Origin of the sequence: Streptomyces sp. NPDC006739 (genome assembly GCF_042869815.1) — a bacterium.
Taxonomy (GTDB): Bacteria; Actinomycetota; Actinomycetes; order Streptomycetales; family Streptomycetaceae; genus Streptomyces.
On record NZ_JBIAGM010000016.1, the window covers coordinates 1 to 57410 of the forward strand.

Genomic DNA, 57410 nt, shown 5'->3' on the forward strand with positions numbered 1-57410 from the left:
GGGGGGTGGTGTGGGGGGGGGGGGGGGGGGGGGGGGGGGGGGGGGGGGGGGGGGGGGGCGGGGGGGGGGGGGGCGGCGGCCGGGGGGGGGGGGGGCGCCCCCCCCCCCCCCCCCCCCCCACCCCTCACTCGCCGTATGTCGTCACGCGGTTTGCCGGCCCGCTCCTTCGCCGAAGCCCTGCGCGGCGGCCTGCGCCCGTCTGCGCCGCTCGCGGCGGCTCACCCGCGGCTCCTGGTCGGGGGCCCAGCCGAAGGCGAGGCAGCTGCCCACGGCCCCCAGCAGGAGTCCGACGAAGAAGCCGCCCAGGTTCGAGGTGAGCCAGGTCCCCAGGGAGACCAGCATGCCGATGATCGAGTAGAAGAGCCGCTGTGTCGGGTTGAACAGGATCAGCAACCCCAGCAGCGCCATCATGACCGGCAGCAGATAGCCGGCCAGGCCCTGCATGCCGATGTGCATCACGACCTTCAGCGAGGCCTTCTCGGTGACCAGGATCTCGACCCCGCCCAGGGTGAGCAGCAACCCGCCCCAGAACGGCCGGTCGGACCGCCAGTCGCGGAAGTCGGACTTCAGTTCCTGCTGTGGACCGTCCGGCATGGGATCAGCAGCCCGAGTCGCTGAAACGGAGCTTGAGGCCGGGGAGCTTGAACACACCTGCCGTCGTGGCGTAGTTGGTCTGCCGCAGGTTGCCGATGTGCACAGTGTCGGCCTGCTGGCTGAACACGCCGATCGGGCCCTTCGCGTTGGCCTTGGTCAGTGTGCTGGCGTCGTTGCCGATCTCGATGTTGTTGAACGAGGCGTCACCGGTCAACTCGGTCGAGTCGGTGGTGAGGTCGGTCGCGGACACCTTCTCCGCGCCGCCGCCGGCGGTGATGAGCAGGTTGATGCCGCCCAGGTCCACGCTCTGGCACAGCTTGGTGAGCGTGGCGTTCTTGATGGCGGAGGTGACCACCAGCTCCTGACCGCCGGTGTCCCCGGCGTTCGGGCTGCCGGGTGCCATGTTGTCGAGTCCGCCGAACTGCTCGAACCCGGTGCCGTTCAGCTCCGTGGCGGTGACCGTGAAGGGCATCCCGGAGATCGCGAACTGCACACCCAGCGCGCCCTGCGCGGTGAAGATCGCGAGACCCGCGACGACCAGCGTGGCGGGGACCGCCATCACGGCGGCCCGGCGCGCCCGGACCCGTCCCCGTCTCTCGCCGCCGCCGGGCACTCCGGACGCTGCTGAGACTTCGGATTCGGAACCGCTTCCCGGGTTCTCGGGGGTGTTGTCGGCGGACGAGAAGTCCGGGGACGAGGCCATGTCTGCTCCCATGCGAATCATGCGGTTGGGCATCGTTGGCGCGTTGTCCTGGCGCGGACAGCGGCTGCCGCGCACGCTCCCGGCACTCCCGGCGGGTGCAAGGGCTTTCTCGTTACGCGGCAGTAGCCTCCTGGAAGTTACCGCCGGTTACTTTGAAGGGTCAAGAGAGATGTGAAAAAAGGGTGTTGAATGTGCGTCAGCCGTGCTGCCAGCGCTTTCGCGGCCGATCCGGGTTTTTGATCAAAGCCCCAGCAAGGGCGCCAACTCCCTTGATCCAATGGCAGTCTGACACATGATCAGCCTTGACGGCGGCGGCTGCTCAGGTCTACAACTCTCCCTGGTTTCCCTCGGGTCCGTGGCGCCGGACCCGCCGAGCGGCACAGGCCGCTTTTACCGGCCTTCTTCACCCAACCGCTCGCTCGACGCGGCACCGGCACGACCGCTTCCCCCCTGCGGTCCGTGCCCGGCCGCCCTCACCCGGCCCGGCCGGAGGCTTCCCCCCCCGAGGCCCCCGGCCGGTGACCGGCCAGGCCGCCGTCGCCGGCCCGTCCCGTACGGAGAAGGCGTGACGGGCCGGCGACGGCCGGCGCTCCCACGCGCCACCACCCCCCACTTCACCCCACCCAGCCCCCACCCCAGAAATGAGGCACCCGCATGCGTACGTCCTCCCTCCTCGCCCTCGCCGGAACCGTCGCCGCCCTGTCGCTGACGGCGGCCGTCCCCGCCTCCGCTGACGGCGGCGCCGTCCTCACCACCGGTTCCGCGGGCGGTACCGCCGTCGCGGTCGGCGACGTGCTGAGCGCGCCGCTGGCCGGCGGCACCTCCGCCAACCTGTACTCCAGCGCGACCGGCACCAGCGGCGTCAGCTGCAAGTCGTCCACGTTCACCGCGACGGTCGCCGACAACCCCGCCGCCCCGGGCACGGCGACCGAGTCGGTCTCCGGGCAGACCTTCGACAGCAGCAGCTGCACCAGCAACGTCCTCGGCGTGACCGGCGTCACCAGCATCACCGTCGACAACCTGCCGTACACCACCTCGGTCGCCTCCGACGGCACCCTGACCGTCACCCCGGCGAGCGGCTCCACCATCCAGACCACGGTCAAGCTGCGCACCCTGCTGGGCAGCATCACCTGCGTCTACCAGGCCCCGAGCCTGACCGGCAAGGCCGACAACACCGACAACAGCATCGCCTTCACCAACCAGCAGTTCACCAAGGTCTCCGGTTCCTCGCTGTGCTTCGCCAGCGGCTACTTCACCGCCAAGTACGCCCCCGTCACCGACGCGGGCGCCCCGGTCTTCGTCAACTGACCTTCTTGGAGCAGGCGTTCAGCGTCCACGCAGACGCATCGCCAAGGCGGCGCCCCCGGTGAGCACCAGCACCGCGGCGGCGCCGCCCGCCATGAGCGGCGCCGAGGGACCCGAACCGGCGTCGGTGTCCGAGGCGACCGGGGTACTGCCACCGGTCGCGCCCTCGGACGGCGGGGCGGCCGAAACGGGCCGCTTCGCCCCGGCGGTCGTGGACCCGGCCGCCGAGGGGCCCGCCGGGGCCGAACGTGACGGCTCGGCACTCGCCCCCGCCCCGCCCGCCGCCGTCGCGGCCGGCTTCGCGCCGGGCCCGGAGAACACCACGTCGGAACACGAGTAGTAGGTGTCCGGCGTGCTGCTGTTCTGCCAGATCGTGTAAAGCATCTGACGCCCCGTCCGGTCCGTCGGCAGCTTCGCTCCGATGTGGTACGCCCCGTTCGTCAGCGGCGGGTCGGTGACCTCCGCGAACGGACGCGTGGGCAGGTCGGACCACTTCAGCGGCCTGGCCGGGTCGTATCCGGGCTTGGTGAGGTACAGCTTGAACGTGCCGGCGTGCGCGATGGTCGAGGCGTACGTCATCGTCAGCCGGCCGCCCGGGGCCAGCCGCGTCGACGGCCAGTCCGTCCGGGCCAGATCGAGCCCCTTGTAGGCGGGCAGGTTCCCGCTGCACAGCTTTCCGTCCGGGATCACCTGCCGGTCCCGGCCGCCGACCCCCGACACCCGCAGGTCGTCCCACGCGGTGAAGGGCGCGCCGTTCGCCGCGACCGCCGCCCGGCACGCCGCCGACCCGGCCGCGCCACCGCCCTGGGGGGAGCAGGCGTACACCCGGCTGACCGGGTCCGTGGGCGCCCCGTGCGCCTGGGCGGACCCCGCCGCCCACGACAGGAGCAGGAGCGGCGCCGCGGCTGCGGCCCCGGCGGCTCTCAGGGCTGTGGGGCGGGCGGTCGTCCGAGTCATCCGGGACGTCTCCTCGGCGGGCGCGGGAAAGGGGTGTGCCGCCTCCAGTACGGGAATCGGGGCCGCCGCGTTCACTCCAGGCACGGTACCGACCGGCCCGCCCGTTTCGAGAAGCGCTGGAGGCGGCATTGAGAACCGACCGTCCGCCTCGTATCGTGTCGATCATGGGTGCGGAGCCCCGCTGTTCCGAGGGCTTCCGGAAACCGGCAGGACACCGAGGGAGGGACGGATTCCGATCTCGTCCGTTTACGGAGTGTCGAGAAGGGTGATGGTGTCTTCACCACAGTTACACGTGTCGGGTACCGCCTCCGCCCGCCTGGTTCCGGATTCCCCACGGTGAGTTATCGTGTGCGAGGGGTTAGAAACAAACCGCATGTCCCGTTCTGTTTAGAGCCGCGAGGAGAGTGCAGTCGATGGCGAGGCAGTTACGCGCCGAGCAGACCCGCGCAACGATCATCACGGCCGCGGCCGACCTGTTCGACCGGCACGGCTACGAGTCCACCAGTCTGAGTGACATCGTCGACCACGCCCAGGTCACCAAGGGAGCGCTGTACTTCCACTTCGCCGCCAAGGAGGACCTGGCGCACGCCATCCTGGAACTGCAGGCCAACGCCTCACGCCAGGTGGTGAGCGAGATGGAGAGCCGCGGCTACTCCTCGCTGGAGGCCCTGATGCGGGCGACGTTCGGGATCGCCCGGCTCTCCGTGGAGGACCCGGTCCCGCGCGCGGGGCTGCGGCTGGCCACCGCGGACGTCCCGGTACGCCCACCGCTGAGGCACCCCTTCACCGAGTGGCTGGAGTTCGCCGGCCGCAAACTCGGCGGCGCGGTACGGGAGTCGGACCTGCACCCGGACACCGACGTCGGCGCGGTCGCCCACTCCCTCGTCTGCTTCTTCGTCGGCACCCGGGTGGCCGGCCGCTCCCTCGAACCCGTCGGACGGCTGCCCCGCCGGGTGGCCGAGATGTGGCACCTCATGATCCGGGGCCTGGTCCCGGTGCACCGCCGTCCCCGCTATCTGACCCTCGCGGCGCAACTGGAGCGCGAGACCAGACCCGTCTGACCGGCGCGGTACGGTGACGGCCATGCCTCTCGCCCCCGCCGCGCCCGTGATCCTGGGCAACGAAACCGGTACGTTCCCGCACAGTGTGCTGGCCGAACGGCACCCGGCGATCATCCGCCAGGTGCGGGACGCCCTCCCGTACGGCCCCGGGCAGCACCGCGCGCTCGACGCGCTGCTGGCCGAGTGCGCCGAGGGCGTGATCAGGCCGCTGCCCACCGACGCGCCCGACCGGGACCGGTGGCGGGACTGGGGCCTGGACGCCCACGGCGGGCGGTCCTGGTTCGACGTGCCCTGGCTGTGGTCCGAAAGCTACTTCTACCGCCGTCTCCTCGACGCCGTGGGCTACTTCGGGCCGGGTGCCTGGCAGGGCATCGACCCGTTCCGCCCCTCCAAGCTCGCCGAACTCCACGCCGAGGAGACCGACGAGGAACTGGCGGCGCTCGACGCGCTCCAGGACCGGCCGGCCGACGAACGGGCCCGCGCCCTGCTGCACGGCTCGCTGTGGGGCAACCGCGCCGACCTCGGCTTCAGGCTGTCCACCGCCGGCGCCGGGGCCCAGGAGGCGGTCCCCGCCCTGGTCGCAGACGACAGCGAGCGGCTGTGGTCGCTGCTCCCGCACTCCGGCACCGGCACGCTCTGCCTGGTCGCGGACAACGCGGGCCGCGAGCTGATCCCCGACCTGCTCCTGATCGCCCACCTCCTCGCCGAGCAACGGATCGGCCGCGCGGTGCTGCACGTCAAGCCGTACCCGTACTACGTCTCCGACGCCACGACCGCCGACGTGGTCGACGCGCTGCGCCGGCTCGTCTCGGCGCCGGGCGCCGCCGCCGGGTACGGACGGCGGCTGTGGTCGGCGATGGCCGACGGCCGCCTCGCCGTGCGCGCCCACCCCTTCTCCTGCGCCCCGCTGTCGTACGACGCCATGCCGTCTGACCTGCGCGCCGAGTTCGCCGGCGCCACCCTGACGATCGTCAAGGGCGACCTCAACTACCGCCGTCTGGTGGGCGACCGGTGGTGGCCTCCGACCACCCCCTTCCAGGACGTCACCGCCTACTTCCCCGGCCCGGTCGCCACGCTGCGCACACTGAAGTCCGACGTGATCACCGGCCTGACCGCCGCCACCGAGACGGCGCTGGACGCGGCGGAGAGCGGACGCTGGCGCACCGCGGGCACGCACGCCCTGGTCCAGGTGTCCGCCAAGTGACCTGCGACCGGTCAACACACCTACAGGCGGCTGGAGTTCCCGGTTTGCGCGGGGTTCACGCGATGGTGTGATCGCGGTGCGCGCGGCGGATGGCCGTACCGGACCGCGGGTAGGGCCCGGCCATGACGCAGCCGTTCGAACTCCCGCGCTTCTACATGCCGTACCCCGCGCGGCTCAACCCGCACCTCGACGAGGCGCGCGCCCACTCGACCGCGTGGGCGCGCCAGATGGGCATGCTGGAGGGCTCCGGGATCTGGGACCAGGCCGACCTGGAGGCGCACGACTACGGACTCCTGTGCGCCTACACCCACCCCGACTGCGACGGCACCGCACTGTCGCTGATCACCGACTGGTACGTGTGGGTGTTCTTCTTCGACGACCACTTCCTGGACATGTACAAGCGCACCCAGGACCGCTCCGCCGGCAAGGCCCACCTCGACCGGCTCCCGCTGTTCATGCCCCTGGACCTCACGACCCCCGTACCCGAGCCGGAGAACCCGGTCGAGGCGGGTCTCGCCGACCTGTGGGCGCGCACCGTTCCGTCGATGTCCGCCGACTGGCGCCGCCGCTTCGCGGTCGCCACCGAGCACCTGCTCAACGAGTCCCTGTGGGAGCTGTCCAACATCAACGAGGGGCGGATCGCCAACCCCGTCGAGTACATCGAGATGCGCCGCAAGGTGGGCGGCGCCCCCTGGTCGGCGGGGCTGGTGGAGTACGCGACCGCCGAAGTGCCCGCGCAGGTCGCCGGCTCCCGGCCGCTGAGGGTGCTCATGGAGACCTTCGCCGACGCCGTCCACCTGCGCAACGACCTGTTCTCCTACCAGCGGGAGGTGGAGGACGAGGGCGAGAACAGCAACGGCGTGCTCGTCCTGGAGACCTTCTTCGGCTGCACCACCCAGCAGGCCGCCGACACCGTCAACGACATCCTCACCTCCCGCCTCCACCAGTTCGAGCACACCGCCCTCACCGAAGTGCCCGCGCTCGCCCTGGACAAGGGCCTGACCCCTCCCGAGACCGCCGCGGTGGCGGCCTACACCAAGGGACTGCAGGACTGGCAGTCCGGCGGCCACGAATGGCATCTGCGCTCCAGCCGCTACATGAACGAGGGCGCGCTCTCCACCTCGCCGTGGCAGGCCCCGACAGGCCCCGGCACCGCCGCCGCCGACGTCGGCGCGCTGCTCGCCTCGGCCGCCGCCGAGCGCCTGCGCGCCTACACCCACGTGCCCTTCCAGAAGGTCGGCCCCTCCCCGCTGCCCGACTTCCACATGCCCTACGGCCTCCAGCTGAGCCCGCACCTCGACACCGCCCGCCGGGACCTGGTGACCTGGTCGCACCGCATGGGCCTCCTCCAGGAGGGCGTCTGGGACGAGGACCGGCTCGCCGCGTCCGACCTCGCGCTCTGCGCCGCCGGCCTGGACCCGGACGCCACCCGCGAGGCCCTCGACCTCAGCGCCCACTGGCTGGCCTGGGGGACGTACGGCGACGACTACTTCCCGCTGGTCTTCGGCCACCGCCGCGACCTCGCCGCCGCCCGGCTGGCCACGGCCCGGCTGTCGCAGTGCATGCCCGTCGCGGGCGAGCCGCCCCTCCTCCCCGGCAACGCCCTGGAGCGCGGTCTGACCGACCTGTGGGCGCGGACGACCGCGCGGATGACCCCGGAGCAGCGGCACACCCTGAAGGCCGCCGTGGACACCATGACCGAGAGCTGGGTCTGGGAGATCTCCAACCAGCTGCAGAACCGCATCCCCGACCCCGTCGACTACCTGGAGATGCGGCGCGCCACCTTCGGCTCCGACCTCACCCTGAGCCTGTGCCGGATGGGCCAGGGGCCCGCGATCCCGCCGGAGGTGTACGCCAGCGGACCGGTGCGCTCGCTGGAGAACGCCGCCATCGACTACGCGTGCCTGCTCAACGACGTCTTCTCCTACCAGAAGGAGATCGAGTACGAGGGCGAGATCCACAACGCGATCCTCGTCGTGCAGAACTTCTTCGGCGTCGACCACCCGACCGCGCTCGGCGTCGTGCACGACCTGACGACCCAGCGCATGCAGCAGTTCGAACACGTCCTGGAGCACGAACTGCCCGTTCTGTACGACGACTTCCGGCTCTCCGGCGAGGCACGCGAGGCCATGGAGCGCTATGTCGCAGACCTGCGGAACTGGCTGGCCGGCATCCTGAACTGGCACCGGGAGGTGGACCGCTACAAGCCCGGCTACCTCGCCCGCCGCGCCCACGGCTTCCTGCCGGACCGGCCGCCGGCCCCGGTGCTCGCCCTGGGCTGAGGCGTATCAGTCTCACTCGTTCGTGGCTCGTGGCGGGCCCGTGCGCCGGGTAGAGCACCAGCCGGAGGCGAGCGAACCATGGAACAGACTGTGTTGCGTCCCAAGCCGATGCCCGGCCGGAAGCCACGGGACGGGGACGGGGACGGCGGCACCCCGCGCCCCGCCCGGCGCCCGCACGCCGCGCGCCGGCGCGGCCGGCGGATCAGGGCCGTGCTGTTCGGGCTGTTCGTCGGCGGTGTCCTCGTGCTGTCCGGCGTCGGCATCGGCACGGTTGGCGCCACGGTGATCGGCATGAGCAGACTCGCCGAGCTGCAACGCCAGGCCCGGCACCCGGCCCCGCCGGCCCCGGCCGCCCCCTCCCCGGCCCCGGGCACCGCCCGCGCGGTGCCCGGGCTGACCCTGGGGGTGGAGGCGGTGGACGCCGAAATGCCGGGGGCGCTGATCGTGGCCGTGCACGTCCCGGGCCCCGGCTACACCGCGGGCCTGGTGCGCGGCGACGTGCTCCTCAAGGTCGGCGCCACCCGTGTGGCCACCGCCGCCGACCTCGCGCGGGCGGTCGCCCACACCCGCCCGGGAGCCGAGGTGACCCTCACCGTGCGGCACCGGGGCGGCGGCTACCAGCGGCTGACGGCGGTCCCCGGGGTCGTCGTCTGAGGGACGGCCGGGCCCCGGACACGGCGGAAGTCGCCCATCGGCTCGCGCGGCCCCCCGGCGAAGGGCAGGATGCTGCCCGAGACCCTTCGCCGCCCGCCCCTACCCGCGCCCGGAGGCCCGGATGACCGGCAGCACGCCCGCGCCCTTCACCGCCGACGACTACAGGGCCCGCATGGAGCGGGCCGCCCGCTCCGCGGCCGACGCCGGCCTCGCCGGACTGCTGGTGGCACCCGGCCCGGACATGGTGTGGCTCACCGGGTACACACCCACCGCGGTCACCGAACGGCTCACCCTGCTGGTCCTGGCCGCCGGACGGGACCCGGTGCTCGTCGTGCCCACCCTGGAGGCCCCCGACGCCGAGCACGCCACCGGCGCCACCGCCCTCACCCTGCGCGACTGGACCGACGGCAAGGACCCCTACGCCGTCACCGCGGCCCTCCTCGACCGCGGCGGCCGGTTCGGCATCAGCGACAACACCTGGGCCATGCACCTGCTGGGCCTGCAACAGGCGCGCCCCGACACCTCCTACGCCTCCCTGACCACCGCCCTGCCCATGCTGCGCGCCGTCAAGGACGCCGCCGAGCTGGAACTGCTGGCAGCCGCCGGAGCGGCTGCCGACGCCACGTTCGAGGAGATCCGGAAGGTTCCCTTCGCCGGGCGCCGCGAGTCCGACGTCGGCCACGACCTCGCCGGCCTGCTGCGCCGCTTCGGGCACTCCCAGGTCGACTTCACCATCGTCGGCTCCGGACCCAACGGCGCCAACCCGCACCACGAGGTCGGCGACCGCGTCATCCGGCCCGGCGACATGGTCGTCCTCGACTTCGGCGGCCTCAAGGACGGCTACGGCTCCGACACCACCCGCACCGTGCACGTGGGCGAGCCCACCGCCGAGGAGCGCGAGGTCCACGACCTGGTGCGGGCCGCCCAGGAGGCGGGCTGCCGGGCGGTGCGGCCCGGTGTCGCCTGCCAGGAGGTCGACCGGGCGGCCCGCGCGGTGATCAGCGAGGGCGGGTACGGCGCGTACTTCATCCACCGCACCGGCCACGGCATCGGCGTCACCACGCACGAGCCGCCGTACATGATCGAGGGCGAGGAACAGCCCCTGGTGCCCGGCATGTGCTTCTCCGTGGAGCCCGGCGTCTACCTGCCCGGCCGCTTCGGGGTGCGCATCGAGGACATCGTCACTGTCACCGGCGACGGCGGGCGCCGCCTCAACAACACCACCCGCGAGATGGTCATAGTGGACTGAGAGGGCATAACGGGCACCTACTGGCAGACCTTCGAACGGCAACGGCGCGACCCATGACCCAGGCACCGACACCCACCGCGGACACCGTCAGCCGACTGGTCCGTTCGCTGCTCAAGGAGAGCGCGGACGGCGCCACGGGACCCGACGTCCGGCCCGTCACGGAGGGCGGCGGGCACTCCACGTGGTGGGTCGGCACCCGCTACGTGCTCCGTCTCGCCCGCGACCGCGAGGCCGCCGCGCTCCGGCGCCGCGAACTGCGCCTGCGCGACCTGGTGCGCCCGCACCTGCCCGTCACCGTCCCCGCCAGCGTGGCGCACGGCGAGTGGGCCCCGGGGCTGGCCTACACCCTCGACACCCTGGTGCCCGGCGGCACGGCGGAGGAGCACGACGTCTCCGCCGTCGGCGAGGCCGATCTCGCCGGGCTGCTCACGGGGCTGCGCGAGGTACCCGTACGGCAGGCCGAGACGCTCGGCGTACCTCGCACCGCCCCGCGCTCGCTGGAGGCGCTGCGCCGGATGGCGGTGCGGTCCGCCGAACGCCTCGCCGCCGCCGACGAGTTCGACGCCGCCCGGCTGCTGCAGCTCACACCGCCCGGCGCGGCCCAGCTCGCCGCCCAGCCCGGCACCGCCGTGCTGACCCACCACAACCTCCGGGGCGAGCACCTGGTGGTCAGCGCCGACGGACGGGTGCGCGGCGTGCTGGACTGGACCGGCGCGGCCGTCGGCGACCCCGCCGAGGACATCGCCGGACTCGCCCGGGCCGTCGGCTCCCCGGCGGCCGTCCGCGCCGCCACCCTCGCCGGTTACGCCGCCCGCCCCTGCCTGCGCGGCCTGTGGCTGGCCCGCTGCGACACCGTCATCCGTCTCGCCGACCGCCTCGAAGGCCGCGGGAGCGGCCCCGTGCCACTGCTGCGTACCCAGCTGAGGCGGGCCTGGGAGGCGATCCTGCTGGAACGGGTGACCGAGTCCAAGGAGGACGAGGGCGGCGCCGACGAAGGAGACGGGGACGGGGGCGGGGACGCGGGGGGCGCGGAGCTGTGAGGCGCCGGGCCGGCGGTCAGGCCTGGGCCAGCAGCACGCACGACTCGCCGGGCATCTGCAGCAGCCCGTCCGGGCCCGGTGCCGCCACCGTGTCCCAGGCGGCGAGGACCTCCAGCCGACCGGTGCCGAGCGGGATCGCGGCCGGCTCCTTGCCGAGGTTGACGGCGACCCGGACGTCCCCGCGCCGGAAGGCGAGCCAGCGGGCCTCCTCGTCGAGCGCCACCTTGGTGTCGGCGAGGTCGGGGTCGGTGAGGTCCGGCTGTTCGCGGCGCAGGGCGATGAGCCGGCGGTACCAGGCCAGCACGCGCGCGTGCGGCTCGCCCTCCGGTTCCGACCAGTCGAGGCAGGAGCGCTCACGGGTCGCCGGGTCCTGCGGGTCGGGTACGTCCTCCTCGGCCCAGCCGTGCGCCGCGAACTCCCGCCGCCTGCCGCGCCGTACCGCCTCGGCCAGTTCCGGGTCGGTGTGGTCGGTGAAGAACTGCCAGGGCGTGCCCGCCGCCCACTCCTCGCCCATGAACAGCATCGGGGTGAACGGCGCGGTCAGCGTCAGCGTCGCGGCGCAGGCCAGCAGACCGGGGGAGAGGGAGGCCGACAGACGGTCGCCCTGGGCCCGGTTGCCGACCTGGTCATGGGTCTGGGCGTAGCCCAGCAGCCGGTGCCCGGCCACCCGTGCGCGGTCCAGCGGGCGTCCGTGCCGGCGGCCCCGGAAGCTCGAACGGGTGCCGTCGTGGAAGTAGCCGCCGGTGAGGGTCTTGGCGAGGGCGGCGAAGGGGGCGTCCGCGAAGTCGGCGTAGTAGCCCTGGGACTCACCGGTCAGCGCGGTGTGCAGGGCGTGGTGGAAGTCGTCGTTCCACTGCGCGTGCACTCCCAGGCCGTTCTCCGCGCGCGGGGTGATGATCCGCGGGTCGTTGAGGTCGGACTCGGCGATCAGGGACAGCGGCCGGCCCAGCTCGGCACCGAGCGCGTCCACGGCCGTCGACAGCTCCTCCAGGAAGTGGTGGGCGCGCGTGTCCCGCAGCGCGTGCACCGCGTCCAGGCGCAGCCCGTCGAGCCGGTAGTCCCGCAGCCAGGCCAGCGCGCTGCCCAGCAGGTACGCGCGCACCTCGTCCGAGCCGGGCGCGTCCAGGTTGACCGCGGCACCCCAGGGCGTGTGGTGCCGCTCCGTGAAGTACGGCCCGAACAGCGGCAGGTAGTTGCCCGACGGGCCGAGGTGGTTGTGCACGACGTCCAGGACGACGGCCAGGCCCAGTTCGTGCGCCCGGTCGACAAACCGTTTCAGCGCCTCGGGGCCGCCGTAGGGCTCGTGCACCGCCCACAGCGAGACCCCCTCGTACCCCCAGCCGTGCCGCCCCGGGAAGGGGCACAGTGGCATCAACTCCACGTGGGTGACGCCCAGTTCCACCAGATGTTCCAGTCGGCCGGCCGCCGCGTCCAGGGTGCCCTCGCGGGTGTACGTGCCCACGTGCAGCTCGTAGAGCACCGCGCCGGGCAGCGGGCGCCCGGCCCACGCGGCCCGCCACGCGTACCGCCCGTGGTCGACGACCGCGCTCAGCCCGTCCGGGCCGTCCGGCTGACGGCGCGAGCGCGGATCCGGCAGCACCGGACCGTCGTCCAGCGCGAACCCGTACCGCGTTCCGTCGCCCGCCGGAGCCTCCCCGGTCCACCAGCCCGCGCGCTCCGGATCGCGCTCCAACGCGCGCGTGGCCCCCTCGCACTGGAGCGTCACACGGTCTGCCTGCGGTGCCCACACCTCGAACTGCACGGACGGTTCCCCTTCGTCTGTTCACCGTGATGTAGCGCGTCCATCGTGCCGCGAAAGCGATCAATCCGCCTTTGCATCCTCCTTTCCCGACAGGTGTCGCCGCAAGCACGCGCGCGTGCGGGCCGTTTCCGGTCTTCTGGACACCCGGGGTTCACTGACCGACAATCAGCTGCGTGACGTCGTCCTTCGAGTTCTCCACGTACCCCGCGCGGCTGTCCGACGCGGAGCGCGACAAGGCGCTCGAGGTGCTCCGCGACGGCGTCGCCCAGGGCCGCCTGTCCCACGAGACGTTCGTCCGCCGCATGGAACTGGCGCTCGCCGCCCGCCACGCCGACGAACTCGCGGCGCTCACCGCGGACCTGCCGCGCGAGAACCGTTTCTCCCGCGCGCTCTTCGGTAGCGTCGAGGCCGTCTCCGGGTTCACCGTACGACTGCGCCGCGCCTGGCAGGCCGAGCGGCTGCCCAAGCTGCTGCTGCCGCACCCGTCCCGCGGCCACGCGCTGCGCATCGGCCGGGACCCGGCGAGCGGACTGCGGCTGAACCACGAGACCGTCTCCCGGGTGCACGCCGAACTCAGCCGCCAGGGCGGCCTGTGGGTCCTCAGGGACCTCGGCTCGACCAACGGCACCACGGTGAACGGGCGCCGCGTCATCGGCGCCGCCGTCGTCCGCGAGGGCGACCAGGTCTCCTTCGGGCGGATGGCCTTCCGGCTCGCCGTGGACTGAGACCGTCCGGAGCCCCCCGGCCGGCCGAAAGCCGACGGACCGAGGCGGTGTTGACGTTCCCCTCGAGTCGTGACTGACTGTGCGTACCCCTGTGCGCCAGGTGAGCCGACGGCACCGTGATCCGTGGAGGTGTGTCCTGCCGCCACTCCTGCGCTACCCGTCCGTGGACGAACTGGCCGCCCGGGCGGCGTCCCTGGTCACCCGGCACCCCCGCGACGCCCGACTGCGCCGCGTCGGCACCTCACGGGCGGGCACCCCGCTGTGGCTGCTTTCCGTCGGTCACGGCAGCCGGCAGGCGCTCGTGGTCGCCGGACCGCACGCCAACGAGCCCGTGGGCGGCGCCACCGCGCTCCGGTTGGCCGAACGCGCCCTGGCCGACCCCCGGCTCACCGAGGGCGCCGACACCACCTGGAACCTGCTCCTGTGCCTCGACCCCGACGGCTCGCGGCGCAACGAGGGCTGGCTCGCCGGGCCCTACACCCTCGACCACTACTTCCGGAACTTCTTCCGGCCCGGCTTCCTGGAACAGCCCGAATGGCTGCCCGACGGCGCGGACGCCGCCGCCCTCCCGGAGACCCGGGCCCTGCTCGGCCTCCAGGACGAACTGCGGCCCTTCCTGCAGTGCTCGCTGCACGGCGTCGACGTCGGCGGCGGCTTCGTCGAGCTGACCCACGACCTGCCGGGCCTCGCCCAGCGCGTCGCGCACTCCGCGACCCGCCTCGGCATCCCCCGCGAACTCGGCGCCTACGACACCCTGTACTGGCCCACCGTGGGCCCGGCCGTCTACCGCATCCCGCCGCCGCGCCGGGGCGACCTGGTGGCGGCCATCACCGAGGCCGCCGTCGAGAACACCTGGTTCCACCCCTGCCGGCACGGCACGGTCACCGCCGTCGTGGAGGCGCCCATGTGGGGGGTGGCGGCCGTGCAGGACGGCTCGCCGCCCGCCGACCGGGACGCGGTGCTGCGCGCCGTCAGCCGGGCGCTGCGCCACGACACCCGGCTCCTGGAGGGCGTCCTCGCCCGCATCCGGCCCCACCTGGCCGCCGCCCCCGACGCGGGCCGCCTGCTCGCGCCGGTCGACGACTACCTGCTGGTCGGCCCCGGCCTCGCCGACGCCTGGGACCCCGACACCGACGACGCCGGCGCACATCCGCTGCCGCCGCTCAGCACCGCCCATCTGGCCGCCCTGCGCATCGCCGGACGCCGTCTGGCCCTGCGCACCGCCGGACTGCTGCACCGGCTCGTGCGCGACACCGGCCACGACCCGGCGGGCGTCCTGCCCGACCTGGACCGGCTCATCGACCGGTGGTGCGCGGACTACCGCGACGGCTGCCAGGCGCGCTGGATCCCGGTCGCCCGGCAGGCCGAGTACCAGGCGCGCGTGGTGCTCAGCGCCTTCGACCTGGCGCACGGACGGACGCGTGTGCGCTCCCGTTCGGGTGAGCCGGGGTGGGGAACGCGGGCCGCCGTGCCGATGCACGGGGAATGACGTACCTCACCAGAGCGACAGCGGCCGCCGGTGCCCTGCTGGCCGCCGCCCTCCTCCCCGCGGGCCCCGCCCAGGCCGCACCACCCGACCGGCCCATCGGAAGCTGGCTCTACCTCACCGTCACCCGCGGCGAGGCGCGGACCGCCGGCACGCACACCGGCGGCCGGCCCGGTGGCGCGCACGGCACGCTGCTGCTGTGCGACCCGTCCCTGGAGCACGGCCACGCGGCCGAGGCCTGCGCGGAACTGGCGGCGGCGGACGGGGACATCGGCAGGATCCCGGTCAAGAAGGACGCCGTCTGCTCGCTGCTCTACGCCCCGGTGACCGCCCGCGCACACGGGCAGTGGCAGGGGCGGCCGGTCGACTACCAGGAGACCTTCGCCAACAGCTGCGTCATGGCGGCGCGCACGGGCTCGGTGTTCACCCTCGACGGCTGACCGGGAGCCGACCCACGGCTGACCGGACCGGGCCCACGGGGAGCGGGCCGGAGTGCGGTCGCGAGGCCTCACGCGGCCCGGTCCCGTGCCTGCTGCGCCGCCACCAGCACCGTGCGGGACTGGTGCTCCACCTGGTGCTCCAGGGGCACCCAGCGGGCGCGGAAACGCTCCGCGAAGGCGTCGCACCAGGAGGCGACGAGCTGTTCGAGCGCGGGCGCCGCCCGGTCGTCCGCCTCCCGCAGCACCCGCAGCAGCATCGCCGCCGCCCGCAGCGGCAGCCGCCGCCCGAAGGCGTCCACACTGCCGACGTACGCCATCGTCGTGTCGGCCGGCGGGGTGTGGACCCAGTCCGCGGCAAGCCCCGGTATCAGTTCGAGGGCCCACCGGGCGGCCCGCAGCAACGGCCCGTCCAGGCCGTCCATCCGGGGCAGCGCCTCGGCGAGCACCCGTTCGACCTGCAGCGAGTCCCGCAGCAGCCGGCCCGCCAGCCGCCGTATCGCCGCCGCCGGCGCCGGGTGCGGGGCCGGATCGTCCACCAGGTCGCTGGCCCACATCGGCACCTCCACCACCGCCGTCAGACCGCCGTACCGGTGCGCGTGGTACCAGGTGCTGTGCCGGGCGTCGTCCGGCATGCTCGGGTAGGCGACGCCCGACTCGGGGCCCGGCATCACGTGCACCCCGGGCCCCGAGGCGGGCCAGCCCGCGGCGTCCGAGGCGCCCGTCTCCACCGGGATGTGCAACTGGGCCGCGGACTTGGCGAAGGGCTCGGCGAGTCCCGGCACGTCCTTGGTCAGCTGCACCCAGCTGCCGCCCAGATCCGTGCCGTGCAAAGTCACCTGGAGGTAGGGGCGCAGTTCGTCGATCACGCCGGTCAGGGCCCGTGTCTCGGGCGGCAGCCGGTCCGGTGGCAGCACCGAGGGCGACCACTCCGGCTGCTCGGGTCCGGCCGGCCGGTAGAAGCCGAGGTGGTAGTCGAGCAGGCTGCGCGGGGCCGGGGTCACGTGCAGGCTCGCCCCGTCCGGGTCCGCGCAGAGCAGGAAGTGCCAGGAGGTGTCGGCCCGTAACTCCCGCTCGCCCAGCACCCGTTCGGCGAGGACCCGGAGCGTGGAGCCCCCGGTCGGCTCGTTGGCGTGGGCGCCGGCGACCACCAGCACCGCCCGGCGGGCGTGCCCCACGGACAGCAGGTGCAGCGGCCTGCCCGCCCGGGAAGCCCCCACCTGACGCAGGGTGCACAGCCCGGGCTCCTGGGCCGCCAGCGCGCGGGCGGACGCGACCAGTTCGGGAACGCTGGGGTAACGCGGCTCCGGCAGGAGACTCACCCCCGATTTCGCTGCCCGGCTTCGCCATCCCAGTCCCGCACGAGTCAGGTGAACTGTCAAGGACAGTGAGGGGGAGGCTCCCCGGGGCGCCCGGACGCACTTCCCCGGACGCTGCCCGGCCCGCCCGCGCCGGACGGCACGCTCAGTCCTGGCCGCCCGCCTCCCCGGCCCGTTCCAGCAGCGCCACCGGCGACCCGTCGAAGAGGTCCGCCACGCGCGCGTGCCCGGTGTACTCCCGCCCCGGTGCCAGCACGTCCGTCCAGCGCCCCGGGGGCAGCGGCAGCCGGGTGCTGCCCCAGCCGCCCTTCTGCGCCAGCCGCAGCGAGAGCCGGGTGACCGCCGTGACCACCTCACCGGACCGGGCGAACGCCAGGCAGTGTGCCGCCGCCGGACCTTCGGCGGACAGGGGCGCGTACGCCGCCGTGGTCCCGAAGGCGCCGGGCCGCCGGGCGCGCAGCCGCAGCGCCGCCGACGTCAGCGCGTCCTTCTCGCCCGGCGCCTCGGGCGGGAAGGACACCGGCCGCCGGTTGTCCGGGTCGACGAGCGTCCGGTACTCGCCCTCCGTGCCCTGGTACACGTCGGGCACCCCCGGCATCGTCAGCTGCACCAGGGCGGTACCGAGGACGTTCGCCCGGATGTGCGCCTCCAGCGCGGTGCGGAAGGCGGCCACCCGCGCGCCCGGCGTTCCGCACGGCCCGGCGGACACGAAGGACGCCAGCGCCTCCTCGTACGGCGGCTCCTGCTCCGTCCAGCTGGTGTACAGGCCCGCCTCGCGCGCGTGCTTCAGCAGCGCCCCCCGCACCCGCTCCGGGTCGGCCGGCCCGAGCCCGAACACGGTCTGCCAGGCCGCCCAGGCCAACTGCCCGTCCGGTACGGCGGTGGCCTCGGCCCCGGTCACCTGGGCGAGCAGCCCCGCCCAGGGCTCCGGGCACTCCGTCAGCACGTTCAGCGCGGCCCGGACGTCGGCGCTGCGCTTGGTGTCATGGGTCGTGACGACGGTGCCGGTGGCCGGCCAGTCGCGCTGCACGCGCGCGCAGTAGGAGTGGAAGGCCTCGGGCGACACGGCGGGACTGCCCGGCTCGCCGCCCACCTCCGTCGCCGACAGCAGCGGCACATAACGGTAGAACGCCGTGTCCTCCACGGACTTGGCCCGCAGCGCCGACGCGGTCTGCGCGAACCGCGCCCGGAACTCCGCGTGCTCCGGCCCCTCCTCCTCGCCGGGCCTCCCGATCAGCAGCCGCCGCACCACGTCGATCGCCTCGCCCTCCTCGGGCACCACGAAGGCCGGCCGGGCCTCCTCGGCGGCCTCCTCGGTGACCACGGCGGCCACGTCACCGGAGGTGTACGGCCGGTACACCCGCAGCCGCACCAGCAGCTCCTCCAGGGCCGTACGCAGCGCCCAGGGGGCCCGGTCGCGCAGGGAGAGGTCGGGCGAGGCGGCACACAGGCGGGCGGCCACCCGGGTCAGCCGGTCCGTCTCGGCGGCCAGCTCATGGGTGAGCACCTTGTACGCCGCCCGTCGCACCGTCGGCGCCCAGTCCCCGCCCCGGTCCGGCTGCGGGGCCGCGAACGCCCGGTACAGCCGAAGCAGTTCGCCGACGCCCGCGGGGTCCGTGAACAGGCCGTCGACGTGCCGCAGGGCGTCGTAGCCGGTGGTGCCCGCGACCGGCCAGGAGGCCGGCAGCCGCTCACCGTCGGCGAGGATCTTCTCGACGACCGTCCAGCGGCCGCCGGTCGCCTCGTGCAGCCGGCGCAGGTAGTCGTCGGGGTCGGCGAGCCCGTCCGGGTGGTCGATCCGCAGCCCGTCGACCACGCCCTCCCGCAGCAGCTGGAGGATCTTGGCGTGGGTGGCCTCGAACACCTCCGGGTCCTCGACCCGCACCCCGATCAGCTCCGAGATGCTGAAGAACCGCCGGTAGTTCAGCTCGGTGCGGGCCAGCCGCCACCACACCGGGCGGTACCACTGCGCGTCCAGCAACTGCGGCAGCGGCAGGTCCTCGGTGCCCTCGCGGAGCGGGAAGGCGTGGTCGTGGTAGCGCAGCACGTCGCCGTCGACCACCAGACGGTCCAGCTCCGCCCCGACCGGCCCGCCGAGCACCGGCAGCAGCAGCCGGCCGCCCTGCGCGTCCCAGTCGATGTCGAACCACCGCGCGTACGGTGACTTGGGGCCCTCCCGCAGCACCTCCCACAGCGCGCGGTTGTGCCGGGGGGCCATGGCCATGTGGTTCGGCACGATGTCCACCACCAGCCCCAGCCCGTGCTCGCGAGCGGCGCGGGAGAGCGAGCGCAGCCCCTCCTCGCCGCCCAGCTCCTCGCGCACGCGCGCGTGGTCCACCACGTCGTAGCCGTGCGCGGAGCCCGGGACGGCCTCCAGGACGGGCGACAGGTGCAGGTGCGAGACGCCGAGCGACGCCAGGTAGGGTACGGCCGCCTCGGCGGCGGGGAACGGGAACTGGGGCTGCAGCTGCAGCCGGTAGGTGGCCGTCGGCACCACCGGGCCGGGTCGCTCTGATGTCATGCAGAGCTACGTACCCGTCCCGCCGCATTTCGTGTCATCCCCGCCGCACGAGGGGCACCCTAGGTGGGCCGCTGCAACACCGTCAGGCTCCGGTCCGGCAGGGTGAGGCGTTCGCCGGCCTGCACCTTCGGCCCCGTCCCCGGCGGCACCCCCTCCGGACGGGCCGTGTCGACCACCACCTGCCACTGCCGGCCGTGGTCGGCCGGCACCAGGAAGTCGAGCGGCCGCGGCGAGGCGTTGAACATCAGCAGGAAGGAGTCGTCGCTGATCCGCTCCCCGCGCGGGCCGGGCTCGGAGATGGCGTTGCCGTTGAGGAACACGGTCAGCGCCGACCCCGGCACCGCGTTCCAGTCCCGCTGTGTCATCTCGCCGCCCTCCGGGGTGAACCAGGCGATGTCGGACAGCTCGTCGTGGGTGCCCTCCACCGGCCGCCCGTGGAAGAAGCGGCGCCGCCGGAAGACCGGGTGGTCCCGGCGCAGCCACACCATCGCGCGCGTGAACTCCAGCAGCCCGGCGTCGCCCTGCGGCCAGTCCACCCACGCCAGCTCGTTGTCCTGGCAGTAGGCGTTGTTGTTGCCGCCCTGGGTGCGCGCGAACTCGTCCCCGTGGCTGATCATCGGCACACCCTGGGACAGCATCAGCGTGGCGATGAAGTTCCGCATCTGGCGCGCCCGCAGCGCGAGCACCTCCGGGTCGTCGCTCTCGCCCTCGGCCCCGCAGTTCCAGGACCGGTTGTGGCTCTCGCCGTCCCGGTCGTCCTCGCCGTTGGCCCGGTTGTGCTTGTCGTTGTAGGACACGAGGTCGTGCAGGGTGAAACCGTCGTGACAGGTGACGAAGTTGATCGAGGCCAGCGGGCGGCGGCCGTCGTCCTGGTAGAGGTCGGAGGAGCCGGTCAGCCGGGAGGCGAACTCCGCGAGCGCGCGCGGCTCGCCCCGCCACAGGTCCCGTACGGTGTCGCGGTACTTGCCGTTCCACTCGGTCCACAGCGGCGGGAAGTTGCCCACCTGGTAGCCGCCCTCGCCCACGTCCCAGGGCTCGGCGATCAGCTTCACCTGGGAGACCACCGGATCCTGCTGCACCAGGTCGAAGAACGAGGACAGCCGGTCCACCTCGTGGAACTGCCGGGCCAGGGTGGCCGCCAGGTCGAAGCGGAACCCGTCGACGTGCATCTCGGTCACCCAGTACCGCAGCGAGTCCATGATCAGCTGCAACACGTGCGGGGACCGCATCAGCAGCGAGTTCCCGGTGCCCGTGGTGTCCATGTAGTAGCGGGGGTCGTCGGTGAGGCGGTAGTACGACGCGTTGTCGAGGCCCCGGAAGGAGAGCGTCGGACCCAGGTGGTTGCCCTCGGCGGTGTGGTTGTAGACCACGTCGAGGATGACCTCGATCCCGGCCTCGTGCAGCGCCCGGACCGCCGACTTGAACTCCAGGACCTGCTGGCCGCGGTCGCCCCAGGAGGCGTACGCGTTGTGCGGGGCGAAGAAGCCGATGGTGTTGTAGCCCCAGTAGTTGTTCAGGCCCATGTCGACCAGACGGTGGTCGTTGACGAACTGGTGGACCGGCATCAGCTCCAGCGCCGTCACCCCCAGCTCGGTCAGGTGTTCGATGATCGCCGGGTGGGCGAGCGCCGCGTAGGTGCCGCGCAGCTCCTCCGGGAGCCCCGGGTGGCGCATGGTCAGGCCCTTCACATGGGCCTCGTAGATCACCGTGTGGTGGTACTCGGTGCGCGGCAGCCGGTCGTCGCCCCAGTCGAAGTACGGGTTGATCACCACCGAGGTCATGGTGTGCGGCGCCGAGTCCAGGTCGTTGCGGCTGTCGGGCGCCCCGAAGTGGTAGCCGTACACCTCCTCGCCCCACCGGACCGTGCCGCTGACCGCCTTCGCGTACGGGTCGAGCAGCAGCTTCGCCGAGTTGCAGCGCAGCCCGCGCGCGGGGTCGTACGGACCGTGCACCCGGAACCCGTACCGCTGTCCCGGCATGACGCCCGGCAGGTACGCGTGCCGGACGAACGCGTCGCTCTCCCGCAGTTCCACCGCCGTCTCCGAGCCGTCGTCGTGCAACAGACACAGCTCTACTCGGTCCGCGGCTTCGGTGAAGACCGCGAAGTTGGTCCCTGCGCCGTCGTAGGTGGCGCCGAGCGGATACGCCTCTCCAGGCCAGACCTGCATGGATATGACTCTTCCAGGTGTGCCGCGTCACTGGGGGTGCCTTCGCCCCGAGTCTCCCCGAAAGTGACGGAACCACCTGTGACTTACGTCCCTCTTACGGAGCGACCAGAGCACCCGGCGCCCCCAGGGGACGCGTGTGCCGAACTCGTGGGGCAAAAACGTACTCCCGGGGACAGGGGGAGGGGGGGAAGATGTGCGCGAGATAGTGCGCCGCCACCTGGGCAAGGTGGTGGCCGGAACGGCCCTCGCGGTGGCCGGGACCGCCGCGATGGTCGCGGTCACCCTGCCGGCGACGGCGGGGGCCGACGAATCGGGCGGCACCGGCGACGCGGACCGGTCGGCATCGCTTGCCGCGCGGGGGGACGGTCAGGGGGCCGCGCCCGGCGTGGTCGAGCGGGCCCCGGCCGGGGGAAGGAAGGGCAACGGCGCCGACCCGCTGACCGACGACGAGATCCAGCGGGTCGAGAAGATCGCCCTGAACCGGCGGATGCTCGCCACCGGCAAGGGTGTCGACGGCGACCGCGGGCCGCAGCGCCTGACCGTCGACCTCGCCGACCCGGACGCGGACGACCTGGACGGCCCGAACGCGCCGCGCCGGGCCGAGGCGACCTTCTACGACTACCGGACGGACGAACTCGTCACGACCACCGTCAACCTGGACACCGGCAAGGTCGAGCGGACCGGCCGGCAAAAAGGCGTCCAGCCGCCGCTGAGCCGGGCCGAGAACGCCGAAGCGGCCAGGCTCCTGATCGCCGACCCGCTGGGCGCGGGCCTGAAGGCCGACTACCAGGACGCCACCGGGCACAAACTCGCCGCCCCGGACCAGCTGCTGCTCAACGGCGCGGTCTACCGGGCCACTCCCGGCGCCCAGCCCGCCGCCCTCGACCGGTGCGGCGAACACCGCTGCGTACGGCTCTTCCCGAAGGTGAAGAACGGCCCCTGGATCGACGCCCGGTCGCTGATCGTCGACCTGAGCGCCCGCAAGGTCGTCGAGCTCGGCCGCTGAGCCGCACTCCGTCCAGTTCTCGAACCTGCACCTCCTGCAAGGGAGTCACCTCGTCATGCGCGTGAACCGACTGAGCCGTGCCCGCAGCCGCGCGGCCGTGGGCCTGACCGTGGCCGCGCTGGCCGCCGGCGCGACGGCCGGTGCGGGGCCGGCCGCCGCCCAGCCGAAGGCCGCCGCGGCCCCCGCCGCCGACTGCAGCGCCGCCTACCGGATCGAGCAGAAGCTCTCCACCGGCACCACCTGGCGGATGTGCTGGCGCTACGACAGCAAGGCCGGCCTCGTCCTCGACAACGTCTCCTACCAGCCCAAGGGCGAACCCGGACCGATCAAGGTGCTCAACAGCGCCCGGCTCGCCCAGATCGACGTCCCCTACGACGACGGCAGCGTCGAGTACGACGATCTGACCGGCTTCGGCTTCGCCCAGGGGCTGGTCAACCTGGCGCCCGGCGAGTGCCCCGGCGGCACCATCAAGTCCGTCAAGGTCCCCGACGCCGTGGACCCGCAGCACCCGACCGTCAACGGCCTGTGCACCACCACCCGCTCGCGCGGCCACGCCTACCGCATGCAGGGCGACAGCGCGAACAAGGTCTACCAGGCCCAGGGCAAGGACCTGCTCGTCTACACGGTCAACCAGGTCGGCTGGTACGAGTACATGACCGAATGGCGCTTCCAGGACGACGGCACCGTCAGCATGAACGTCGGCGCCACCGGCAGCCTCTCCTACGACGACTACGACGCCGGCGACGGACGCGGCTGGCCCATCGGCAAGGGCGCGAAGGCCTACGCCACGAGCCACAGCCACAATGTCTTCTGGCGGCTGGACTTCGGCCTCGACGGCTCCTCCAAGGACCGGATCGAGCAGTACGACTCGTCCGTCAGCGCCCCCGCGCACGGCCAGGAGGCCCCGACCAACAAGACCACCCGCACCACCGTCACCAAGGAGCTCGCCGGCGACTACCGGACCTACCGCTGGTGGCGGGTGGTCAGCGCCACGGGCAGGAACAAGGACGGGCACGCCCGCTCGTACGAGATCGTCCCCGGCCCCACCACCAAGTACCCGGGGCGCGGCTTCACCCAGCACGACATCTACTTCACCGAGTACGACCCGTGCGAACAGTTCGCGAGCAACAACACGGGCAACTGCCCGGCCGGAGCGGGCAGGTCCGTGGACAAGTGGGTCAACGGCCAGACCCTCACCCACCCGGTGGTCTGGGTGAACGTGGGCTTCCACCACATAGCCCGGGACGAGGACCAGCAGCCCATGCCGGTGCACTGGCAGGGATTCTCCATCGCCCCGCGCGACGTCACCGCTATGAATCCGCTCACTCCCGACGAGCTGGCGTGGCAGAACGGCCACTGGCAGCCACGCAGTTGAGAAAACGACCTGTCCATCCGGCTGCACCGCCGACCACTCCCGGAGTACCCTTCCTTGATCGTTGGCACGGGGAAGGCTCGGGGGAGCGGAAGGCGGTGCACGGGTGGGCTCGGGAGGGCTGGAGCTGCCCCCTGGTGACGAGGGTCACGAGGGGAACTCCACGGACGTCCCGCCCGGCGCGGTGTCCCTGGCGCGGCCGATGGACGCGGCGGGTTCCATCGGGCCGGAACTGGACTGGGACGCCGACGCCTGGCTGGAGGTGCGCGTCCGCGCCCAGCGGGCCGGCCGGGCCTACATCTGGCTGAACCTGGTCGAGCAGCGGCTGCGCGCGGTCGTGGCCGCCGTCCTGCGGCCCGTCTACGAACCCGTCCACGGCGACGACTGGGTGGTGGCGGCGGCCGGACCAGCCGGACAGGAGTGGGTGCAGCGCGCGGTCGCCGTACGCGAGGTCAGCCGCCGCAAGGGCTATCTGCTCGACCCGGCCGACGACAACGTCCTCAGCTTCCTCACCCTGCCCCAGCTGCGCGAGCTGATGGTGCAGCACTGGCCCTGCTTCGAGCCGTACTTCGACGAACGGCGCGACGTCGAACTCGCCCTCGACGAGCTCGAGGTCACCCGCAACGTGGTCTCCCGCAACCGGGCCCTGTCCGAGGCCGTCCTCGGCCAGGCCGAACGGGCCTCGGCCCGGCTGCTGGAGATGCTCGGCGCCGGTGGCGACGTGCCCTCGGCGCGCCGGCTGCCCGTCGACGCGGTGGAGGACCTGGTCGGCGACCGGTACGCGGACGTGGTGGCCGTGCACCCCGACCGGGTGCGTCTGATGCGGCAGTTCCCGGCCGAGGACCTCTTCGGCGGCGCCCGGCGCCTGGACGCCATCGGCATCGGTCTCAACCTGCTGGTGCAGAACTTCTCCGGGCGGCGTCTGGTCCGCCTCGCCGAGACCGGCTGCCGCATCCGGCTGCTCTTCCTCAACCCGGCCTCCAGCGCGGTCAAGCGCCGCGAACGCGAACTCGGGATGAAGCGGGGCGAACTCAGCCGCTCGGTCGAGATGAACATCCTGCACATGCGCCGGGTGCGGTCCCGGCTGCGCGATCCGGGCGCCTTCGAGATCCAGGTCTACGACGAGACGCCGCGCTGCACCGCCTACCTCGTGGACGGCGACGGCGCCGACGGTGTCGCCGTGGTGCAGTCCTATCTGCGCGGCGCGCGGGGGATGGAGTCGCCGGTGCTGGTGCTGCGGGGCGGCAGTCGGCTGGTCAAGTCGGACGACATGGGCGAAGCAGGCCTCTTCCCGATATATCGGGAGGAGTTCGAGCAGGCCTGGGCGGATTCGCGACCTGTGTCCTGAACTGTCCCCAGGGGCAAGCGGAATGCGGACCTCGGATTGTCAGTGGCGCGTGCGAGGGTGGAACCACTGAGAGATCACCGGGGGAAAGCACCACCAGGAAGGGGGGCCGCTCATGGGCCGTCACGGGGAGACAGAGGTCAGGGGCGGACGGCCGCCCGGACGCCGGGTGTGGCCGGCGGATCCGGGCGCGCAGAAGGCCGGTGTGAGCGGGGCCCCGCGATGAGCTGGACCAGCCGCCCGCTGGTGGCCTTCGACCTGGAGACCACGGGAACCGACATCGAGAGGGACCGGATCGTCACCGCCGCGGTGGTGGCCGTCGACCCCGACGGACGGCTCCCGGAGCCCCGGACGTGGCTGCTGGACCCCGGGGTGCCGATCCCGCAGCAGGCCTCGGCCATCCACGGCATCTCCACCGAGCACGCCCGCGCACACGGGATGCGGGCGGCGCCGGCGATCGAGGAGATCACCTCGGCCGTCGCCGAGACGTTGAACTCGGGGACCCCGCTGGTGGTGATGAACGCGCGGTACGACCTCTCGCTCCTCGACCGCGAGTGCCGACGGCACGGGATAAAGCCGCTGGGCGACCGGTTGTGCGGAGCGCCGTCGCCCGTCATCGACCCCTTGGTCCTGGACAAGCACGTGGACCGGTACCGGAAGGGGTCGCGCAATCTCCAGGCGCTCTGCGCCCACTACGGCGTGACGCTCGACGACGCGCACAACGCCGTGGCGGACGCGGTGGCCGCGGCACGTGCCGCGCGGTCCATGGGGGTCAGACACGCGGTCATAGGAGCGCTGGCGACGGCGGACCTGCACCACCTTCAGATACGGGCGGCGGCCGAGCAGGCGGCGTCGCTCCAGGAGTACCTGCGGCGTACCTCGGACCCGAAGGCGACCGTCGAGTCGGCCTGGCCCGTCGTGCCCTACGCCGGCTGACCCGGCCCGGCACGGCGGACCGAACCGCAGGGGCCGGTCGGTGCGAACGGGCCGGAGCGGGCCGCGCCCCGACGCCGGCTCAGAACGGATACCAGCGCACGGTCTCGTCGCCGTCCCGCAGTGATGCCACCCGGCGGCGGAACTCGGCCAGCGCCTTCGGGTCGGCCGGGGCGTGCTGGGCCACCCAGGCGCAGCTGGCCGTCTCCCGGGCGCCACGCAGCACCGCACAGCCCTCCCATTCGCGCACGTCCCAGCCGTAGGCCTCGGTGAAGGAGACGTAGGCCTCCTCGGGCAGGCCGTAGCGGTCCCGGGAAAGGGCCATGACCACCAGGTCGTGCTCGCGCAGATCGGCGGCGAAGGTCTCCAGGTCGACCAGGACCGGGCCGTCGGGGCCGATGTGCACATTGCGGGGCAGCGCGTCGCCGTGGATCGGGCCCGGCGCCAGACGGGGCGTCAGCGCGGCGGCGGCCGCCGCGAACCCGTCCCGGCGCTCGCGCAGATAGGCCGCGTCCCCGGGATCGATCGCGTCACCGGCGAGCCGCAGCCAGCGCTCCACACCGGCCAGCAGTTCGCGCGGCGGCAGGGAGAAGGAGGGGGAGGGAAGGGCATGGACGATCCGCAGGAGGGCGGCCAGATCCCCTGGGCCGGCCGGCCGTACGGGATCCGGCAGCCGGTGCCACACGGTCACCGGGTGCCCGTCGACCAGCAGCGCCTCCGGCTCGGCCGCCCGCACCGCCGGGACGCCCGCCCCGGCCAGCCAGCCCGCGATGTCCAGCTCGCGCCGGGCGCGGTCCAGCAGTTCGGCGTCGCGGCCCACCTTGACGACCAGGTCACCGGCGGCGAACACGGCGTTCTCGCCCAGGGCGAGGAGGCGCGCGTCCCGGGCCGCTCCGGGCAGTACACCCGCCGCCGCCAGTACGCCCCGGGCCCGCGCCTCGTCCATCGTCCGCCTCCGTGCTCCGCGTCTGCTTCCGTGTGTGCGGCCAGTCTCGCATCCGCCCAGGTCGGAGACCGTGGCCGAACAGGGGTGGCGGCGTCGCAGGGCCGGACGAACCGCGCACGCGTGGGCCCGCCGGCCCCCCCGGGACGTCGGCGGGCCCACGGCCCACGGGTGTGCTCAGCCGGTCAGACGGGCAGTCGTTCGCCCTCGTCGGGGACCGCCGGGGCGGCCGGCTCCGGAGCCTCGTCGTGGGTGAGGTCGGGCAGTCGGTGCAGCCACTTCGGCAGGTACCAGTTGCGCTCGCCGAGCAGGGCCATCACGGCGGGCAGCAACACCCCGCGGATGATCGTCGCGTCGATGAGCACCGCCGCCGCGAGGCCCACCCCCATCTGCTTCATGGACTGCATGGACAGCGTGCCGAAGATCGCGAACACGGCGACCATGATGACCGCGGCGCTGGTGACGACGCCGGCCGTGGTGACCACACCGTGCTGGATGGCGTCCCGCGTGCTGCGGCCGCGCAGCCGTGCCTCACGGATCCGGGAGACCACGAACACGTGGTAGTCCATGGACAGACCGAACAGGATCACGAAGAGGAACAGCGGCAGCCAGGTGACGATCGCGCCGACCCCCTCCGCGCCCACCAGAGAGGCACCCCAGCCGTGCTGGAAGACGGCGACGAGGATGCCGTAGGCGGCGCCCACCGACAGCAGGTTGAGCAGGATCGAGGTGATCGCGACGGTCAGCGAGCGGAACGACAGCAGCATCAGCAGGAAGGCGAAGACCACCACGAACGCGAAGACCGGGACCACGGAACCCATCAGCTGGTCGTTGAAGTCGTGGTTGCCCGCGACGTTCCCGGTGATCGGCGCCTGCACACCGTCGACCCTGCCGAGGGTGTCGGGCCGTACCCGGTCACGCAGCTTCAGCAGACTCCTGCCCGCCTGGTCCATGTCCGAGCCGCCGACCAGCGGCACGGAGACCAGGGCGACGTTCTGCGCGTCGTGCAGCTCGATGTCCACCGGGCCGCGCGAGGCGCCCGAGGCGACCGCCTCCTCCTTGAACCCGGCGAGCGCGTCGCGAACGTCGGGCGCGTTGATGTCCTTGGCCCTGACGACCACCTCGGCCGGTTCGGAGCCGCCCGGGAAGGCGTCGTTGAGCCGGTTGTAGGTCTGCACCATGGGCAGCGAGTGGCCGAACTCCTGGTCCAGGGTGAGCTGGGAGGTCTTCATACCCAGCGCGGGCGCGGCCACGGCGAGCAGCCCGGCCACCGCGACGGCCACCGACAACGCCGGCCTGGCCAGCACGCCCCGCAGCACGGCCGTCCAGAACCGGCTCTCGCCGTTGCCGCGCGCACGGCGCCGGCCCAGGAACGGGATGCGGCCCTTCTCGACCCGCTCGCCCAGCAGCGACAGCAGCGCGGGCAGCACGGTCACGGAACCGACCATGGCGACCGCCACGACCATCAGCGAGGCCAGCCCCATCGCCTCGAACGTGGCGAGCCCGGTGAACAGCATGCCCGCCATCGCCACGCACACGGTGACCCCGGAGACGATGATCGCCCGGCCACTGGTCGCCGCGGCGATCCGCAGCGCGGTTCCCGCGTCCCGTCCGGCGATCCGCTCCTCGCGCTCGCGGCGCAGGTAGAACAGGCAGTAGTCGACGCCGACGGCCATCCCGACCAGCAGCATCACCGAGTTGGCGGTGTCGCTCATCGGCTGGACATGACTGACGACGCCCATCAGTCCCATCGTCGCCATGATCGCGGTGATCGCCAGGCCCACCGGCAGCAGCGCGGCCACCAGCGCGCCGAAGGCGATCAGCAGGATGCCGAGGGCGACCGGCACGGCGGAGTACTCGGCCTGCTGGAAGTCGTTCCCGAAGGCGTCCTTGTACTGCTTCTGCATGCTGGCGCCGCCGATCTCCTCGATCCGCAGCGTCCCGTGGTCCTTCTGCACCCCGGCGACCGCGTTCAGCACCGGCTCGATCCGGTCGGTGGCGGTCTTCGCGTCACCGCGCATGTCGAACCGCACCAGCGCGCTGCGGCCGTCCTTCGAGATGGTCCGCGTGTCGTAGGGCGAGGTCACGTCCGTGACCTCGCCGGTGGCGCCGACGGCCTTGACGAGATCCGCGACGGCGGACCTGAACCCGGCGTCCGTCGCCCTGCCGGCGCCGTCCCTGGACTGGATCAGGACCGTCTCCCGGGCCGGTTCCTTGATCCCCGCGTCATGGATGATGCTCGCCGCGGTGTGTGTCTCCCCCTTGAGCTGGTCGCTCTCGTCGACGTCGACCCGGCCCGCCGCCGAGCCGAGGCCCATCGCCAGGACGACGAACAGCACCCATATGCCGACGGCCGCCCAGCGGTGCCGGGCGCTCCAGCCGCCGGCGCGGGCGGCCAGACCCCGCACCCGCACGTCTGCGTTCCCCATGACGGACCTGCCCCCTCCTGTGCGGTGACGGCCCCCTGCCGCCACCTCCTCACTGCGTTCGCTTCGACGGTATGGGCCCGACGAGGGCGTCTCGTCGTGCTGCCCGGTGAAGTGCCCGGCCGGGCTCTCACCGCAGGGGAGGACGGCGGCCCCTTACATCTATCCGCGCTTCTCGGGGGTGACGGTCAGGGTGCCCCACGCGTCGGCACGGATCCCCTCGCAGAACCCCCACGGGGGCACGACGGCCGCGTCTAAGGTGTCCGGATGACGACCTATGCGGCGCTCCTGCGCGGAATCAACGTGGGCGGCCGGAACAAGCTCCCGATGGCCGAGCTGCGACAGCTGATGGAGGGCCTCGGCCACGACCGCGTGCGCACCCATCTGCAGAGCGGACAGGCCGTCTTCGCGAGCGGTCACGGTGACGAGGAGTCCCTCGCCGCCGAGCTGACCGCGGCGATCGAGCGGAGCTTCGGCTTTCCGGTCGACGTGATCGTGCGCGACCACACCTATCTGACGGCGGTGGTCGAGGCCTGCCCGTTCCCGGCCGCCGAGCTGGAGGCCCGGCAGCTGCACGTCACCTACCTCTCCGCGCCGGTGACGCCGGAGCGGTTCGCGGACATCGACCGGGACGCCCATCTCCCCGAGGAGTTCGCCCTCGGCGACCGCGCGCTGTACCTGTACGCCCCGGACGGCCTCGGCCGCTCCAAACTCGCGGAGGCGCTCTCCCGGCGGCGGATCACCAAGGATCTGATCGCGACGACCCGGAACTGGAACACCGTCGTCAAGCTGGTGGAGCTGACGGCCCAGGAGGGCTGACCGTCGGCATGGCGCCAACTCCCGTGGCGCAGGAGGCGTGTGCGAGGCTCGCCCCATGCGTTACATCATCATCGGAGCGGGGGCGGTCGGCGGCACCGTCGGCGGGCGGCTGGCCCAGGCGGGGCACGAGGTCGTCCTGGTCGCACGGGGCGAGCAGTACGCGGGGCTGAGCGAGGGCGGGCTGCGGCTGCGGGTGCCGGAGGGCGAGCTGAGGTACCGGCTGCCCGTCGTCGACGGACCCGGCCCGCTCGGCGAACTGCGTCCCGACGACGTGCTGGTGCTGGCGGTGAAGACACAGGACAGCGTGGCCGCCCTGGAGACCTGGGGGCCGGCCCCGGTGGCCGGCGGCGGCACCGCGGGCGAGCGGCTGCCGCTCGTCTGCGCGCAGAACGGCGTGGAGGGCCAGCGCCTGGCGCTGCGCCGCTTCCGGCGGGTGTACGGCGTCTGCGTCTGGCTGCCCTCCACCTTCCTGGAACCCGGCCTGGTCTCCGCCGCCGGCACCCCCCTCACCGGCGTCCTGCACCTGGGCCGCCACCCCCACGGCACCGACGACACCGCCCGCCGGATCGCCGCCGACCTGGAGACCGCCCGCTTCGAGGCGCCGGTCGTCCCGGACGTGGCCCGCTGGCAGTACGCCAAGCTGCTCGCCAATCTCGGCAACGCCCTCCAGGCGCTCAGCGGAGCCGCCCAGGACGAGGCGGCCCGCGTTCTGCACGCCCGGGTACGGGCCGAGGGCGAGGCCGTGCTCGACGCGGCCGGGATCGCGTACGCGAGCGCCGAGGAGCAGTGGCAAGCGCGCGGTGACAAGGTCACCCTCGTCCCGCTCGACGGGGCCCCGGGCGGCGGCGGTTCCTCCTGGCAGTCCCTGACCCGGGGCACCGGCAGCATCGAGGCCGACTACCTCAACGGCGAGATCGTCCTCCTCGGCCGGCTGCACGGCGTACCGACCCCCCTGAACGAGCTGCTGCAACGGCTCGCCAACGCGTTCGCGCGCGAGCGGCGCCCGGCCGGCTCCCTGTCGGCCGCCGACCTGCTCCGTCTGGCCGACGAAGCGGGGAACGAGGAAATGGGCCAATGAGAACGAGGGCGATTGGGTCGGGTCTCTGTGCCACTCGGCGGCTAACGTCGAGGGTATGACGCATTCCGAGACCGTCGTGGACCTGTACTTCGACCCCGCCTGCCCCTTCGCCTGGATCACCTCCCGCTGGCTGCTGGAGGTCGAGCGGCAGCGCCCGGTCGACCTCCGCCTCCATGTGATGAGCCTGTATCTGCACAACGTCGGCAACGAACTCCCGGACTGGTACCGGGACCTGGTCGACCGGTCGATCGGCCCGGTGCGGGTCGCCGTGGCCGCGTCCGAACGCTACGGCGAGACGGTCCTGCGGGACCTGTACACCGCGTTCGGGACCCGGATCCACGAGCGCGGCGTCGAGGACTTCGACGCCGTGGTCGCCGAGTCCCTCGACGAACTGGGGCTGGCGTCCGATCTGGCGGCCGCCGCCCACGATCCGTCCTACGACGAGGCGGTGCGCCGCAGTCACGAGGCGGGCGTGGAGCCGGAGTCGGGCGGCTACGTGGGAACGCCCACGCTCCATGTCGACAAGACCGTCTGGTTCGGCCCGGTGCTGCGGGCCGTTCCGCGCGGCGCCGAGGCCGCGGAACTCTTCGACAGTTTCCGGGTCCTGGCGCGCCACCCCGACGTCTTCGAACTCAAGCGGACCCGTACGGGATCGCTCCGCTTGGACTGAACCGATTCACGCAGGCGCAGGCCTCCCACGGGAGGGGTATATGCCCGCACACCGAAGAGCCGTCTTCATCATGCCGGTTGCCACGGGCCGCGCGTCCGGCCCCTGTGACACTTTCGCCGCATCCGACGCTGTATCAAGTGCCGGTCGCGGCAAGGGGATTCGCAAGATCCTGAAAGAGGGTTCGGAAGACTCCGACGTCGTGCGCCGGCTCGCGGTCGTCCGCGAACCGGCGTCACAGGGGAGCGTCGGTGCGCGGACGGTCCGGGCCCGCCCGACCGGTCCTCGTCAGGCCCCCACGGCCGTCGGCACCGCGACCCGTGCCGCGTCGTACCGCCGCAGCAGCACCCGGGCCACCTCCGGTGCGGGGCCGAGGACGTCCGCCAGCACGTCCGCCCGCGCCGCGCCCCGCGCGATGCGGTCCGGCAGGAAGCCGGGGGCCAGGACGTAGGGGGCGACGGCGACCTTCGCGCAGCCCAGGGCGCGCAGTTCCCGCACCGCGTCCTCGGTGCGGGGAAGGGATGCGGAGGCGAACGCGGGCCGCACGGCGCACCAACCGGTGTGCCGCCACTCCCGCGCGATATCTGCGATCACCGCGATCGCCTCCGGGTCGGAGGACCCCGCCGAGGCCAGCACGACCCCGGTCGAGGACTTGTCGGCGGGGCTCAGCCCCGCCTCGTACAGACGCCGTTCGAGGGCGGACAGCAGCAGCGGGGACGGGCCGAGCACCTCCGCCTGCCGGATCCGCAGCCGCGGCGGCGCGTCCCGCAGGACCGCCGGGATGTCCGCCTTGGCGTGGAAGGCGCGGGTCAGGAGCAGTGGGAGGGCAACGACGTCCCGGACGCCCTCGGCCGCCAGCGACTCCAGCACCGCGTGCACGGACGGGACGTTGAAGTCCAGGAAGCCGGTCTCCACACGCAGCCCCGGCCGCAGCGACCGTACCCGCCGGACGAGGGCGTGCACGGTCGCCGCGTGCCGCGCGTCGCGGCTGCCGTGGGCGATGACGAGGAGGACCGGCTTGTCACGCATGGGACGTCAGCTCTTCACCAGCAGGCCCCGGCTGCGGAGCACCCAGCGCTCCAGCGGGCTGAAGATGATCAGGTCGATGGCGATGCCGACGGCCAGGATGAGGAAGATGGCCAGGAAGACCTGCGCCATGCTGCTGTTGGTCCGGGCGACCTCCAGCAGGTTGCCCAGTCCGACACCCAGATCGGGCGCCTGGGCGATGATCTCGGCGGCCATCAGCGAGCGCCAGGAGAACGCCCAGCCCTGCTTGAGGCCCGCCACATAGCCGGGCAGCGCGGCCGGCAGCACGATGTGCCAGGTGCCCTTCAGCCCCGTCGCGCCCAGGGTGCGGCCCGCCCGCAGGAACAGCGGCGGCACCTGGTCGACGCCGGACACCAGGCCGTTGGCGATGGAGGGGACCGCGCCGAGCAGGATCACCGCGTACATCATCGAGTTGTTCAGTCCCAGCCAGATCACCGCCGGCGGCACCCACGCCACCGACGGCAGCGACTGCAGACCGGACAGGATCGGGCCGATGGCCGCGCGCACGAACTTCACCCGCGCCACCACCAGGCCCAGCGGAGTGCCGATCACGAGGGCGAACAGGAAGCCGAGCAGCCCGCGCGACACGCTGGTCCAGATGTAACCGAGCAGGGTGCCCTTCAGCCAGGCGTCCTCGACCTCGGCCCACACGTCGGACGGGGAGGGCAGCTTGCTGCGGTCGCCGACGATCCCGAAGGAGACCAGCGCCTGCCACACCGCCAGCACCAGCACGATGGCGACGATCGGCGGCAGGATCTTGTCGACGAAGGTCTTGCGGAACGGAGGCCGGCCGGCGGCCGTGGTCTCCAGCGCGTCGAGGCCCGCCTCGACGCTCCCCGCGTCCCGGGACGTCGTCTCAGTGCTGGCCATGGCGGCGGATCTCCCCACGCAGTACATCGGTGATCTCAAGGGACAGTTCGGCCACGGGCGCGTCCTCGATGCGGCGCGGCTGCGGGATGTCGACGCTCCACTCACGGGCCACCCGGCCCGGACGGGAGGACAGCAGGACGACGCGCTGGGCGAGCCGTACCGCCTCGCGCACGTTGTGCGTCACGAACAGGACGGAGACCCCCGTCTCCGCCCAGATACGGGTCAGCTCGTCGTGCAGCACGTCGCGCGTGATCGCGTCCAGCGCCGCGAACGGCTCGTCCATCAGCAGCAGGTTGCTCTCCTGGGCGAGCGCGCGGGCCATCGCCACCCGCTGGCGCATACCGCCCGACAGCTCGTGGACGCGCTTGCCGTAGGCGCCCTTGAGCCGGACGAGTTCGAGCAGTTCCTCGGTCCTGTCGCGCCGTTCGGCCTTCACCACCCCCCGCAGCTTGAGGGCGAGTTCGATGTTCTTGCCCGCGGTCAGCCACGGGAAGAGGGCGTGTTCCTGGAACATCAGGGCCGGGCGGCCGTCCGTCACGATGGAGCCGGCGCTCGGCCGGTCCAGGCCCGCGACCAGGTTCAGCAGTGTGGACTTGCCGCAGCCCGAGGCTCCCAGGAGGGTGACGAACTCGCCCGGCGCGACATCGAGGCTGATGTCGTCCAGGACGAGCTGCTGCCCACCCGGTCCTGCGAAGGACTTCGAGACGTGCTCAAGGCGGGCCGCGCAGTCGACCGACTCGGCGGCCTTGGCGAGAGTCGTGGCCATGGTCGTCACCTCCTGGGAACTCATCGGGGTCCGTACGTCAGCTCGCGCCGAGACCGGCGTCGCCGACCGTGCTCTCGCCCTCGGCCTTGAGGACCTTGTTGAGGATGGTGAGGTCGTAGATCCCCTTGAGGTCGGGGTTCTGCAGCAGACCGGCCTTGACCGCGTGCTCCGCCTCGGTGTTGAGGGTGGCGGCCAGCGGGTCGTCGGTGAACTGGATCGACTTCCAGGCCGGGTCCAGGACGTTCGCCTTGAGTGCCTTGCCGGAGTCAGACTCCAGCTGCTTGTTGGCCGCCGCCTTCGCCGCGTCGGGGTTGGCGTTGATCCACTTGTTGGCCTCGACCGATGCCCTCAGGACCGCCTCGACGGCCTTCGGGTGCTCCTTGAGGAAGGCCTGGCGCACGATGATGTTCGTGATCACGAACTTCTTGTCGGGCCACAGCGACGACTCGTCGAGCAGTACCTTGCCGCCCTCGGCGACCAGCTTGGACGCCGTCGGCTCCGGCACCCAGGCGCCGTCGATGGAGCCGGACTTGAAGGCGTCCGGGGTGATCTTGTTGTCGGTGCGGATCACCGAAACGTCACCCTTGCCGCTCTGCGCGTCGACCTTCCACCCCTGGTCGGCGATCCAGTTCAGGAACGCCACGTCCTGCGTGTTGCCCAGCTGCGGAGTCGCGATCTTCTTGCCCTTGACGTCCTTCAGGGACTTGATCTTCTTCGGGTCGACCACGAGCTTCACGCCGCCCGAAGCCGAACCGCCGACGATGCGCAGGCTCTTGCCGCCGGACTTGATGTAACCGTTGATCGCGGGGGAGGGGCCGATCCAGCCGATGTCGATGGAGCCCGAGTTCAGCGCCTCGATCTCGGACGGACCGGCGTTGAAGATCTGGTAGGCGGCCTTGGTGGCCCCCAGCTCCTTCTGGAAGAAGCCCTTCTGGTTGGCCACCAGCGCGGTGCCGTGGGTCAGGTTCCCGAAGTAGCCGATCTTGACGGACCCCAGCCCGTCGATCTTCTTGGCCCCGGCGGCGATCTTCGCGGTGTCGTTGTTGTCGGCCTTGGAGCCGTAGCTGCAGGCGGCCAGGGTGAGCAGGGGGAGCGCGGCTATGACCGCGAGGGTGCGGCGCAGAGCGGTTGTGGCAGGCACGGGAGGCTTTCCTCTCGTTGGCCCGGCGGTCACGGTCTTTCAGGTCGTGGCCGGGAGATCGGCAGGTCTTCGTCTACAGCGGTGGGGGGTGAGGGCGCGCGGGCAGTGCGCGTACGTCAGCGCACACATCGCGCCACTCCGCCCTGTCCGCTGCCGAGGGCGCCGCTGCCGACGCGGCCGCCCTCCTTCGCGAACTGCGAGTAGAAGTCCCTGGTCTTCATGCTCAGAAGTCCCAACCGTCGTCTTCGGCCTCGTCCTTGACCGGCTCAGGCGCGGCGAAGGACTCGCCGACCATACCGGCGGTCAGTGTGGTGCCGTCGCTCGGGTCGATCAGGATGAACGAACCGGTGCGGCGCGAGTCCGCGTAGGAGTCCACCGGCAGCGGCTCCGCGGTGCGGATCTTCACCCGGCCGATGTCGTTGGCGACGAGCAGCCCCGGGTGCGGGTGCAGGGACAGGTCGTCGAGGGTGAGACGGGACGGGATGTCCTTGACGATCGCCTTGACGGTGCGGGTCCCGTGCTTGAGCAGCACCCGGTGGCCGACGGTCAGCGGCTGGTCGGCGACGTGGCAGACGGTCGCCTCGATGTCCTGCGTGGTCTCGGGCGCGTCCTTGGTGGGCACGATCAGGTCGCCGCGCGAGATGTCGATGTCGTCCTCCAGCAGGAGGGTCACCGACTGGGTGGTCCAGGCGACGTCCACCGGCTCGCCCAGCAGGTCGATGCCGGAGATCCTCGTCGTACGGCCGGACGGCAGCACGGTGACCGGCTCGCCGACCCGGAACGAACCGGCCGCGATCTGGCCCGCGTAGCCCCGGTAGTCCGGGTGCTCGGCGGTCTGCGGGCGGATCACGTACTGCACGGGCAGCCGGGCGTGGCAGTGGCTCAGGTCATGGCTGACCGGGACGGTCTCCAGGTGCTCCAGGAAGGTCGGCCCGCCGTACCAGTCCATGTTCGCGGACGGTTCCACCACGTTGTCACCGGCCAGCGCCGAGATCGGGATCGCGGTGATCTCCGGGACGCCCAGCTCCAGCGCGTACGCCGTGAACTCCTCGGCGATCGCCGCGAAGACGGACTCCTGGTAGTCGACCAGGTCCATCTTGTTGACGGCGAGGACGACGTGCGGGACCCGGAGCAGGGCCGCGATGGCGGCGTGCCGGCGGGTCTGCTCGACGACGCCGTTGCGGGCGTCGACGAGGATCACCGTCAGCTCGGCCGTGGAGGCACCCGTCACCATGTTGCGGGTGTACTGCACATGGCCGGGCGTGTCGGCGAGGATGAACCGGCGCTTGGCCGTGGCGAAGTAGCGGTACGCCACGTCGATCGTGATGCCCTGCTCGCGCTCGGCGCGCAGTCCGTCCGTCAGGAGCGCGAGGTCGGGTGCCTCCTGGCCGCGGTTGCGGGAGGCGTGCTCCACCGCTTCCAGCTGGTCGGCCAGCACCGACTTGGAGTCGTGCAGCAGCCGTCCCACCAGGGTCGACTTGCCGTCGTCGACGGAACCGGCGGTGGCGAACCGCAGCAGGGTCGTGTCCGAGAGGGCCTCGGTCGTGGTCGTGCTCATGCTTAGAAGTACCCCTCGCGCTTGCGGTCTTCCATCGCGGCCTCGGACATCTTGTCGTCGGCGCGGGTCGCGCCGCGCTCGGTCAGCCGGGACGCGGCGATCTCGGCGATGACGGCCTCCAGCGTGGTCGCGTCCGAGTCGACGGCACCGGTGCAGGACATGTCACCGACGGTCCGGTAACGGACGAGCCGCTTCTCGACGCTCTCGGTGTCCTTCGGGCCGCCCCACTCGCCGGCGGTCAGCCACATGCCGCCCCGGGCGAACACCTCGCGCTCGTGCGCGAAGTAGATCTCCGGCAGCTCGATGCCCTCGCGGGCGATGTACTGCCACACGTCCAGCTCGGTCCAGTTGCTGAGCGGGAACACCCGGACGTGCTCACCGGGCGCGTGCCGGCCGTTGTACAGGTTCCACAGCTCGGGCCGCTGTCGGCGCGGATCCCACTGGGAGAACTCGTCGCGCAACGAGAACACCCGCTCCTTGGCGCGGGCCTTCTCCTCGTCGCGCCGCCCGCCGCCGAAGACCGCGTCGAACCTCTCGCTCTGGATCTTCTCGGTCAGCGGGACGGTCTGCAGCGGGTTGCGGGTGCCGTCCGGGCGCTCCTTGAGGACACCGCGGTCGATGTAGTCCTGCACGGAGGCGACATGCAGCCGCAGCCCGTGCCTGGCCACCGCGCGGTCGCGGTAGTCGAGGACCTCGGGGAAGTTGTGCCCGGTGTCCACGTGCAGCAGCGAGAAGGGCACCGACGCCGGCGCGAACGCCTTCAGCGCCAGGTGCAGCATGACGATGGAGTCCTTGCCGCCGGAGAAAAGGATCACCGGCCGTTCGAACTCGCCCGCCACCTCGCGGAAGATGTGCACCGCCTCGGACTCCAGCGCGTCCAGGTGGGACAGGGCGTACGGGCTGTCCGTGCCCTCGTGGACGGTCGCGACGGTCGTCATGCCAGTCCCCTCTCGCTGAGCAGGGCGTACACCGACGCCGCGGACTCCTTGACGGTCTGGTTCTGGGACTCGATCCGCAGGTCGGGCGTCTCGGGCTCCTCGTAGGGGTCGTCGACGCCGGTCAGCCCGGACAGCTCGCCCGCGGCCTGCTTGGCGTACAGCCCCTTCACATCACGCACCGAGCACACCTCGACCGGGGTCGCCACATGGACCTCGACGTACGACGTCCCGTTCTCCGCGTGCCGCTTGCGGACCGCCTCGCGGCTGTCGGCGTACGGAGCGATCACCGGGACCAGCGCCTTGACACCGTTGCGGGCGAGCAGTTCGGCGACGAAGCCGATGCGCTGCACGTTGGTGTGCCGGTCCTCGCGGCTGAAGCCGAGGCCCGCGGACATGAACTCGCGGATCTCGTCGCCGTCGAGCACCTCGACGCGGTGGCCCTCCTCGCGCAGTCGGCCGGCCAGCTCGTACGCGATGGTGGTCTTGCCGGCACTCGGCAGACCCGTGAGCCAGACGGTGGCTCCGGTCGTCACTGAAGTCTCCTGGGTCGTCGTGGTCATGCGTGCAGCCCGCACTCGGTCTTGGCGCGTCCGGCCCAGCGGCCGGCGCGCGCGTCCTCGCCCGCGAGGACGCGGCGGGTGCAGGGGGCGCAGCCGACGGACGCGTAACCGTCCATCAGCAGCGGGTTGGTCAGTACGCCGTGTTCGGCGACGTACGCGTCCACGTCGTCCTGGGTCCAGCGGGCGATCGGGCTGATCTTGACCTTCTGCCGCTTCTCGTCCCAGCCGACGACCGGGGTGTCCGCCCGGGTCGGGGACTCGTCGCGGCGCAGCCCGGTCGCCCAGGCCCGGTAACCCTCGAGGCCCTTTTCCAGGGGCTGCACCTTGCGCAGCCTGCAGCACAGGTCGGGGTCGCGGTCGTGCAGCCGGGGCCCGTACTCGGCGTCCTGCTCGGCGACCGTCTGGCGCGGGGTCAGGGTGATGACGTTGACGTCCATCACCGCCTCCACCGCGTCGCGGGTGCCGATGGTCTCCGGGAAGTGGTAGCCGGTGTCGAGGAAGACGACGTCCACGCCCTTCAGGACGCGGGACGCCAGGTGGGCCACCACCGCGTCCTCCATGGAGGACGTGACGCAGAAGCCGCTGCCGAAGGTGTCCACCGCCCACTGGAGGATCTCCAGCGCGGAGGCGTCCTCCAGGTCACGGCCCGCCTGCCCGGCGAGCGCCCTCAGTTGCTCGTTCGAAAGCTGCTGTGCCTGAGCCGTCGTCATATCAGCTCATCCCCTCCATGGTCGGCTCGCTGAACACCCCGGGCCAGCAGCCCGAGGAACTTCAGCTGGAATGCGCGGTTGCATGCCGCGCATTCCCAGGCGCCGTGGTTCTGCTCGCTGGGACGCAGGTCCTCGTCGCCGCAGTAGGGGCAGTAGAAGGGCGCGGCCCGCTCGCTCACGACAGCGCCTCCTCGGAAGCCCGAGCGGCCCAGGTGGCGAACCGCTCGCCGTCCTCGCGCTCGGCCTGGAACCGCTTGAGCACGCGCTCGACGTAGTCGGGCAGCTCCTCGGCGGTGACCTTCAGACCGCGCACCTTGCGGCCGAAGCCGGCTTCGAGGCCGAGCGCGCCACCGAGGTGCACCTGGAAGCCCTCGACCTGCTCGCCCTGGTCGTTGAGGACCAGCTGGCCCTTGAGACCGATGTCCGCCACCTGGATTCGGGCGCAGGCGTTCGGGCAGCCGTTGAGGTTGATGGTGATCGGCTCGTCGAAGTCCGGGACGCGGCGCTCCAGTTCGTCGATCAGCTGGGAGCCGCGCACCTTGGTCTCGACGATGGCGAGCTTGCAGAACTCGATGCCGGTGCAGGCCATGGTGCCGCGCCGGAACGGGGAGGGCTTGGCGGTCAGGTCCAGTGCCTCCAGCGCCCCGACCAGCGAGTCGACCTGCGCCTCCTCGACATCGAGGATGATCATCTTCTGCTCGACGGTGGTCCGCACCCGGCCCGAGCCGTGCGCCTCGGCGAGGTCGGCGATCTTCGTGAGGGTGGTGCCGTCGACGCGGCCGACACGCGGTGCGAAACCGACGTAGAAACGGCCGTCCTGCTGGCGGTGCACGCCCACGTGGTCGCGCCACTGCCGCACCGGCTGCTCGGGCGCCGGTCCGTCGACCAGCTTGCGCCCCAGGTACTCGTCCTCCAGCACCTGCCGGAACTTCTCCGCGCCCCAGTCGGCGACCAGGAACTTCAGACGGGCGCGGGTGCGCAGCCGGCGGTAGCCGTAGTCACGGAAGATCGACAGGACGCCCTCGTAGACGTCGGGCACCTCGTCGACCGGCACCCAGGCGCCGAGCCGCACGCCCAGCTTGGGGTTGGTCGACAGACCGCCGCCCACCCACACGTCGAAGCCCGGCCCGTGCTCGGGGTGCCGTACGCCGACGAACGCCACGTCGTTGATCTCGTGCACCACGTCCAGCAGCGGCGAGCCCGAGATGGCGGTCTTGAACTTGCGGGGCAGGTTCGAGTACGCCTTGTTGTTCAGGACGCGGCGCTTCATCTCCTCCAGCGCCGGCGTGCCGTCGATGATCTCGTCCTCGGCGATGCCCGCGACCGGGGAGCCGATCATCACCCGGGGCGTGTCGCCGCAGGCCGTGACCGTCGACAGCCCGACGGCCTCCAGCCGCTCCCAGATCTCCGGCATGTCCTCGATGCGGATCCAGTGGTACTGGACGTTCTGCCGGTCGGTGATGTCCGCCGTGCCGCGCGCGAACTCCTGCGAGATCTCGCCGATCACCCGCAGCTGCCGGGTGGTGAGCCGGCCGCCGTCGATCCGCACCCGCAGCATGAAGTACTTGTCGTCCAGCTCCTCCGGCTCCAGGATCGCGGTCTTGCCGCCGTCGATCCCGGGCTTGCGCTGGGTGTAGAGGCCCCACCAGCGCATACGTCCACGAAGGTCGTTCGGGTCGATCGAGTCGAACCCGCGCTTGGAGTAGATCGTCTCAATGCGCGTCCGCACGTTGAGACCGTCGTCGTCCTTCTTGAACTGTTCGTTGCCGTTGAGCGGGGTGAAGTGACCCGCGGCCCACTGGCCCTCACCACGGTGACGACTCACCTTGCGGCGGGGCGCGGAAGCGGCAGGGTCCTGCGGGGTGGCGGCGGCCATGGTTGTTACGTCCTTCGGGACAGGCGGAAGCGGCTCTGACCTGCGCATGCGGGCGCATCGGGGCACATGTGCGCGTCATTGCGCGGGAGGAGACAGACAGGGGGAATCCGGCGTCGCTGGGGCTGTCAGCTCGCCGGACAGATGGCGCTGGACATGCGGCCGAGGTCGACGTGCCGCCGACTCACCAAGGCAATTCCAGTTCCAGACATGACGGAAGCGTGTCACGGGGATCTCGGGACAGTCCACCTTCATCCGGATATTGGACACGCTGGTCCCGTATGATGAGACGCTGTGATCTGGGTCATTCCGGAGCGGCCAGGGCGGCTAGGACGCGAACGCCCCCGGCCACGGCCCGGGCGCGGTCGCCTCCGGTTCCAGTTCCACCTTCGTGTCGAACAGCCGGAATCCGCGCCGCTGGTAGTTGTCCATCGCGAACTCCCCGTCCTTGCTGCAGGTGTGCAGCCACACCCGCTTCGTCGGGGTCCGTCCCGGCCAGCGGTCCGCGAGGTCCCAGGCGCGGGCGGTGGCGTACGACAGCAGGTGACCGCCGATCCGGCGGCCCCGGAAGTCCGGGAGGAGACCGAAGTAGACGATCTCCACGACGCCCTCGTCCTGCGGTTCGAGTTCGGCGTAGCCCGCCGGGGTGCCGCGGTCGTGGGCCACCCAGGTCTCCACGCCCGGCCGGTCCAGGTGCTCCAGCCAGCGGGCGTGGCTCCAGGACAGGCGGTCGGTCCAGAGGACGTCCCCGCCGACCGAGGCGTAGAGGAAGCGGCTGAACTCGGGCGAGGGCACCTCGGAGCGGACGATCCGCAGGTCGCCCTCGGGGGCGGCGGCGGGCAGGAGGTCGGACGGGGACGTCTGCTCCAGGGACCAGGTGGTGACGGGGACGCTGCTCATGGGGGCCAGGGAATCATCTACCCCAGCGAACTGTCGATCGAGGCCAGCGGGACGGAGAAGAGCGCCCGGTCGGACAGGGCCCAGACCTCGCCCGTCTCCTGCCAGTAGGACAGCGCCCCGCCGCCCTCCGTCCAGCAGTGGTGCGTCACGTCCGAGCCGCAGCGCGCCGCCTTCGCTCCCCGCCCGTCCTGACGCCACAGGCCGCCGTGGCCGCCCATGAAGCCCGGCAGGTGGTCGATGTACCAGGCGGGCCGGGCGGCGGGGGAGGAGCCGGCCGGCTGGTACGCCAGGACGCCCCGGATGCCGGACGCCCGCGTCCGGTACAGGTCGACCGCGTCCACCCGGCCCGACGCGTCCGCCGCGAGCAGGCCGCCGCGGGCCGGGTCGGTGCTGAAGGGATAGCGCCACAGACGGGCGTGGTGGCCGCCGCCCGAGGGCAGCGACTCGGCGGCCACCAGGGTGTCGGGCACCGAGCCTCGGTCCAGGGAGAGGGCGCCCGGGCAGGGGGAGCCGGTCGCCGAACAGGGGCCGCCGAGGAAGCGGTACGAGCCGACCGCGGGCATCACGTACCGGTAGCCGTCCGCCGACCAGCCGCCCGGGACCCGGCCGATCGCCGCGCCGTCCGCCGTGGTGCGCTGGATGCGGTTCAGATCGTAGACATAGAGGGCCTCGGCGCTGCCCGTACGGGCCGTCACCAGCAGTTTGTCCTGATACCAGACCATGCCGGTGACGCCCGAGACCAGGCCCCGGTAGTTCCGGCCGCCGTCCACCGGCACCACCAGCAGCACCCAGCGGTAGGCGAGCCGGTCGGGGTCGGCCGCGTCCACGAACGCGACCCTGGCCAGGCCGCGCTCGGCGGCGGGCCCCGAGGTGGTGCTGTGCGTCCAGCCGGCGAGGATCACGCGGTGGGCACCCCACAGGCCGTCGTCGTCGGCGTCCCCGGAGGTGGTCACCGAGGCCGGCTGCCAGCCGGCGGAGGCGGTGTCGGCGCGGTCCCAGCAGTAGGCGTGCGCGGCGGCCGGGGTGACGGGCAGTGACTCACGGTCGTCGGAGGTGCAGTCGGCCGCCCGGCGCAGGGTGCGGTCGGTGGTCTGCAGGACGGCGCCGACCCCGACGGGGTCGCCCATCGCGGCGGCGAGCCGGTCGAGCGAGCGCTGGGGGACCAGGTCCTCCCGCACCCGCAGCCGCCCGGTCTCGGCGGAGGAGGTCAGCGGCTTCAGCGCGCCCGGGTCGTCCGCGACGGAGGCCTGCGAGGCGCTGATCAGGGTGGCGGTGGCGGTGAGCGCGAGCGCGGTGCCGGCCAGGGCGGCCCGCAGGGCCGCGCCCCGCCTGCGTCGACGGTGTCTGCCGCGATGCTTCATTCTTCCTCCCGAGGCGGGCCAACTGCGCCTGATGGTCCGTACGTTGACCAGGGAGCAGGTGGGGAGGCCCGTAGGGGATGCTACGGCAGTCACGCGCCGTGCACGTCGAAGACCCTGCAAATATGCGGAAAATGGTGCGCCGGGGTGCGGAGAGTGGCCCGCCGGCGCGGCCAGGAGCTGCCGGGAGGCAGCGGCCGCGGCGCCCCGGATCGTCAACCAGAACAGCGGCCAGCTGATGGAGAGGAGCATGGTCCGCACACAGATGCCCACAAGTTGCAACCCCCTGCGACCCTGGTGAACCGGCGCACGGTGGCTGAGACTTGACCCTGGCGCCGCCCCGGGCGGCGTTCGTGGCCTCGAAGGGGCCAAGGAGGCGGGGGTGGTGCCGTGTCGGCGCAGCACCACCCCCGCGACCCGCCGCCGTCCCCGCTCCGGTGCCTGGTCAGGACACCGGCCGGGCCCGTTCCACCACCGACGCCAGGTCCAGGCCGGCCGGCAGCGTGCCGAAGGCCGTACCCCGGTCGCCGCCCAGCCGGGACGCGCAGAACGCGTCGGCGACCTCCGGCGGCGCGTGCCGCACCAGCAGCGCCCCCTGGAGCACCAGCGCGACGCGCTCGACCAGCCGCCGGGCGCGGCCCTCCACGCCCTCCAGGTCGGCGAGTTCGGTGAACAGGTCCTTGACCGCGCGGTCCAGCCGGTGGTCGGCGCCGTGCGCCTGGCCGATCTCCTGGAGGTAGGCGTCCAGCGCGCCCGGCTCCCTCCGCAGCGCCCGCAGCACGTCCAGCGCCTGGACGTTGCCCGCGCCCTCCCAGACGGAGTTCAACGGCGACTCGCGCACCAGCCGGGGCAGCCCCGACTCCTCGACGTACCCGTTGCCGCCCAGGCACTCGGCGGCCTCCACCGCGACGGGCGTACAGCGCTTGGTCACCCAGTACTTGGCGGCCGGCACCGCGAGCCGCAGGAAGGCCCGCTCGCGTTCGCTCCCGTCGTCGTAGGCTGCGGCGAGCCTGAGCGTGAGCGCCGTCGCGGCCTCGGACTCCAGGGCGAGGTCGGCCAGTACGTTGCGCATCAGCGGCTTGTCGACGAGCTTGCCGCCGAAGGCCTCGCGGTGGGTGCAGTGGTGAACGGCCTGCGCCACCGCCTGTCGCATCAGCCCCGCCGAGCCGAGCGCGCAGTCCAGCCGGGTGGCGGAGACCATCCCGATGATGGTGCGCACCCCGCGCCCCTCCTCGCCCACCCGGCGGGCCCAGGTGCCGTCGAACTCGACCTCGGCGGAGGCGTTCGACCGGTTGCCCAGCTTGTCCTTGAGCCGCTGGATACGGAAGACGTTGCGGGTGCCGTCCGCCAGGACCCGGGGCACCAGGAAGCAGGTCAGTCCGCCGGGCGCCTGGGCCAGCACCAGGAAACCGTCGGACATCGGCGCCGAGCAGAACCACTTGTGCCCGGTCAGCACGTACGTCCCCGCCTCGGCCAGCGGGGCCGCCGCGGTCGTGTTGGCGCGTACGTCGCTGCCGCCCTGCTTCTCGGTCATGCCCATACCGAACAGGACGCCGGCCTTGAGCTCGGCGGGCCTGAGATCGCGGTCGTAGACGGTGGACGTCAGCCGCGGCTCCCACTCGGCGGCCAGGCCGGGGTCGGCGCGCAGGGCGGGCACCGCCGCGTGGGTCATGGACAGCGGGCAGCCGTTGCCGGCCTCCACCTGGCTCCAGAGCAGGAACGCGGCGGCCCGCCGCACGTGCCCGGCCGGGCGGACCCAGGCGCTGGTGAGCCCCGCCGACACGCCCTTGCCGAGCAGCCGGTGCCAGGACGGGTGGAACTCGACCTCGTCGATCCGGCGGCCGTAGCGGTCGTGGGTGCGCAGCACCGGGGGGTTCGCGTTGGCCTGCGCCCCCCACTCCTGCACCTGGGCCGAGCCGGAGGTCGTGCCGAGCGCGGACAGCTCCGCGTGCACCTCGTCCAGCAGCGCGGGGTCGGTGTGCCGGCGGACCGCCTCGACGAGGGCGCGGTCGGCGGTGAAGAGGTCGTAGCCGGCCAGCGGGGGCGGCTGGTTGGTCACGGTGTGAGTGGTGTGGCCTGCCATGTCTGCGAACCTACCCGGGGCGGCGGCGGTGGTCACCAGGGTGACACAGGGGGGCCGCCGACCGGGCCTTCCCCGCCCGGAAGGTGAGGGGGGTCGGGTGCGGCGGATACCTTTGGGTCGTGCAGCCAGGAAGCGAAACCCCCGAGCGGCCCGCCGGTCGCCTCCACCGGGCCAGGGCCCTCTACCGGAACGTCTCCAAGCGCAGGACCGCCTGGCTGCTGCTCAAGGACACGGTGGACTCCTGCATGGAGTACCGCATCCTCGGCCTGGCCGCCGAGGCCGCGTTCTTCACGCTGCTGTCCGTGCCGCCGCTGCTGCTCTGCCTCATCGGGCTGCTCGCCTACGTCGACACCTGGACCGGCGCCCACACCATCAGGAGCCTGGAGACCAACATCCTCGACGCCTCCCGGACGGTGCTGTCCGACGAGGGCGTGAAGGAGATCACCCAGCCGATCCTGCACGACGTGATGAAGGGCGGCCGGCCGGACGTCATCTCCATCGGTTTCGTCTTCGCCCTGTGGTCCGGCTCCCGCGCGGTGAACGTCTTCATCGACACCATCACGGTCATGTACGGCCTGGACGGCGTCCGGGGCATCGTCAAGACGCGGATGATGTCGTTCCTGCTGTTCATCGTGGCGTTGCTGATCGGCTCGGTGGCGCTGCCGCTGATGGTGGCGGGGCCGGACGCCGTGGTGCGGGTGGTGCCCTGGTCGGAGACGCTGGTGCAGGTCCTGTACTGGCCGGTGGTCATCGTCCTGTCCATCGCCTTCCTGACCACTCTGTACCACGTGTCCGTGCCGGTCCGCTCGCCGTGGATCGAGGACGTCCCGGGCGCGCTCGTCGCCCTGGCCATGTGGGTCCTCGGTAGTTTCCTGCTGCGCATCTACCTCGTGCACACCATCGAGGGCGCCACGATCTACGGGTCCCTCGCCGCGTCCGTCGCCGTCCTGCTGTGGATCGGCGTGTCCGCGTTCGCCGTGCTGGTGGGCGCCGCGGTGAACGCCGCCATCGACCGGGTCTGGCCGGCCGCCGCCACGGCCGCGGCCCGGGCCGCCAACGAACGGCTGCGCGAGGCGCAGGTCGCCGAGTACGTCGCCCGGGCCGGCGCCCACCGCGGCGACGACAGCGACCCGGACGACCCCGACATGCCGTCCGAGTTCCCCGAACGCTGGTCGCGCTTCCTGCCGCCGGAGGACGTGACGGCCCGCCTGCGCGCCCACGTCAAGAGCGCCCACGTCAAGAGCGGCCCCGTGAAGAGCACCCAGCGCTCCCCCAAGGGGGGCGGGGGGACGGCGGCGCCGGAGAAGTGAGCGCCCGGCCCCGGCCGACGGGAGCGGTCACGACGGCACGGGATCGCCGTCCTGCATCCGCACGGCAGGGCGCGGGACGGCCGGCAGCGACGCGGCCGGACCGGCGGGCGGCGCCGTGCTCGACCGGGGCACCAGTCGCGTCGACAGCTCCGTGCGCGTGCCCTCCGGCCGCTCGCCCCGCATCATCCGCACCAGCAGCCGCAGTGCCGTCGCCGCCATCTCCCCGAGCGGCTGGCGGACCGTGGTCAGCGCCGGGGTGACCCAGCGGGCCTCGGGCAGGTCGTCGAAGCCGACCACGCTGACGTCGTCCGGCACCCTGCGCCCCCGCTCGGCCAGCGCCGTGTACACCCCGAGCGCCATCCGGTCGGAGCAGACGAACAGGGCCGTCGGCGGCTCGGGCAGGTCCAGCAGTTCGTGGGTGCGCAGCCGGGCGGTGCTCTCCTCGAAGCCCGCGTGCCGCACGTACTCGGGGTGCTGGCGCACCCCGGCCGAGGCGAGGGCCGAGCGGTAGCCCGCCACCCGCGCGCTGCTGCACATCTTGCGCCGGTGTCCGGCGATCACCGCGATCCGCCGGTGGCCGAGCCCCAGCAGATGCTCGGTCGCGGTCACCCCGCCCTGCCAGTTGGCCGCGCCCACCGACACCACGCCCGCCGGGGGTTCGTGCACAGGGTCGATCATCACGTACGGGATGCGGTGGTGGTCCAGCCAGGCGTACTGCGACGGCGACAGCTCCGCCAGGTTGAACAGCACCCCCGCCGAGCCGCGCGTAGTGAGCTTGTCGAGCCAGCCCCGCTCCGGGCGGCCGCCCCGGGTCCGGTTCAGCCCGGCCGAGACCACCACCTCCAGGCCCGCCTCGTAGGCCGCCTCCTCCACCCCGTGCAGCACGGCGCCGGACCAGGAACTGTCCAGCGAGTGCACCACCAGGTCGATCAGGCCCGACGCCTTGGCGGTGTCGAAACGGGGTCTGCGCACATAACCGAGCCGGTCCAGTGCCTCGGTGACCCGGCGGCGGGTCTCCGGGGCCACGTCCTCGCGGCCGTTGACCACCTTCGACGCGGTCGGCACCGACACCCCCGCCTCGCGGGCCACCACCGCCAGCGTCGGACCGGCCGCCACGCTCGCACTCCCAGCCCGGACCATACGGAACCCCGCCTCCCCGACCCGTCGTTGGGCCATCGAAAGTTGCGACCAGCGCTGCTTCCGCGGCCTGCGCGCGGATCGAGCAGAAAGCGCTTCCTACGATAAGTGCGGCTCAGGACGGCGGGAAGACGTGGGAATTCACGGGATCGCGGCGGGCTGGACTTTCGAAACTTCGAACACTGCGGACGGCCGTCAGTCGGGCACGCAGACCAACCGGAAGTCGGTGAAGTCGGCGGTGAAACTGGCGTTCACGAGGTCGACGGCGTGGATCGCGGCCATGGCGCCGGTGAAGCGCAGCCGCCTGCCGTGGTCGTCGGAGAGGCGGGTGAAGTCCAGGGGCGGCCCGACGGGGGAGCGGACGCCGTCGTCGGCGTACCAGAAGCGGGCCTCACCGCGGTCCACCGTCACGCCCAGGGTGACCGGCCGCCCCGCCCCGACGGCCACGACGGCCACCTGCCGTACGGCGTCCTCGTCCCGGGTGACGAGGCTGAGCACGGTCCGCCCGCCGCCTCGCCACTGCTGCCCGCGCTGCGCCTCGCCCTCGTCCTCCGCCCAGGTCAGGTCGAGGGCGTAGTAGGCGGAGGTCCCGTACCAGAGCAGCAGTCCGGCCGCCTCGGTGAAGCTCGCCGGCCGGGCCTGAACGGTGACCTGGGCCCGGGCGCGGTGTTCGGTGATCCGACGGGCGAGCAGGCTGTGCGCCCACAGCGACTCGGGCCCCTGCCGCCCGCGCAGCCGGATCCGGCCGGGCCGGGAGACGGTGTCGGCCCAGGAAGGATCGAGCGGGGACCGCAGGGTGAGCCAGGGTTCCTGGGGGTCGCCGGGTTCCTGCCCCGGTTCCTCGGTCTCGGACTCCGCCTCGGCCGGTACCGGCCCGCGCTCCGGCCCCGTCACCTCGACCGCCGGGCGTACGTCCCCGTGGCGCAGTCGCGGCCAGCCGTTCTCGTCCCAGGTCGCCGCCTGGATCGCGGTCTCCCGGCCGAGCGGGCAGCGTGGACCGTCCGGTGTGGCCAGCGGGCGGGCCGTCAGATGGCTCAGGAACCACTCGCCGTCCGGCGCCCGCACCAGCTCCGCGTGTCCCGCCTTCTGCAACGGCCACCCGGGATCGTCCCGCGCCGTCAGCAGGGGTCGTACGCCGAGTTCGTACGGGCCGGTCAGGGCGCGGGCGCGGGCCACCCGCGTCCCGTGCTCGAAGCCGGTGCCGCCCTCGGCGAGCAGGAGGACGTACCAGCCGTCCCGCCGCACCAGTTTCGGCCCCTCGATCAACCGGTCGTGCTGGAGCAGCAGATGGGTGCCGCCGACCGGGGAGAGGGTGTCGCGGTCCAGCTCGGTGGCGACGATCCCGGCGAAGCGCCGGCCGCCGGGACGGTGGTCGTTCTGGAGGTTGAGCAGCCACAGCCGGCCGTCCTCGTGGAAGAGGGCGGGGTCGAAGCCGTGGCTCGCGATCCGGCGCGGCGCGGTCCACCCCCCGGCGACGTCGAGGGCCGTGCTGACGTAGGTGTCCAGGTCGAAGTAGGGCGTGCCGACCGAGCGCACCACCGAGTAGACCACCCAGAACCGTTCGCCGTCCCAGCTCAGCGAGGGTGCCCAGATGCCGCCGGAGTCCGGGACGCCGGCCAGCGAACCGCCCGGGGCCGCCCCGTCGACCTGGCCCGCGTACTCCCAGCGGGCCAGGTCCCTGGAGCGGTGGACCGGGATCGTCGGGAACCACTGGAAGGAGCTGGTCGCCACGTAGTACCAGTCGCCGGCCCGGACCATGGAGGGATCGGGGGCGAATCCGCGGATGACAGGGTTGCGCAGCACGGTCACTTGAGGGCCCCCAGGGTGACCCCGGTGCGCCAGTACCTGCGCATGGCGACCATCATCACCGCCATCGGCACGATCGACAGCAGCGCGCCGGTGAGCACCAGACTCGTCAGGTCGACGCCGGACTCCAGGCGTTTGCCGCTCCAGTTGTACAGGCCCAGGTTGAGCGTCCAGTTCTGCTCGCCGCGCAGCACGGTCAGCGGCAGGAAGAACGCGTTCCAGGTGTTGACGAAGGCCAGCAGGAACACCGTGGCGCCGCCCGTGGTCATCATCCGCAGCACGATGGTGAAGAAGATCCGCAGTTCTCCCGCCCCGTCGATACGGGCCGCCTCCAGCAGTTCGAAGGGGACCGTGGCCTCGGTGTAGACCTTGGCCAGGTACACGCTGAACGGGTTGATCAGGCAGGGGATCAGCATCGCCCACGGCGTGTCCACCAGGCCGATCCGCGAGAACAGCAGGTAGAGGGGGAGGGTGAGCAGGGCGATCGGCACCAGGAAGGACCCCACCACACAGGCGAACACCGCGCCCCGGCCAGGGAAGTCGAAGCGGGCCAGGCCGTAGCCGGTGGCGAGGGCGATCAGTGTGCCGCCCAGCGAGCCGACACCCGCGTACAGGAACGAGTTGGCGGTCCAGCGCAGGAAGATGCCGTGCTCGTAGGTGAACAGCTGCCGCAGGTTCGTCCACAGGTGCACGCTGGAGAACCACAGGCCGTTGCTCTGGTACAGGCCGGTACGGTCCTTGGTGGCGGCGACCAGCAGCCACCACACCGGGAACAGGCTGTAGGCGCTCGCCAGGACCAGACCGACCAGCAGGAAGCGCTGACCGCCGCGTGAACGTCCGCCCGGATCCGGTGAGTTGAGTCTGCAGACGGCTCGCGCCGGGACCTTCCCGGTCCGGTCTTCGGTCATCACCATCAGTCCGCCTCCCTCGCGGTCAGCCGGTAGAAGAGGAAGGAGGCCATCCCGAGGATCAGCGCGAGCAGCACCGAAAGGGCCGCCGCATAGTGGTAGTTGCCCGCGTTGAACGCCTGGTTGTAGATCACCATGATCGGGGTGAAGCTGTCGCCGACCGTCTGCGGAGTGACGTTGCGGAACAGCGCGGGCTCGTTGAAGATCTGCAGCATCTGGATGATCGACAGCATGCCGGTCAGCACCAGCGCGCCGCGCACGTACGGCACCTTGATGCTCCGCGCGATCCGCGGCTCGGAGGCGCCGTCCAGCCGGGCCGCCTCGAACAGCTCGCGCGGCACGCCCTGCAGCGCGGAGTAGATGATCACCATGTTGTAGCCGATGCCGTGCCAGGTCAGCAGGTTGCCGATGGACGGCCACACCATCGACGGCGCGAAGAAGTTCCAGGACAGCCCGAACACCTTGCCCAGCGGTGTCAGCGGACCCACGTCCGGGCTGTAGAGGTTGATCCACATGATCGCCGCGACCACGCCCGGGATCATGTACGGCACCAGCAGCACGATCCGGAAACGGCTCGCCACCCGGGAGGACAGCGCGTCGAGGAACAGCGCGAGGACCAGGCTGACCAGCAGCATCAGCGGGATCTGCACACAGGCGAACAGCACCACGCGCAGGACGGAGTTGAGGAACGCCGCATCGGTCAGGCCCTGCTGGTAGTTGGCGAGGCCGGCGAACTTCTCCGTGGCACCGCCGAGGCCGAGCCCCGACTGCCGCTCCCGGAAGAGCGACTGGTAGACGGCGTATCCGATCGGGATCAGGTACAGGAAGACGAAGCCGAGCTGGAAGGGCACCGTGAAGGCGGCGCCCTTCCAGCGCTGGGAGCGGACCATGGGCGCCGCCTCAGCCCTTGACGTCGATGCCGCGGGACTTCAGGTCCTGGACCGTCCACTGCTGCATGTGCGCGAGCAGGTCGGTGACCTTCTCCTGCTTGCCCACCACCTTCGCCCAGCCGTTCTGCAACTCGGTGAACATGGCGGTCCAGTCGGGGCCGAAGGTCCAGTCGGTGGTGACGGTGTCCAGGCTGTCGGTGACGACCTTCTTCGCCGGCGCGTAGTTCGTGCCGAGCAGCTTGGCGGAGATCGCCTCGTCGACGTAGGCGCCGCTGTTCGCCAGGGCGGGCATCACTCCGTTGCCGGTGGTGGGGCTCGCCATCGTCCTGACCGCACCGGCGTCGGTGGACATCCACAGCGCGGCCTCGGCGGCCTGCCGCTGGTGCGCGCAGCTCTTGGTCACCAGGGTGACGCTGCCGGTCAGGTTGGTGCCGGCCGGGGTCCTGGCGGGCTCGCCGGCGAACGTCGGCCAGGGGGAGAGCGCCCACTTGCCGAAGGACTTGGTGAAGTTCTGCACCATGCCGGCCATCTGCCAGGTGGAGATCTGCCGGGTGGCGGTCCCGCCGTTGTCGTAGTTGCGCTGCACGGCCGCGTAGTCGGCGAACGACAGCTTGGAGTTCAGGTCGTCGTCGACGATCTCCTGGATCACCTGGGCGGCCTTCAGGGTGCCGGGGTCCTGGAAGTCGATCTTCCAGGCGTTGCCGTCGATCGCGTACCAGTGGGCGCCGGCCTGCATGGCGAGCACCTCCAGGGTGCTGGGGTCCTCGCCGGCGTAATTGGTGATCTTGATGCCGTGTTTCTTCAGCACCTTGCCGGCCGCGATGAACTCGTCCCAGGTGGCGGGCGGCCTGATGCCGTACCGGGTGAACAGGTCGGTTCGGTAGATGGTGAAGTTGGGCGCGGAGCTGGTGGGGACGCCGTAGAGCCTGCCCTGCACCTGGGCGGCCGACCAGGAGCCCGGGTTGAACCTGCCCTTGTCGGCCCGGACGTACGGGGTGATGTCGGCGAGGGCGTCCTGCGAGACCCAACTCGTCACGTACTCGGCGGTGTTCTGCACCAGACAGGGCGCGTTGCCCGCCTTGACGGCGTTGGTCAGCTGCTTCTGCATCGTCAGCTGGTCGGTGACCTTCGTGTACTTGAGCTGCACGTCCTTGTGGGCGGCGTTGAACGCCTCGACCACGGCGTCCTGTCCGTTGGCCCAGCCCCAGAAGGGCAGGGTGACCGGGCCGGAGGCCGACTTGGAGTCACCGGAACCGGATCCGCCGCAGGCGGTGAGCAGACCTGTCAGGGCGAGGCCCAGTGCGGCGGCGCTGAGGAACCTTCTCCGGGGGCTGGTGGAGTTCATTGACCGTGTTCCTTTGCAAGTTGGCGCTCTCGCAGCGACGAGAGGGCGGCGGCTCGGCGCAAGCTGTAGAAACCGGTTTCCACGGGACAGTAGGACGGCTCGACGGCCCCTAGCAAGGGGGCTGAGCCGAAATCTTGCGATGTGCGGTCGGCCGAACCTTCACCGCGTGACAACCGGTAGGCATGAGCGACCGGTTGCTGGTCCTTTCGTTTTCGAAAACTCGCCGCGCCCCTTGACGGACCCTGCCGGCCGGAAGAAGCTCCCTTCACCGCCCATAGCAACCGGTTGCTCTCCCGAGGAAGTCCATGCAGAGGCACGCCCGCACCCCGGACAGGCCGTCCCGGCTGACGGCCGAGGCCGACGACATCTCTCCGACGACATCTCCCTGACGACATCTCCCTGACGACGTCTCCCCGATGGGTGACGCCTGACGCTCGATGGCTGATGGCTGATGGCTGATGGCTGATGGCTGATGCCCGATCGCTGACGGCGATCGACGACGGCTGACGCCTGACGGCTGACGCCTGACGGCTGACGGCTGACGGCTGACGCCTGACGCCTGACGGCTGATGGCTGATGCCCGATCGCTGACGGCGATCGAGGACGGCTGACGGCTGACGCCTGACGGCTGACGCCTGACGGCTGACGCCTGACGGCTGACGCCTGACGGCTGACGCCTGACGGCTGACGCCCGACCCCCGATGGCTGACGCCCGACGGCCTACCGCCGATGCCCCCGCCGATGGCCCCCCGCCGACGGACGTCCCACCGCCGATGCCGGACCGCCGACGGACGCCCCACCGCCGATGCCGGACCGTCGGCGCCCCCTGGGCGGGGCCCGGACTGCGGCGGCCGTGGCCGGTTCGGTCTTCGAGGTCCTGACCGGCCCACAGCCGATCGCGCCGCTGGTCCACCCGCCCCTCCTCGTTCCGAACAGCATTCCATCGGCCCGAGGGACACCCCGCCATCAGCTCCGTAAACAGCGACTAATCCGCGCATTTCAATCAGTGGCCAGGGCGCCCAGGAGAGCCGGACGGCCACTCCTCGGGAGCCACGGAAGGCAAGCACCGATCAGCCACATCCGGCCCTCCCGGGCCGCCTAACAACTTACGGAGTCACCGATGAACACGCCCCTGTCCCGCCGCGGCGCCCTCCAGGCGGCGGGCGCCACCGTGCTCGCCGCCGGTCTGTCCGGCGGCCTCACCGCCACGGCGGCCCACGCGGACGGCGGCAACTCCGCGCCGAAGCTGCTCACCTACCCGCTCCCGGCCGGCCTGCCCACCAACACCAGCTTCAGGGTGCGGGTCCGCACCGCCCCCGACGGCGACTGGCGGACCCTCGACATCTGGCGACCGCAGCTGGAGGAGATCGACCCCACGACCGGCTCCGGCAAGGTCTACAACTCCTCGATGGTGTACTTCGACTTCCGCGGTTCCGTCGAGATCGAGGTCACCTACCTCAAGGGCGGCACCACAAGGGCCCGGGTGAGACCGGACGCCCTCCGCATCACGCCCGAACTCCTCGGCGACACCCTGCGGTTCACCCTCGACGAACCCCGGGACGTGGTCGTACAGATCAACGACGAGATCTTCGACTGCCTGCACCTGATCAGCAACCGCGTCGATCCCGCCCCGCCCTCCGCCGACGACCCGGACGTCCTCTACTTCGGCCCCGGGGTGCACACCGTCACCGGCGGCAGGCTCACCGTCCCCAGCGGCAAGACCGTCTACCTGGCGGGCGGCGCCGTGCTGACCGCACAGGTCTACTTCAAGGACGTGGACAAGGCCGCCCTCACCGGACGCGGGGTCCTCCACGCCAGCCCCGGCGGCGCCGTCCTCTGCGAGGGCAGCAAGAACATCCGCGTGGAGGACGTCATCGTCCTCAACCCGGCCGGCTACGCGGGCACCTTCGCGGAGAGCGAGAACGTCCAGGTGAGAAACGCGCGTGCGTTCAGCTCGAAAGGCAACGGAGACGGTTTCGACGTCTTCTCGTCCACCGGCGTCGTCTTCGACGGCTGCTTCATGCGCAACTCCGACGACTGCATAGCGATCTACTGCCACCGCTGGGACTACTACGGCGACACCCGCGACATCACCGTCCAGAACTGCACCCTGTGGGCCGACGTCGCCCATCCCGTCAACGTCGGCACCCACGGCGACACCGACGCCCCCGAGACGATCGAGAACCTGGTGATCCGGAACGTCGACATCCTCGACCACCGCGAGCCCCAGATGGGCTACCAGGGCTGCATCGCCCTCAATCCCGGCGACTCCAACCTCATCAGGAACGTACGGATCGAGGACGTACGGATCGAGGACTTCCGCTGGGGACAGGTGATCCACATGCGGGTCATGTTCAACACCAAGTACAACACGTCGGTCGGACGCGGCATCGAGAACGTCTACGTCAAGAACCTCAGCTACACGGGCACGCACGCGAACCCCTCGCTCTTCCTCGGCTACGACGCCGAGCACGCCGTCAGGAACGTCACCTTCGAGAACCTGGTGGTCAACGGCGTGGTGATCGCCGACTCGATGAAGAAACCCAAGTGGTACGCGACCACCGACGCGGTGCAGTGGTTCGCCAACGAGCACGTCACCGGCCTGACCTTCCTCACCACCGCCGAGGCGCAGGCGGCCGCCCGGTGAGCCCGGTCAGCCGCCGCGGCCTGCTGAAGTCGTCCACCGCCCTGCTGCTCGCCGCGGGCACCGACAGCGTGCTCCTGCCCGCCCCCCGGGCGCGGGCGGCCACCGGAGCCGGTTTCTTCACCCACCCCGGCATCCTGCACACCACCGCCGACCTCGCCCGGATGCGCTCCGCGGTCGCCGCCCGGCGGTCGCCGGTGTACGACGGCTACCTCGCGCTGTCCGCCCACTCCCGTTCGCGGCTCTCCTACGTCGTCCAGAACACCGGGCAGATCACCTCCTGGGGGCGCGGGCCCGCCAACTACATGAACCAGGCCGTCGCCGACTCGGCCGCCGCCTACCAGCACGCCCTGCTCTGGGCCGTCACCGGCGAGAGCGCCCACGCCGACAAGGCCCGGGACATCCTCGACGCCTGGTCGGCCTCGCTGACCGTGGTCACCGGCGCCGACGGCCCGCTCGGCGCGGGACTCCAGGCCTTCAAGTTCGCCAATGCCGCCGAACTGCTCCGGCACACCGGGTACGACGGCTGGGCCGACGCCGACATCGCGCGCTGCGAGAGGTCCTTCCTGGACGTCTGGTATCCGGCCGTCTCCGGCTACATGCTCTACGCCAACGGCAACTGGGACCTGACCGCCCTCCAGACCATCCTCGCCTTCGGCGTGTTCTGCGAGGAGCGCACCCTCTTCGAGGACGCCCTGCGCTACGCCGCCGCCGGCGCGGGCAACGGCAGCGTGCCGCACCGCATCGTCACCGCCGCCGGCCAGGGCCAGGAGTCCGGGCGCGACCAGGGCCACGAACAGCTCGCCGTCGGTCTGCTCGGTGACGCCGCCCAGGTCGCCTGGAACCAGGGCGTCGACCTGTGGGGCCACGACGGCAACCGCGTCCTGGCCAACGCCGAGTACGCCGCCCGCTACAACCTCGGCGGCGACGTGCCCTTCACCCCCGGCCTCGACCGCACCGGCAAGTACCTCAAGACGGCGGTCTCCGCCATCGGCCGCGGCACCCTGCCCCCGATCTACGAGATGTACTACGCCCACTACGCGGGCGTGCGGGGCCTCGGCACCCCGAACGTCGAGTCCGCCGTCTTCCGGGGCACCGCGGGCGCCCGGGTCGTCGAGGGCGGCAACGACGACCTGCCGGGCTGGGGCACCCTCGCCTGGGCCGGAGCCACCGCCCCGGCGCCGGCCGCGCCGGCCGCCCCGGCCGGGGTCACGGCGACCGGCGAGGCGGACGCGGTCACCGTGTCCTGGCTGCCGTCCACCGGGGCGACCGGCTACACCGTACGGCGGTCCAGGCGCCCGGACGGGCCGTACGAGGAACTGGCCGCCGGGGTCGAGCGGCCGGCGTACACCGACCGGGACGTGCGCGCCGGACGGACGTACTCCTACACGCTCACCGCCACCAACTCGATCGGGGAGAGCGGGAGTTCGCGTCCGGTGTCCGTCTGCGCCGGACTGCCGGCCCCCTGGTCGGCCGAGGACGTCGGGGACGTGCGGCTCCCCGGTGCCAC

48 protein-coding genes (1 of these 48 running past the window's edge) are annotated in these 57410 nt (G+C 72.1%); 20 read left to right on the plus strand and 28 right to left on the minus strand.

Going from position 1 to position 57410, the window contains the following annotated elements; all coding sequences use genetic code 11:
* Window positions 1–141: 141 nt before the first annotated feature.
* On the minus strand, window positions 142–594 hold the full coding sequence (locus ACFYMM_RS28635; RefSeq protein WP_388391458.1) for a DUF6114 domain-containing protein: 453 nt from the start codon (window positions 592–594) through the stop codon (window positions 142–144).
* 4 nt (window positions 595–598) lie between these two features.
* Window positions 599–1297 (minus strand): DUF6230 family protein, encoded by a 699-nt coding sequence (locus ACFYMM_RS28640; RefSeq protein ID WP_388391460.1) that lies wholly within the window; start codon window positions 1295–1297, stop codon window positions 599–601.
* 654 nt (window positions 1298–1951) lie between these two features.
* On the opposite strand from ACFYMM_RS28640, the gene ACFYMM_RS28645 reads away from it, so the two are divergent.
* On the plus strand, window positions 1952–2605 hold the full coding sequence (locus tag ACFYMM_RS28645; protein WP_388391462.1) for a Tat pathway signal sequence domain protein: 654 nt from the start codon (window positions 1952–1954) through the stop codon (window positions 2603–2605).
* An 18-nt stretch (window positions 2606–2623) separates the two neighbouring features.
* On the opposite strand, the gene ACFYMM_RS28650 is transcribed toward ACFYMM_RS28645, so the two are convergent.
* Window positions 2624–3559, minus strand: a complete 936-nt coding sequence (locus ACFYMM_RS28650; RefSeq protein ID WP_388391464.1) for a lytic polysaccharide monooxygenase — start codon at window positions 3557–3559, stop codon at window positions 2624–2626.
* 413 nt (window positions 3560–3972) lie between these two features.
* Here ACFYMM_RS28650 and ACFYMM_RS28655 point away from each other — a divergent pair, with 413 nt between their 5' ends.
* The 6 genes from ACFYMM_RS28655 (at window position 3973) to ACFYMM_RS28680 (ending at window position 11049) form a co-directional block, all read left to right on the plus strand.
* Window positions 3973–4620: a ScbR family autoregulator-binding transcription factor gene (locus ACFYMM_RS28655; RefSeq protein WP_388391466.1), complete on the plus strand. Its 648-nt coding sequence runs from the start codon at window positions 3973–3975 to the stop codon at window positions 4618–4620.
* Window positions 4621–4642: 22 nt separating this feature from the next.
* Window positions 4643–5824: a damage-control phosphatase ARMT1 family protein gene (locus tag ACFYMM_RS28660; RefSeq protein WP_388391468.1), complete on the plus strand. Its 1182-nt coding sequence runs from the start codon at window positions 4643–4645 to the stop codon at window positions 5822–5824.
* A 122-nt stretch (window positions 5825–5946) separates the two neighbouring features.
* Window positions 5947–8106, plus strand: a complete 2160-nt coding sequence (gene cyc2, locus ACFYMM_RS28665) for a germacradienol/geosmin synthase Cyc2 (RefSeq protein ID WP_388391470.1) — start codon at window positions 5947–5949, stop codon at window positions 8104–8106.
* 78 nt (window positions 8107–8184) lie between these two features.
* Entirely contained in the window at window positions 8185–8760 is a 576-nt protein-coding gene (locus ACFYMM_RS28670) for a PDZ domain-containing protein (protein WP_388391472.1), read from the plus strand.
* A gap of 121 nt (window positions 8761–8881) precedes the next feature.
* The gene (locus ACFYMM_RS28675; protein ID WP_388391474.1) at window positions 8882–10009 is read left to right on the plus strand and encodes an aminopeptidase P family protein; all 1128 of its coding nucleotides are present in this window, start codon (window positions 8882–8884) and stop codon (window positions 10007–10009) included.
* A gap of 53 nt (window positions 10010–10062) precedes the next feature.
* On the plus strand, window positions 10063–11049 hold the full coding sequence (locus tag ACFYMM_RS28680; RefSeq protein ID WP_388391476.1) for an aminoglycoside phosphotransferase family protein: 987 nt from the start codon (window positions 10063–10065) through the stop codon (window positions 11047–11049).
* Window positions 11050–11065: 16 nt separating this feature from the next.
* Here ACFYMM_RS28680 and treZ read toward each other — a convergent pair whose 3' ends face one another.
* Complete coding sequence (treZ, locus tag ACFYMM_RS28685; protein ID WP_388391478.1) at window positions 11066–12811, minus strand: malto-oligosyltrehalose trehalohydrolase; 1746 nt, start codon at window positions 12809–12811, stop codon at window positions 11066–11068.
* A 173-nt stretch (window positions 12812–12984) separates the two neighbouring features.
* On the opposite strand from treZ, the gene ACFYMM_RS28690 reads away from it, so the two are divergent.
* From ACFYMM_RS28690 to ACFYMM_RS28700, 3 genes are all read left to right on the plus strand, one after another.
* Window positions 12985–13536 carry an FHA domain-containing protein gene (locus ACFYMM_RS28690; protein WP_388391480.1) on the plus strand — a complete coding sequence of 184 codons (552 nt, stop codon included), beginning with the start codon at window positions 12985–12987 and terminating at the stop codon, window positions 13534–13536.
* Window positions 13537–13699: 163 nt separating this feature from the next.
* Window positions 13700–15025 carry a M14 family zinc carboxypeptidase gene (locus ACFYMM_RS28695; protein WP_388391777.1) on the plus strand — a complete coding sequence of 442 codons (1326 nt, stop codon included), beginning with the start codon at window positions 13700–13702 and terminating at the stop codon, window positions 15023–15025.
* Entirely contained in the window at window positions 15022–15462 is a 441-nt protein-coding gene (locus ACFYMM_RS28700) for an SSI family serine proteinase inhibitor (RefSeq protein WP_388391482.1), read from the plus strand. Before ACFYMM_RS28695 ends, ACFYMM_RS28700 begins: the two co-directional genes overlap by 4 nt.
* Before the next feature lie 68 nt (window positions 15463–15530).
* On the opposite strand, the gene ACFYMM_RS28705 is transcribed toward ACFYMM_RS28700, so the two are convergent.
* The 3 genes from ACFYMM_RS28705 to glgX form a co-directional block, all read right to left on the minus strand.
* Window positions 15531–16781, minus strand: coding sequence for a M14 family zinc carboxypeptidase (locus ACFYMM_RS28705; protein ID WP_388391484.1), 1251 nt, complete (start codon window positions 16779–16781; stop codon window positions 15531–15533).
* Between the two features lie 142 nt (window positions 16782–16923).
* Window positions 16924–19299 (minus strand): malto-oligosyltrehalose synthase, encoded by a 2376-nt coding sequence (treY, locus tag ACFYMM_RS28710; RefSeq protein WP_388391486.1) that lies wholly within the window; start codon window positions 19297–19299, stop codon window positions 16924–16926.
* A 59-nt stretch (window positions 19300–19358) separates the two neighbouring features.
* Window positions 19359–21467, minus strand: coding sequence for a glycogen debranching protein GlgX (gene glgX, locus ACFYMM_RS28715; RefSeq protein WP_388391488.1), 2109 nt, complete (start codon window positions 21465–21467; stop codon window positions 19359–19361).
* A 193-nt stretch (window positions 21468–21660) separates the two neighbouring features.
* Here glgX and ACFYMM_RS28720 point away from each other — a divergent pair, with 193 nt between their 5' ends.
* The 4 genes from ACFYMM_RS28720 to ACFYMM_RS28735 all read left to right on the plus strand — a co-directional run bounded on the left by ACFYMM_RS28720 (window position 21661) and on the right by ACFYMM_RS28735 (window position 26126).
* Window positions 21661–22473 (plus strand): Tat pathway signal sequence domain protein, encoded by an 813-nt coding sequence (locus ACFYMM_RS28720; RefSeq protein WP_388391489.1) that lies wholly within the window; start codon window positions 21661–21663, stop codon window positions 22471–22473.
* Window positions 22474–22528: 55 nt separating this feature from the next.
* A complete protein-coding gene (locus tag ACFYMM_RS28725; protein ID WP_388391491.1) occupies window positions 22529–23848 on the plus strand; it encodes a copper amine oxidase in 1320 nt (439 codons plus the stop codon).
* 103 nt (window positions 23849–23951) lie between these two features.
* The gene (locus tag ACFYMM_RS28730; RefSeq protein WP_388391493.1) at window positions 23952–25193 is read left to right on the plus strand and encodes an SAV2148 family HEPN domain-containing protein; all 1242 of its coding nucleotides are present in this window, start codon (window positions 23952–23954) and stop codon (window positions 25191–25193) included.
* Between the two features lie 219 nt (window positions 25194–25412).
* On the plus strand, window positions 25413–26126 hold the full coding sequence (locus ACFYMM_RS28735) for a 3'-5' exonuclease (protein ID WP_388391495.1): 714 nt from the start codon (window positions 25413–25415) through the stop codon (window positions 26124–26126).
* Window positions 26127–26205: 79 nt separating this feature from the next.
* Here ACFYMM_RS28735 and ACFYMM_RS28740 read toward each other — a convergent pair whose 3' ends face one another.
* Window positions 26206–27069, minus strand: coding sequence for a phosphotransferase enzyme family protein (locus ACFYMM_RS28740; protein WP_388391497.1), 864 nt, complete (start codon window positions 27067–27069; stop codon window positions 26206–26208).
* A 182-nt stretch (window positions 27070–27251) separates the two neighbouring features.
* The gene (locus ACFYMM_RS28745; RefSeq protein ID WP_388391499.1) at window positions 27252–29495 is read right to left on the minus strand and encodes an MMPL family transporter; all 2244 of its coding nucleotides are present in this window, start codon (window positions 29493–29495) and stop codon (window positions 27252–27254) included.
* A 264-nt stretch (window positions 29496–29759) separates the two neighbouring features.
* Between ACFYMM_RS28745 and ACFYMM_RS28750 the strand changes: the two genes are divergently transcribed.
* The 3 genes from ACFYMM_RS28750 to ACFYMM_RS28760 are packed head-to-tail and all read left to right on the plus strand — an operon-like array spanning window position 29760 to window position 32059.
* Window positions 29760–30311 carry a DUF1697 domain-containing protein gene (locus ACFYMM_RS28750; RefSeq protein ID WP_388391501.1) on the plus strand — a complete coding sequence of 184 codons (552 nt, stop codon included), beginning with the start codon at window positions 29760–29762 and terminating at the stop codon, window positions 30309–30311.
* Window positions 30312–30366: 55 nt separating this feature from the next.
* Complete coding sequence (locus ACFYMM_RS28755; RefSeq protein WP_388391503.1) at window positions 30367–31389, plus strand: ketopantoate reductase family protein; 1023 nt, start codon at window positions 30367–30369, stop codon at window positions 31387–31389.
* Between the two features lie 55 nt (window positions 31390–31444).
* Window positions 31445–32059, plus strand: a complete 615-nt coding sequence (locus ACFYMM_RS28760; RefSeq protein WP_388391505.1) for a DsbA family protein — start codon at window positions 31445–31447, stop codon at window positions 32057–32059.
* 285 nt (window positions 32060–32344) lie between these two features.
* Here ACFYMM_RS28760 and ACFYMM_RS28765 read toward each other — a convergent pair whose 3' ends face one another.
* The 14 genes from ACFYMM_RS28765 to ACFYMM_RS28830 all read right to left on the minus strand — a co-directional run bounded on the left by ACFYMM_RS28765 (window position 32345) and on the right by ACFYMM_RS28830 (window position 45860).
* Window positions 32345–33085: a sirohydrochlorin chelatase gene (locus ACFYMM_RS28765; protein WP_388391507.1), complete on the minus strand. Its 741-nt coding sequence runs from the start codon at window positions 33083–33085 to the stop codon at window positions 32345–32347.
* 6 nt (window positions 33086–33091) lie between these two features.
* A complete protein-coding gene (locus tag ACFYMM_RS28770; RefSeq protein ID WP_388391509.1) occupies window positions 33092–33973 on the minus strand; it encodes an ABC transporter permease in 882 nt (293 codons plus the stop codon).
* A complete protein-coding gene (locus ACFYMM_RS28775) occupies window positions 33960–34763 on the minus strand; it encodes an ABC transporter ATP-binding protein (protein ID WP_388391511.1) in 804 nt (267 codons plus the stop codon). Before ACFYMM_RS28775 ends, ACFYMM_RS28770 begins: the two co-directional genes overlap by 14 nt.
* Window positions 34764–34776: 13 nt before the next feature.
* Window positions 34777–35880: an ABC transporter substrate-binding protein gene (locus tag ACFYMM_RS28780; RefSeq protein WP_388391513.1), complete on the minus strand. Its 1104-nt coding sequence runs from the start codon at window positions 35878–35880 to the stop codon at window positions 34777–34779.
* A gap of 223 nt (window positions 35881–36103) precedes the next feature.
* Window positions 36104–37438 carry a sulfate adenylyltransferase subunit 1 gene (locus ACFYMM_RS28785; protein ID WP_388391515.1) on the minus strand — a complete coding sequence of 445 codons (1335 nt, stop codon included), beginning with the start codon at window positions 37436–37438 and terminating at the stop codon, window positions 36104–36106.
* 2 nt (window positions 37439–37440) lie between these two features.
* Window positions 37441–38376, minus strand: a complete 936-nt coding sequence (gene cysD, locus ACFYMM_RS28790; protein WP_388391517.1) for a sulfate adenylyltransferase subunit CysD — start codon at window positions 38374–38376, stop codon at window positions 37441–37443.
* The gene (gene cysC / locus ACFYMM_RS28795; RefSeq protein ID WP_388391779.1) at window positions 38373–38909 is read right to left on the minus strand and encodes an adenylyl-sulfate kinase; all 537 of its coding nucleotides are present in this window, start codon (window positions 38907–38909) and stop codon (window positions 38373–38375) included. Before cysC ends, cysD begins: the two co-directional genes overlap by 4 nt.
* A gap of 23 nt (window positions 38910–38932) precedes the next feature.
* Window positions 38933–39646 (minus strand): phosphoadenylyl-sulfate reductase, encoded by a 714-nt coding sequence (locus ACFYMM_RS28800; RefSeq protein WP_388391519.1) that lies wholly within the window; start codon window positions 39644–39646, stop codon window positions 38933–38935.
* Complete coding sequence (locus tag ACFYMM_RS28805; RefSeq protein WP_388391521.1) at window positions 39643–39825, minus strand: hypothetical protein; 183 nt, start codon at window positions 39823–39825, stop codon at window positions 39643–39645. Before ACFYMM_RS28805 ends, ACFYMM_RS28800 begins: the two co-directional genes overlap by 4 nt.
* Window positions 39822–41522: a nitrite/sulfite reductase gene (locus tag ACFYMM_RS28810; protein ID WP_388391523.1), complete on the minus strand. Its 1701-nt coding sequence runs from the start codon at window positions 41520–41522 to the stop codon at window positions 39822–39824. The genes ACFYMM_RS28805 and ACFYMM_RS28810 overlap by 4 nt, the downstream gene beginning before the upstream one ends.
* A 125-nt stretch (window positions 41523–41647) precedes the next feature.
* Complete coding sequence (locus tag ACFYMM_RS28815) at window positions 41648–41731, minus strand: putative leader peptide (RefSeq protein WP_309486338.1); 84 nt, start codon at window positions 41729–41731, stop codon at window positions 41648–41650.
* Between the two features lie 115 nt (window positions 41732–41846).
* A complete protein-coding gene (locus tag ACFYMM_RS28820) occupies window positions 41847–42419 on the minus strand; it encodes a GNAT family N-acetyltransferase (RefSeq protein WP_388391525.1) in 573 nt (190 codons plus the stop codon).
* Between the two features lie 17 nt (window positions 42420–42436).
* On the minus strand, window positions 42437–43780 hold the full coding sequence (locus ACFYMM_RS28825; RefSeq protein WP_388391527.1) for a hypothetical protein: 1344 nt from the start codon (window positions 43778–43780) through the stop codon (window positions 42437–42439).
* A 442-nt stretch (window positions 43781–44222) separates the two neighbouring features.
* On the minus strand, window positions 44223–45860 hold the full coding sequence (locus tag ACFYMM_RS28830; protein WP_388391529.1) for an acyl-CoA dehydrogenase family protein: 1638 nt from the start codon (window positions 45858–45860) through the stop codon (window positions 44223–44225).
* 119 nt (window positions 45861–45979) lie between these two features.
* Here ACFYMM_RS28830 and ACFYMM_RS28835 point away from each other — a divergent pair, with 119 nt between their 5' ends.
* Window positions 45980–47170 carry a YihY/virulence factor BrkB family protein gene (locus ACFYMM_RS28835; protein WP_388391531.1) on the plus strand — a complete coding sequence of 397 codons (1191 nt, stop codon included), beginning with the start codon at window positions 45980–45982 and terminating at the stop codon, window positions 47168–47170.
* 27 nt (window positions 47171–47197) lie between these two features.
* Here ACFYMM_RS28835 and ACFYMM_RS28840 read toward each other — a convergent pair whose 3' ends face one another.
* The 5 genes from ACFYMM_RS28840 to ACFYMM_RS28860 all read right to left on the minus strand — a co-directional run bounded on the left by ACFYMM_RS28840 (window position 47198) and on the right by ACFYMM_RS28860 (window position 53256).
* Window positions 47198–48310 (minus strand): LacI family DNA-binding transcriptional regulator, encoded by a 1113-nt coding sequence (locus ACFYMM_RS28840; protein WP_388391533.1) that lies wholly within the window; start codon window positions 48308–48310, stop codon window positions 47198–47200.
* A gap of 192 nt (window positions 48311–48502) precedes the next feature.
* Window positions 48503–50116, minus strand: coding sequence for a family 43 glycosylhydrolase (locus ACFYMM_RS28845; RefSeq protein WP_388391535.1), 1614 nt, complete (start codon window positions 50114–50116; stop codon window positions 48503–48505).
* Complete coding sequence (locus ACFYMM_RS28850; RefSeq protein ID WP_388391537.1) at window positions 50113–51027, minus strand: carbohydrate ABC transporter permease; 915 nt, start codon at window positions 51025–51027, stop codon at window positions 50113–50115. Before ACFYMM_RS28850 ends, ACFYMM_RS28845 begins: the two co-directional genes overlap by 4 nt.
* On the minus strand, window positions 51027–51911 hold the full coding sequence (locus tag ACFYMM_RS28855) for a carbohydrate ABC transporter permease (protein ID WP_388391539.1): 885 nt from the start codon (window positions 51909–51911) through the stop codon (window positions 51027–51029). The genes ACFYMM_RS28850 and ACFYMM_RS28855 overlap by 1 nt, the downstream gene beginning before the upstream one ends.
* Window positions 51912–51921: 10 nt before the next feature.
* Window positions 51922–53256 carry an ABC transporter substrate-binding protein gene (locus ACFYMM_RS28860; protein WP_388391541.1) on the minus strand — a complete coding sequence of 445 codons (1335 nt, stop codon included), beginning with the start codon at window positions 53254–53256 and terminating at the stop codon, window positions 51922–51924.
* Between the two features lie 1120 nt (window positions 53257–54376).
* Between ACFYMM_RS28860 and ACFYMM_RS28865 the strand changes: the two genes are divergently transcribed.
* Together ACFYMM_RS28865 and ACFYMM_RS28870 are read left to right on the plus strand one after the other, a co-directional pair.
* Window positions 54377–55903, plus strand: a complete 1527-nt coding sequence (locus ACFYMM_RS28865) for a glycosyl hydrolase family 28 protein (RefSeq protein WP_388391543.1) — start codon at window positions 54377–54379, stop codon at window positions 55901–55903.
* Window positions 55900–57410, plus strand: the 5' end (the start) of a protein-coding gene (locus ACFYMM_RS28870) for an alginate lyase family protein (RefSeq protein ID WP_388391545.1). It continues 1609 nt past the right edge of the window; only the first 1511 of its 3120 coding nucleotides appear in the window; its start codon is at window positions 55900–55902; the stop codon falls past the right edge of the window. The genes ACFYMM_RS28865 and ACFYMM_RS28870 overlap by 4 nt, the downstream gene beginning before the upstream one ends.

Bases quoted from the DNA above. Each gene is read 5' to 3' on its own strand.
- ACFYMM_RS28745 (WP_388391499.1), bottom strand. From the start codon at position 29,495: ATGGGGAACGCAGACGTGCGGGTGCGGGGTCTGGCCGCCCGCGCCGGC.
- ACFYMM_RS28675 (WP_388391474.1), top strand. From the start codon at position 8,882: ATGACCGGCAGCACGCCCGCGCCCTTCACCGCCGACGACTACAGGGCC.
- ACFYMM_RS28670 (WP_388391472.1), top strand. From the start codon at position 8,185: ATGGAACAGACTGTGTTGCGTCCCAAGCCGATGCCCGGCCGGAAGCCA.
- ACFYMM_RS28815 (WP_309486338.1), bottom strand. From the start codon at position 41,731: ATGTCTGGAACTGGAATTGCCTTGGTGAGTCGGCGGCACGTCGACCTC.
- treY (WP_388391486.1), bottom strand. From the start codon at position 19,299: ATGACATCAGAGCGACCCGGCCCGGTGGTGCCGACGGCCACCTACCGG.
- ACFYMM_RS28640 (WP_388391460.1), bottom strand. From the start codon at position 1,297: ATGGCCTCGTCCCCGGACTTCTCGTCCGCCGACAACACCCCCGAGAAC.
- ACFYMM_RS28755 (WP_388391503.1), top strand. From the start codon at position 30,367: ATGCGTTACATCATCATCGGAGCGGGGGCGGTCGGCGGCACCGTCGGC.
- ACFYMM_RS28700 (WP_388391482.1), top strand. From the start codon at position 15,022: ATGACGTACCTCACCAGAGCGACAGCGGCCGCCGGTGCCCTGCTGGCC.
- ACFYMM_RS28735 (WP_388391495.1), top strand. From the start codon at position 25,413: ATGAGCTGGACCAGCCGCCCGCTGGTGGCCTTCGACCTGGAGACCACG.
- ACFYMM_RS28680 (WP_388391476.1), top strand. From the start codon at position 10,063: ATGACCCAGGCACCGACACCCACCGCGGACACCGTCAGCCGACTGGTC.
- ACFYMM_RS28770 (WP_388391509.1), bottom strand. From the start codon at position 33,973: ATGGCCAGCACTGAGACGACGTCCCGGGACGCGGGGAGCGTCGAGGCG.
- ACFYMM_RS28800 (WP_388391519.1), bottom strand. From the start codon at position 39,646: ATGACGACGGCTCAGGCACAGCAGCTTTCGAACGAGCAACTGAGGGCG.
- cyc2 (WP_388391470.1), top strand. From the start codon at position 5,947: ATGACGCAGCCGTTCGAACTCCCGCGCTTCTACATGCCGTACCCCGCG.
- ACFYMM_RS28660 (WP_388391468.1), top strand. From the start codon at position 4,643: ATGCCTCTCGCCCCCGCCGCGCCCGTGATCCTGGGCAACGAAACCGGT.
- ACFYMM_RS28765 (WP_388391507.1), bottom strand. From the start codon at position 33,085: ATGCGTGACAAGCCGGTCCTCCTCGTCATCGCCCACGGCAGCCGCGAC.
- ACFYMM_RS28635 (WP_388391458.1), bottom strand. From the start codon at position 594: ATGCCGGACGGTCCACAGCAGGAACTGAAGTCCGACTTCCGCGACTGG.
- cysD (WP_388391517.1), bottom strand. From the start codon at position 38,376: ATGACGACCGTCGCGACCGTCCACGAGGGCACGGACAGCCCGTACGCC.
- ACFYMM_RS28825 (WP_388391527.1), bottom strand. From the start codon at position 43,780: ATGAAGCATCGCGGCAGACACCGTCGACGCAGGCGGGGCGCGGCCCTG.
- ACFYMM_RS28775 (WP_388391511.1), bottom strand. From the start codon at position 34,763: ATGAGTTCCCAGGAGGTGACGACCATGGCCACGACTCTCGCCAAGGCC.
- ACFYMM_RS28860 (WP_388391541.1), bottom strand. From the start codon at position 53,256: ATGAACTCCACCAGCCCCCGGAGAAGGTTCCTCAGCGCCGCCGCACTG.
- ACFYMM_RS28840 (WP_388391533.1), bottom strand. From the start codon at position 48,310: ATGGTCCGGGCTGGGAGTGCGAGCGTGGCGGCCGGTCCGACGCTGGCG.
- ACFYMM_RS28785 (WP_388391515.1), bottom strand. From the start codon at position 37,438: ATGAGCACGACCACGACCGAGGCCCTCTCGGACACGACCCTGCTGCGG.
- ACFYMM_RS28865 (WP_388391543.1), top strand. From the start codon at position 54,377: ATGAACACGCCCCTGTCCCGCCGCGGCGCCCTCCAGGCGGCGGGCGCC.
- ACFYMM_RS28855 (WP_388391539.1), bottom strand. From the start codon at position 51,911: ATGGTCCGCTCCCAGCGCTGGAAGGGCGCCGCCTTCACGGTGCCCTTC.
- ACFYMM_RS28760 (WP_388391505.1), top strand. From the start codon at position 31,445: ATGACGCATTCCGAGACCGTCGTGGACCTGTACTTCGACCCCGCCTGC.
- ACFYMM_RS28850 (WP_388391537.1), bottom strand. From the start codon at position 51,027: ATGGTGATGACCGAAGACCGGACCGGGAAGGTCCCGGCGCGAGCCGTC.
- ACFYMM_RS28725 (WP_388391491.1), top strand. From the start codon at position 22,529: ATGCGCGTGAACCGACTGAGCCGTGCCCGCAGCCGCGCGGCCGTGGGC.
- ACFYMM_RS28750 (WP_388391501.1), top strand. From the start codon at position 29,760: ATGACGACCTATGCGGCGCTCCTGCGCGGAATCAACGTGGGCGGCCGG.
- ACFYMM_RS28830 (WP_388391529.1), bottom strand. From the start codon at position 45,860: ATGGCAGGCCACACCACTCACACCGTGACCAACCAGCCGCCCCCGCTG.
- ACFYMM_RS28820 (WP_388391525.1), bottom strand. From the start codon at position 42,419: ATGAGCAGCGTCCCCGTCACCACCTGGTCCCTGGAGCAGACGTCCCCG.
- ACFYMM_RS28650 (WP_388391464.1), bottom strand. From the start codon at position 3,559: ATGACTCGGACGACCGCCCGCCCCACAGCCCTGAGAGCCGCCGGGGCC.
- ACFYMM_RS28740 (WP_388391497.1), bottom strand. From the start codon at position 27,069: ATGGACGAGGCGCGGGCCCGGGGCGTACTGGCGGCGGCGGGTGTACTG.
- ACFYMM_RS28645 (WP_388391462.1), top strand. From the start codon at position 1,952: ATGCGTACGTCCTCCCTCCTCGCCCTCGCCGGAACCGTCGCCGCCCTG.
- ACFYMM_RS28655 (WP_388391466.1), top strand. From the start codon at position 3,973: ATGGCGAGGCAGTTACGCGCCGAGCAGACCCGCGCAACGATCATCACG.
- glgX (WP_388391488.1), bottom strand. From the start codon at position 21,467: ATGCAGGTCTGGCCTGGAGAGGCGTATCCGCTCGGCGCCACCTACGAC.
- ACFYMM_RS28810 (WP_388391523.1), bottom strand. From the start codon at position 41,522: ATGGCCGCCGCCACCCCGCAGGACCCTGCCGCTTCCGCGCCCCGCCGC.